42 protein-coding genes, 1 tRNA gene and 1 pseudogene are annotated in these 55,364 nt (G+C 69.2%); 25 read left to right on the top strand and 19 right to left on the bottom strand.

The features are described 5' to 3' along the window. Positions 1-428 precede the first annotated feature (428 nt). Both Q664_RS14560 and Q664_RS14565 read left to right on the top strand, forming a co-directional pair. Complete coding sequence (locus Q664_RS14560) at positions 429-1,475, top strand: DUF1521 domain-containing protein (RefSeq protein WP_052518102.1); 1,047 nt, start codon at positions 429-431, stop codon at positions 1,473-1,475. Positions 1,476-1,548: 73 nt separating this feature from the next. Beyond that, positions 1,549-2,043, top strand: a complete 495-nt coding sequence (locus Q664_RS14565; protein WP_043394843.1) for a tetratricopeptide repeat protein — start codon at positions 1,549-1,551, stop codon at positions 2,041-2,043. 20 nt (positions 2,044-2,063) lie between these two features. Here Q664_RS14565 and Q664_RS14570 read toward each other — a convergent pair whose 3' ends face one another. Then, positions 2,064-2,675, bottom strand: coding sequence for a class I SAM-dependent methyltransferase (locus Q664_RS14570; protein WP_043394909.1), 612 nt, complete (start codon positions 2,673-2,675; stop codon positions 2,064-2,066). 139 nt (positions 2,676-2,814) lie between these two features. Between Q664_RS14570 and Q664_RS14575 the strand changes: the two genes are divergently transcribed. Continuing rightward, positions 2,815-3,252: a tetratricopeptide repeat protein gene (locus Q664_RS14575; RefSeq protein ID WP_043394845.1), complete on the top strand. Its 438-nt coding sequence runs from the start codon at positions 2,815-2,817 to the stop codon at positions 3,250-3,252. Positions 3,253-3,341: 89 nt separating this feature from the next. After that, a complete protein-coding gene (sctV, locus tag Q664_RS14580; protein WP_043394846.1) occupies positions 3,342-5,471 on the top strand; it encodes a type III secretion system export apparatus subunit SctV in 2,130 nt (709 codons plus the stop codon). A gap of 75 nt (positions 5,472-5,546) precedes the next feature. On the opposite strand, the gene Q664_RS14585 is transcribed toward sctV, so the two are convergent. After that, positions 5,547-6,665 (bottom strand): FHA domain-containing protein, encoded by a 1,119-nt coding sequence (locus Q664_RS14585; RefSeq protein ID WP_043394848.1) that lies wholly within the window; start codon positions 6,663-6,665, stop codon positions 5,547-5,549. Between the two features lie 33 nt (positions 6,666-6,698). Then, on the bottom strand, positions 6,699-7,754 hold the full coding sequence (locus Q664_RS14590) for a tetratricopeptide repeat protein (protein WP_084609895.1): 1,056 nt from the start codon (positions 7,752-7,754) through the stop codon (positions 6,699-6,701). A 114-nt stretch (positions 7,755-7,868) separates the two neighbouring features. Between Q664_RS14590 and Q664_RS14595 the strand changes: the two genes are divergently transcribed. After that, the gene (locus Q664_RS14595; RefSeq protein ID WP_043394851.1) at positions 7,869-8,384 is read left to right on the top strand and encodes an outer membrane beta-barrel protein; all 516 of its coding nucleotides are present in this window, start codon (positions 7,869-7,871) and stop codon (positions 8,382-8,384) included. On the opposite strand, the gene Q664_RS14600 is transcribed toward Q664_RS14595, so the two are convergent. Beyond that, positions 8,350-9,183, bottom strand: coding sequence for an RDD family protein (locus Q664_RS14600; RefSeq protein ID WP_043394853.1), 834 nt, complete (start codon positions 9,181-9,183; stop codon positions 8,350-8,352). The genes Q664_RS14595 and Q664_RS14600 overlap by 35 nt on opposite strands. A 144-nt stretch (positions 9,184-9,327) precedes the next feature. Here Q664_RS14600 and Q664_RS14605 point away from each other — a divergent pair, with 144 nt between their 5' ends. Further along, on the top strand, positions 9,328-10,482 hold the full coding sequence (locus tag Q664_RS14605; RefSeq protein WP_043394855.1) for a hypothetical protein: 1,155 nt from the start codon (positions 9,328-9,330) through the stop codon (positions 10,480-10,482). 12 nt (positions 10,483-10,494) lie between these two features. Here the strand turns inward: Q664_RS14605 and Q664_RS14610 are convergent, their stop codons facing one another. From Q664_RS14610 to Q664_RS14625, 4 genes and pseudogenes are all read right to left on the bottom strand, one after another. Further along, positions 10,495-13,062, bottom strand: coding sequence for a hypothetical protein (locus Q664_RS14610; RefSeq protein WP_043394857.1), 2,568 nt, complete (start codon positions 13,060-13,062; stop codon positions 10,495-10,497). 41 nt (positions 13,063-13,103) lie between these two features. Beyond that, positions 13,104-13,541: an SMI1/KNR4 family protein gene (locus Q664_RS14615; RefSeq protein ID WP_043394860.1), complete on the bottom strand. Its 438-nt coding sequence runs from the start codon at positions 13,539-13,541 to the stop codon at positions 13,104-13,106. After that, positions 13,538-13,942, bottom strand: a pseudogene (locus Q664_RS63190) (HNH endonuclease); the annotation flags it as partial. The pseudogene Q664_RS63190 and the gene Q664_RS14615, both read right to left, overlap by 4 nt. 651 nt (positions 13,943-14,593) lie before the next feature. Continuing rightward, the gene (locus Q664_RS14625; protein ID WP_043394862.1) at positions 14,594-15,295 is read right to left on the bottom strand and encodes an expansin EXLX1 family cellulose-binding protein; all 702 of its coding nucleotides are present in this window, start codon (positions 15,293-15,295) and stop codon (positions 14,594-14,596) included. 209 nt (positions 15,296-15,504) lie between these two features. Between Q664_RS14625 and Q664_RS52100 the strand changes: the two genes are divergently transcribed. The 3 genes from Q664_RS52100 (at position 15,505) to Q664_RS14640 (ending at position 21,014) form a co-directional block, all read left to right on the top strand. Continuing rightward, the gene (locus tag Q664_RS52100; protein ID WP_160174409.1) at positions 15,505-17,364 is read left to right on the top strand and encodes an adenylate/guanylate cyclase domain-containing protein; all 1,860 of its coding nucleotides are present in this window, start codon (positions 15,505-15,507) and stop codon (positions 17,362-17,364) included. Continuing rightward, positions 17,364-18,659 (top strand): serine/threonine-protein kinase, encoded by a 1,296-nt coding sequence (locus Q664_RS14635; protein WP_052518105.1) that lies wholly within the window; start codon positions 17,364-17,366, stop codon positions 18,657-18,659. Before Q664_RS52100 ends, Q664_RS14635 begins: the two co-directional genes overlap by 1 nt. A gap of 204 nt (positions 18,660-18,863) precedes the next feature. Next, on the top strand, positions 18,864-21,014 hold the full coding sequence (locus Q664_RS14640) for a FecR family protein (RefSeq protein WP_043394864.1): 2,151 nt from the start codon (positions 18,864-18,866) through the stop codon (positions 21,012-21,014). 11 nt (positions 21,015-21,025) lie between these two features. Here the strand turns inward: Q664_RS14640 and Q664_RS14645 are convergent, their stop codons facing one another. After that, positions 21,026-21,658, bottom strand: a complete 633-nt coding sequence (locus Q664_RS14645; protein WP_043394866.1) for a pentapeptide repeat-containing protein — start codon at positions 21,656-21,658, stop codon at positions 21,026-21,028. 11 nt (positions 21,659-21,669) lie between these two features. After that, positions 21,670-23,340, bottom strand: a complete 1,671-nt coding sequence (gene sitA5 / locus Q664_RS52105; protein WP_052518106.1) for a SitA5 family polymorphic toxin — start codon at positions 23,338-23,340, stop codon at positions 21,670-21,672. Positions 23,341-23,623: 283 nt separating this feature from the next. Here sitA5 and Q664_RS14655 point away from each other — a divergent pair, with 283 nt between their 5' ends. From Q664_RS14655 to Q664_RS14675, 5 genes are all read left to right on the top strand, one after another. After that, positions 23,624-24,640, top strand: a complete 1,017-nt coding sequence (locus tag Q664_RS14655) for a stage II sporulation protein M (RefSeq protein WP_043394868.1) — start codon at positions 23,624-23,626, stop codon at positions 24,638-24,640. Positions 24,641-24,661: 21 nt separating this feature from the next. Further along, the gene (locus Q664_RS14660) at positions 24,662-28,609 is read left to right on the top strand and encodes a serine/threonine-protein kinase (RefSeq protein WP_052518107.1); all 3,948 of its coding nucleotides are present in this window, start codon (positions 24,662-24,664) and stop codon (positions 28,607-28,609) included. 111 nt (positions 28,610-28,720) lie between these two features. Continuing rightward, a complete protein-coding gene (locus Q664_RS14665) occupies positions 28,721-31,513 on the top strand; it encodes a serine/threonine-protein kinase (RefSeq protein ID WP_052518108.1) in 2,793 nt (930 codons plus the stop codon). Positions 31,514-31,603: 90 nt separating this feature from the next. Continuing rightward, on the top strand, positions 31,604-32,113 hold the full coding sequence (locus Q664_RS59065) for a hypothetical protein (protein ID WP_160174410.1): 510 nt from the start codon (positions 31,604-31,606) through the stop codon (positions 32,111-32,113). A 16-nt stretch (positions 32,114-32,129) separates the two neighbouring features. After that, positions 32,130-32,489, top strand: a complete 360-nt coding sequence (locus Q664_RS14675; protein WP_043394872.1) for a DUF4288 domain-containing protein — start codon at positions 32,130-32,132, stop codon at positions 32,487-32,489. Positions 32,490-32,520: 31 nt separating this feature from the next. On the opposite strand, the gene Q664_RS14680 is transcribed toward Q664_RS14675, so the two are convergent. The 6 genes from Q664_RS14680 to Q664_RS14705 are packed head-to-tail and all read right to left on the bottom strand — an operon-like array spanning position 32,521 to position 39,172. Beyond that, entirely contained in the window at positions 32,521-33,828 is a 1,308-nt protein-coding gene (locus Q664_RS14680; protein ID WP_043394874.1) for a DUF58 domain-containing protein, read from the bottom strand. Further along, a complete protein-coding gene (locus Q664_RS14685) occupies positions 33,825-34,817 on the bottom strand; it encodes an AAA family ATPase (protein ID WP_043394876.1) in 993 nt (330 codons plus the stop codon). Before Q664_RS14685 ends, Q664_RS14680 begins: the two co-directional genes overlap by 4 nt. Then, complete coding sequence (locus tag Q664_RS14690) at positions 34,814-36,112, bottom strand: DUF4350 domain-containing protein (RefSeq protein ID WP_043394879.1); 1,299 nt, start codon at positions 36,110-36,112, stop codon at positions 34,814-34,816. The genes Q664_RS14685 and Q664_RS14690 overlap by 4 nt, the downstream gene beginning before the upstream one ends. Then, positions 36,105-37,961, bottom strand: coding sequence for a DUF4129 domain-containing protein (locus tag Q664_RS14695; protein ID WP_043394881.1), 1,857 nt, complete (start codon positions 37,959-37,961; stop codon positions 36,105-36,107). Before Q664_RS14695 ends, Q664_RS14690 begins: the two co-directional genes overlap by 8 nt. A 1-nt stretch (position 37,962) precedes the next feature. Then, complete coding sequence (locus Q664_RS14700) at positions 37,963-38,235, bottom strand: hypothetical protein (protein ID WP_043394883.1); 273 nt, start codon at positions 38,233-38,235, stop codon at positions 37,963-37,965. Positions 38,236-38,284: 49 nt separating this feature from the next. After that, complete coding sequence (locus Q664_RS14705) at positions 38,285-39,172, bottom strand: phosphate ABC transporter substrate-binding protein (RefSeq protein WP_043394885.1); 888 nt, start codon at positions 39,170-39,172, stop codon at positions 38,285-38,287. A 101-nt stretch (positions 39,173-39,273) separates the two neighbouring features. On the opposite strand from Q664_RS14705, the gene Q664_RS14710 reads away from it, so the two are divergent. The 9 genes from Q664_RS14710 to Q664_RS14750 all read left to right on the top strand — a co-directional run bounded on the left by Q664_RS14710 (position 39,274) and on the right by Q664_RS14750 (position 51,373). Further along, on the top strand, positions 39,274-39,900 hold the full coding sequence (locus tag Q664_RS14710) for a DUF2780 domain-containing protein (protein ID WP_326938699.1): 627 nt from the start codon (positions 39,274-39,276) through the stop codon (positions 39,898-39,900). Positions 39,901-39,909: 9 nt separating this feature from the next. Then, positions 39,910-42,021 carry an ATP-binding domain-containing protein gene (locus tag Q664_RS14715; protein ID WP_043394889.1) on the top strand — a complete coding sequence of 704 codons (2,112 nt, stop codon included), beginning with the start codon at positions 39,910-39,912 and terminating at the stop codon, positions 42,019-42,021. Between the two features lie 33 nt (positions 42,022-42,054). Continuing rightward, positions 42,055-42,654 (top strand): DUF2378 family protein, encoded by a 600-nt coding sequence (locus Q664_RS14720; RefSeq protein WP_043394891.1) that lies wholly within the window; start codon positions 42,055-42,057, stop codon positions 42,652-42,654. Positions 42,655-42,979: 325 nt separating this feature from the next. Further along, on the top strand, positions 42,980-45,094 hold the full coding sequence (locus tag Q664_RS14725) for a hypothetical protein (RefSeq protein WP_052518111.1): 2,115 nt from the start codon (positions 42,980-42,982) through the stop codon (positions 45,092-45,094). A 19-nt stretch (positions 45,095-45,113) separates the two neighbouring features. Next, positions 45,114-45,854, top strand: coding sequence for a hypothetical protein (locus Q664_RS14730; RefSeq protein WP_043394893.1), 741 nt, complete (start codon positions 45,114-45,116; stop codon positions 45,852-45,854). A gap of 156 nt (positions 45,855-46,010) precedes the next feature. After that, positions 46,011-48,845 (top strand): fibronectin type III domain-containing protein, encoded by a 2,835-nt coding sequence (locus Q664_RS52110; RefSeq protein WP_152622107.1) that lies wholly within the window; start codon positions 46,011-46,013, stop codon positions 48,843-48,845. 192 nt (positions 48,846-49,037) lie between these two features. Next, entirely contained in the window at positions 49,038-49,463 is a 426-nt protein-coding gene (locus tag Q664_RS14740; protein WP_043394894.1) for a hypothetical protein, read from the top strand. Positions 49,464-49,483: 20 nt separating this feature from the next. Beyond that, positions 49,484-49,879 (top strand): hypothetical protein, encoded by a 396-nt coding sequence (locus Q664_RS14745; RefSeq protein ID WP_043394896.1) that lies wholly within the window; start codon positions 49,484-49,486, stop codon positions 49,877-49,879. Between the two features lie 297 nt (positions 49,880-50,176). Beyond that, positions 50,177-51,373 (top strand): heparin lyase I family protein, encoded by a 1,197-nt coding sequence (locus Q664_RS14750; protein ID WP_043394898.1) that lies wholly within the window; start codon positions 50,177-50,179, stop codon positions 51,371-51,373. Positions 51,374-51,397: 24 nt separating this feature from the next. Here Q664_RS14750 and Q664_RS14755 read toward each other — a convergent pair whose 3' ends face one another. Next, a complete protein-coding gene (locus Q664_RS14755; protein WP_043394901.1) occupies positions 51,398-51,898 on the bottom strand; it encodes a CBS domain-containing protein in 501 nt (166 codons plus the stop codon). Between the two features lie 299 nt (positions 51,899-52,197). On the opposite strand from Q664_RS14755, the gene Q664_RS14760 reads away from it, so the two are divergent. Next, positions 52,198-52,268, top strand: a tRNA-Gln gene (locus Q664_RS14760). A gap of 22 nt (positions 52,269-52,290) precedes the next feature. Here the strand turns inward: Q664_RS14760 and Q664_RS14765 are convergent. Beyond that, on the bottom strand, positions 52,291-52,665 hold the full coding sequence (locus tag Q664_RS14765; RefSeq protein ID WP_043394903.1) for a glutaredoxin domain-containing protein: 375 nt from the start codon (positions 52,663-52,665) through the stop codon (positions 52,291-52,293). 253 nt (positions 52,666-52,918) lie between these two features. Here Q664_RS14765 and Q664_RS14770 point away from each other — a divergent pair, with 253 nt between their 5' ends. After that, on the top strand, positions 52,919-54,520 hold the full coding sequence (locus tag Q664_RS14770; protein ID WP_084609905.1) for a serine/threonine-protein kinase: 1,602 nt from the start codon (positions 52,919-52,921) through the stop codon (positions 54,518-54,520). A gap of 9 nt (positions 54,521-54,529) precedes the next feature. On the opposite strand, the gene Q664_RS14775 is transcribed toward Q664_RS14770, so the two are convergent. Continuing rightward, a partial coding sequence (locus Q664_RS14775; RefSeq protein ID WP_235216704.1) for an alpha/beta fold hydrolase occupies positions 54,530-55,364 on the bottom strand: 835 nt, incomplete at its 5' end.

A 55,364-nucleotide genomic window follows, 5' to 3' on the forward strand; every position in this document is an offset into this window, starting at 1 on the left:
CCCCCTGCGGCTGGGTAGTCCGAACCGGTCTCGCGCTCCTCGATGAGAGGCGTCGCGGGGCCGGTTTCGCTTTTGGGGCCCATGGGGCTCCTCCGGCGCAAGCAGCCAGGCAGTCTCGAACCGGCCTCGCGAGCCCTCTCCAGAGAGGACCTCGCGGGGCCGGTTTCGCTTGGAACTCCTCTTTCCCGGGATGGTGGGCTTGACGGACTCCCGATCGTGGTTTCCACTCCCGACCTCGGGGGTCGGCAGAGGAATCCTGGGCGGAAAAATCACTTTCGCGAGGTCACAGGAAACCTTCGGTGGGGTGGCTCGATAATGGAAATAACTGAAGCACAGCGGGCGGCGCTTCGGCGCCACTCCCTCAACGAGATGTTCTGACCTGGTGCGAAGAGCTTTCTGCGCGCCTGAGAAAGAAAGGACGAAACATCATGTCGACCAAGATCGGTGGTTCTCCGAACACTGTGACCACGGCTCGTACCACCACGGCTGAGCTGCAGACCCTGGGCGCCACCAAGGACGCCGGCCAGGCCCAGGCCACCACGGCCGCCAACGCCGCCAACAACACGGTGGAGACCGATGTCTTCCGGACCGACCGGTCCATCATGGACATCTTCTACTCGGTCGTCGGCAACGGCGGTCCCGCCACGCCGACCCCGCCGGCGCCCTCGGACTCCTCCCACCCGTCCGGCAGCCTGAAGACGGACAAGAACGGCGTCATCACCACCCCGGGCGGCTACAAGATCGAGGCCACCAAGCAGTTCGAGTGGAAGATCACCGGTCCGGACGGCAAGTCCACCCGCATCTGGGGCGACCCGCACGTGGACGAGGGCGACGGTGGCAAGTGGGACTTCAAGCGCGACAGCACCTTCGTGCTCGGCGATGGCACCCGCATCAACTGCACCACCGCCCCCTACGGCAACGGCATGACGGTCTCCGCCAAGCTGGAGATCATCTCCGGTAACGACCGCGTGCAGGTCACCGACCTCGACAAGGGCAAGGGCAAGACGGGCCCCGTCACCCAGGACGGCTTCGCCCACGCCAACAGCTTCGGCAACAAGGACGTCTTCGTCATGGGCAAGGAGACCGACGACTGGTCCTTCACGGGCAAGGAGATCGTCGGCAGCAACAACGGCGGTGAGTCCTTCAAGCTCGGCAACGACCTGGCCCCGGGCAACACCAAGCCCACGACCAAGCCCGCCACCACCAAGCCGGGTGGCTTCTTCGGCAAGCTCGGCGACCTCTTCAACCAGATGTCCAAGCTGTTCGACTCCCTGCGCAAGCTCACCGAGAAGCTCGAGAAGAACAACCCCTTCGAGCGCCCCACCACCCACGGCCCGCGCGGTGGTTGCTGGGTGGATCGCCGCCAGGCCACCCTGAAGAACAGCTTCGAGGACATCGGTCGCATGCTGGACAAGTGGTCGTCCCTGAGCGACCTCACCCGTAGCATCAACCAGAACCGCTTCCGGACGTTCTGAGCTCTGGTCTAGACTCATCGGGCGGGAGGGTCGTGCGCGGCCCTCCCGTCTTTTTTTCCCCACAGGTGATCCCGTGAGCAATACCCCGCAGAATCCCGCCGGTACCACGCGCGTCATCTCGGAAGAGCTCGGTGAAAAGCTCGTCGTCGGAGAGATCACTCCGGCGGAGTTCCTCGGCTTGTCCCAGGAGATGCTCTACCAGATCGCCACGCGCGGTCACGAGATGCTGAAGACCGGGAAGTTCCAGGACGCGCTGGACATCTTCAAGGGCCTGGTGGCGGCGTCCCCCTACGACAGCGTCTTCCACTGCAACCTGGCGTCGACCTACGCCCACCTGGAGAAGTACGCCGAGGCCAAGGACGAGTACACCCGGGCGCTCGAGCTCAACATCGGCAACGTGGATGCCCTGGTGGGCCGCAGCGAGCTGCTCCTGCGCGAGGGTGACGTGAACGGGGCCGTCCAGGACATCCAGACCGCGCTGAAGCTGGATCCCGAGGCCAAGCGCGAGAACACCAAGCGCGCCCGCGCCACCCTGACCATGCTGCAGAAGGCGGGGAAGGCGAAGTAACCCCGCCCCGCGGGAGGGGACTACCGGCGCTTGTACACCGCTGCGAGCGCCGAGCCCCAGTCCGTCTTCATCACCTTCATCTTCTGGAAGACGAGCTCGGGGGATTTCAGCGTCTGTCCGGCCATGATGACCCGAGCCCCCGGCTTGAGCTCCTCCAGCTTGTGGGTGAGCTTGTCCATCAGCTCCGGTCCGTAGCAGGTGCCATGCGCGAACAGCACGTCGGCCTCGGAGAGATCCTCCACCAGGAAGTCCCCATCGATGAAGTCGATGCGCTGCTCCTGGTGCTCGGGCCCCAGGTGGGGGCGGAGCTGCGCGTCGTAGTGGCTCAGCACCTTGCGGGCCGCGTCCCCCAGGCCGGGGAGCAGCTCGATGCCCACCACCCGGCGGAACGGGAAGGCGAGGGCGGCCAGCAGGGTGGCCTTGCCCGTTCCGGAGCCCAGGTCGAAGAACACCTCGCCCGCCTGCGGCGCGGCCGCGAGCATCACGTCATGGAAGGCCGGGGGAATCACCTCTCCGTAGGTGGTGGCCGCCTCCTGCTTTCCCAGCCGCTCCTTCTCCTGCCGGGCGATGTCGTAGCCGGAGAAGCCCGAGTAGAGCTGCTCGAAGAGTTCCTGCGCGCGCGCGAGTTCCATGTGCCCCATCTTACGGAAGGTCCGTCCCGGGAGGACGTTTCTGTGAGACCTGTCCTGTAATTCCGGTAGGGAGCTTCCGTCTGTTCGAAAGCTCGTAGTACCATCGAGATTGACTTCTACCGTCCCGTCCCCACCACTCATGGCGAACTCCGATCCCGAAGTCTCTCCGCCCGACCTGCTCCAGTACGCGATGCAGGGCTTTCAGATGTACGAGCAGGGGCGTTACGACGAGGCTCGTGTCATCTTCCAGGAGCTCTTGGAGTTGGATCCCACGGAGGGCTACTACCGCACGGCCCTGGGAGCCACCTGTCTGGCGGTGGACGAGCTCGACGAGTCGCTGGAGCACTTCAACGAGGCCATCCGCCTCAATGACTCGGACACCGCGGCGTTGATCAACCGCGGCGAGGTCCACCTGCGCCTGGGCAACATCCTGGAAGCCGTCCATGACTTCACCCGCGTGGTGGAGTTGGACCCGGAGAACAAGGACCCCCTGACCGAGCGTGCGCGTGTCCTGGCCGCTGCGGCGCGCCAGAGCGCCGAGGAGGCCCAGCGGGACCCCGAGGCCTCCCAGGAGTAGGCCGGGCTCGCCTGGCCGCATGCTCTCTGCCGAGGGCGTGGGGTGGAGGCTTGGGAAAGGAAGCGGGTTTCGCTAGGCTCGCGGACTGAATGTCCGCCCAGAGCAACAGCAACAGCTTCCTGTCCAAGTACTCAGACATCGTCCTGGCGTGCGTGGTGGTGGCCATCATCGGGATGATGATCGTCCCGCTGCCGCCCATGCTGCTGGACGTGCTGCTCACCCTGAACATCAGCATCTCGGTGGTGCTGCTGCTCATCTCCCTGTACGTGCCGCAGGCACTGCGGTTGTCGGTGTTCCCGACGCTGCTGCTCATCACCACGATGTACCGGCTGGCGCTCACCATCTCCACGACGCGCCTCATCCTGCTCACGGGTGATCCGGGCGAGGTGGTCGAGGCCTTCGGTCACTTCGTGGTGGCCGGCAACATGGTCGTGGGTCTGGTCATCTTCATCATCCTCGTCATCGTCAACTTCATCGTCATCTCCAAGGGCAGCGAGCGCGTCGCCGAAGTGGCCGCGCGCTTCACCCTGGACGCCATGCCCGGCAAGCAGATGTCCATCGACGCTGACTTGCGCGCCGGCTCCATCGACCAGGACGAGGGCAAGCGCAAGCGCCGCGACCTGGAGCGCGAGAGCCAGCTGTTCGGCGCCATGGACGGCGCGATGAAGTTCGTGAAGGGCGACGCCATCGCCAGCATCATCATCACCGTCATCAACATCGTCGGTGGCCTCATCATCGGTGTGATGCAGAAGGGCATGGAGGTGGGCGCCGCGGCCCAGAAGTACACGCTGCTCACCATCGGTGACGGTCTGGTCGGAATGATTCCCGCCATCCTCATCTCCACCTGCGCCGGTATCATCGTGACGCGCGTGGGCGGCGACGAGGAGGGCAACCACCTCGGCAAGGACGTGGGCGCGCAGCTGACCGCCTACCCGAAGGCCATCGCCATCGCCGCGGGCATGCTCGTGGTGCTCGGCCTCATCCCCGGTCTGCCCAAGATTCCCTTCTTCCTGCTGGCCGCTGGTGCCGGCTACGGCTCCTGGAAGATGCTGAAGAACGAGGAGGCGGTGGCGGCGGGCGAGGCGGCCGGCCTCTCCGGGGAGACGCCCGAGGGCGAGGTGCCCGCGGCTACCGAGCCGCAGCCCAAGGAGGCCATCAACCCGGACTCCGAGCTCTTCATCCCCGTCGTCACGCCCATCGTCCTGGAGGTCTCCGACTCCCTGGTGCCCTATGTGGACTCGCGCCAGGACAACGGCAAGTTCCTCTTCGAGCTCATCCCCTTCATGCGCGACGGCCTCTTCGTGGAGATGGGCGTGCGCTTCCCGGGCGTGCGCGCCCGCGGCAACTCGAACCTGCCTCCCGGCGCCTACCAGATTCAAATCAACGAAGTCCCCGTGGTGACGGGCCAGGCCACCCTGGGCCACGTGCTCGTCAACGACACGGTGGAGCGCCTGAAGCTGATGAACATCCAGGGCTTCGAGGCCGTCAACCCCGCCACCCGCCAGGCCGCCGCGTGGGTCCCCGAGCAGCACAAGGACACGCTCGAGGCCGCCGGTCTCACCACGTGGGACGTGCCCGGCTACATCATCCTCCACCTGGCCGCCGTGCTGCGCCGCCAGGCGCGCGAGTTCATCGGCGTCCAGGAGACGCAGTCGATGCTCGATCAGCTGGAGAAGGCCTTCCCCGCCATCGTGAAGGAAGTGGTTCCCAAGGTCGTCACCGTGCTCAAGCTCACGGACATCCTCGGGCGCCTCGTGGAGGAGGAGATCTCCATCCGCGACCTGCGCGGCATCCTCCAGTCCCTCGCCGAGTACGGCCAGGTCGAGGCCGACAACGTCATGCTCACCGAGCACGTGCGCTCCAGCCTGCGGCGCTACGTGTCCCACAAGTTCGCCCGTGGCACGGGCACCCTCGTGGTCTACCTGTTGGATCCGCAGATCGAGGAGGCCATCCGCGGCTCCATCAAGCGCACCTCCGCCGGTACCCACCTGGCCCTCGAGCCGGACATCGCCCAGGAGATCGTCCAGGCGGTGAAGTCCGAGTGCGGCCACCTGCCGCCCAGCGCGCAGCGCCCCGTCATCCTCACCGCCATGGACATCCGGCGCTACGTCCGCAAGCTGCTCGAGTACGAGTTCAACCCGCCCTTCTCCGTCGTCAGCTTCCAGGAGCTGTCCCCCGAGCTGAACATCCAGCCGGTGGCCCGTATCTCCATCCGGTAGTGGGGAACCCGGGTGCTTCCGGCACCCTCACCCCGACCCTCTCCCGGTGGGAGAGGGAGGGGATGCGCGAGTGGCTCAGACGCCCACGAACAGGGCGATCAGCACGCCCACCGCCATCAGGAAGATGACGCCCAGCGCCACCAGCGGGATGTAGCGCTTCACGTCCGGCTCGGCCACCTCGCTCTCCGGCTCCTTGCGGCGCACGGGCGGCGGGGGCGCGGGCTTCACCGGCTCTTCCACGGGAGGCTCCGGCTCGGCGGCCGGTTCCGGCTCGGGCTGCGCCGCGGCGGGCTCCTCGGCCGCGGGCTCGCCGCTGGCCTCCTGCTCCTGCTCTTGCTCCTGCTCCTCTTCCGCGGGCTTCTCCGTGGACGTCCCCGAACGCTTCCCCGAGGGCGTGCGCTCGCGCGCGGCCGGCAGCGGGTGCGTCCTCGAGCTGGGCTCGTTGTCCAGCCTCGCCGACACCACCGGCGCCGCCAGGGCCTCCGACTGCTCCTCGGGCGCCTCGGACGGGCAGACGTAGACGAAGCGGACTCCACCCACCTCCAGCTCGTCACCGTCCTTCAGCGTCTTGCGGTTCACCCGCTTGCGGTTGACCTTGATGCCGTTGCGGCTGCCCAGGTCCTCCACGTGCGTGCCCGACCAGTCGCGCCGCACCTTCACGTGCTGGCGGGAGATCAGATCGTCCCGGAAGATCACATCCGCCGAGTCGTCCCGGCCGATGGTGAACTCCTGCGCGTCGTTGACCTCCAGCCGCTCGCCCTCGCGCGGGCCGTTCATCACCCGCAGGTAGCGCTCCTCGCCACCCGACAGGCCCCGCATCACGTCCTTCACCATGTTGCGGGCCACGAAGGACGTCTTCTGCGACTCCACGTCGTGTGGCAGATCCGCCACCTTGTCGAAGCGCACGTCGAACTGCGCGATGACGATGACGTCGCCATTGCGCAGCAGCCGCTTCTCGCCCTTGGGCAGCGGCTTGCCGTTCACCTGGGTGCCGTACGCACTGCCGAGATCCTCCAGGAAGAAGAGGTTGCCCTCCTGGGTGATGCGCGCATGGCTGCGCGACACGGCCTGCTGCGCCAGCACCACCTGGCAGCCCTTGTCGCGGCCCAGGGTGATGACGGCGTCGTCCAGGACGTGCTCGGTGGGTTTGGCACCGGCTTCACTGCTCTGTTTGACCGTTAGCCTGACGCTCATCGCGATGGCGGGGGGCGAGGTTCCGGGCGCGCACTAGTACGACTTCGCGCTGAGGAACTTTTCGCACGTCTCCGACTCCGAGGGGAAATCCTCCACCGAGCCGTACTTGAGGAAGTTCTTGCACGCAACCTCGGCGTGCTGGCGCTTCTGGCCGTTCGAGTAGATCTCGAACAACCCGTAGTGGCAGGGCGCGTACTTGCCATCCCGCTTGAGGCACTCCTTGTAGGTGCGCTCCTCGTCGGCCAGCAGCCCCTCGTCCTTGTACTTGCGCGCCAGCACGAAGAGGGACTCCGCGCTGTTCTCCGCCCGCTGCGTGTCACGGAACTGCTTGAGGCCCGAGTCCACCAGGGCCGACTTCTTCCGGGCGATGGTCAGGTTGTTGAGACACACCGCGTGATCCGGCTTGATCGCCACACAGCTGGCGAAGGACTCCGCGGCCTCCGCGTAGCGGGCCAGCTCCATCTGCACCGCGCCCAGGTTGTTCCACCAGTCGGGGTTCAGGTTGGGCGCCAGCTGCACGGACTTCATCATCTCCGCCGCGGCCTCATCCAGGCTGCCCTGGCGGTAACGGATGATGCCCAGGTCATGGCGGGCCTGCGCGTTGTTGGGGTCCACCACCAGCAGCGTGAGGAACTCCTTCTCCGCCTTGTCCATCTTGCCCAGGTTGATGAAGGTGAGCCCCAGGTTGTAGCGGGCCTCGACGTAGTCCGGGTTCACCTTGAGCGCGCGCTGGAAGCTGTCATGGGCCTTTCCGTAGGCCTGCTCGTCCAGGTACAGCTTGCCCAGGTTCATGTACGAGGCCGCGTGCTCCTGGTTGAAGCGGATGGCCTTGATGAAGTGCTCGCGCGCCAGCTTCTTGTTCCCCGAGTACATGGCGATCAGGCCCTTGTTGGCCCACAGGTCCGCGTACTGGGGAGCGAACTCCAGGCCCAGGTCGCAATACACCTCGGCCTGCTTGAGGTCCCCCTTGTCGAGCTCCTTGACGCACAGCTCGTTGTTCACGAGGGCCCGATCGGATGGAGGCGGGGTAGTGACGCAGGCGGAGGCCAGCAGCAGGGGGAGGGCGAGGGCGGAGCGGAGGGAACGCATGACGGGGTGGGAGTGTAGGAGAGGCCCCCCTCCCGGATCAACGCCCCCCGGCCCGGAGATTCCGTGCGGTTTCAGTGGTTTAGCCGCCACCTGGGGACGGTAGAGTCCGCCCCCATGCGCTCGTTCCTGCTCGCCCTCGCCAGCCTGGTGGCCCTCTTCTCGGCCGCCCCCGCCCACGCCCAGTTCGCCAACCGCAGCCTCGGCCTGTCGCTGGGCTATATGAACTTCAACAACACGGCCAGCCTCACCAGCACCGTGTTCGTCGGCTTCGACGCCACCCTCTACATCGAGAGCGGCTTCGAGGTCGTCTCGCTGACGAAGATCGCCTTCCCGGAGGATCCCATCAGCGGGCAGCGGGTGGTGGGCCTGGCCCCGTCGCTCGGCGTCCGCTACCTCTTCTTCGAGGAGTCCATCCGGCCCTATGTGGGCGCGGACCTGAGCTACCTGCACGTCTTCAAGCCGCAGGGAGACTCGAACTTCTTCGGCATCGGCCCCAACGCGGGCATCGAGTTCTTCGTGTCGGACTCCATCAGCCTGGGCGCCCGGGCGCAGTTCAACGCCTACCTGTCGCTGACGGAGCGGCTGCAGACGTCGCTCATCCTGTCGGGCGGGACGTCCGTCTACTTCTAGTCCTAGGCCACCGCACGCACCGTCCCCCCCGCCGCGCACCAGGGGAGGGCAGCAGGGCCGCGGCCACCAGCAGCGTCCATTTCTCGTCCGAGAGGTGGGCCGGCTTCTCCAGGGCCAGCAGCTCCTGCAGCTTCGTGGCGAGCGCGGAGAAGAGGCGCAGACGGGCCTCCATCCGGAGCTCCTCGCGCCGCAGGGCCGCGGTGAGCACCAGCTCCCGCGTCTCGGCGCTCAACCGCTTCACCCGGGAGACGAAGAGGGGATCCGCCAGCAGCCCCTCGTCCGCCGACGCCTCGAGCGCCGAGGGCGCCTTGAGGCGGCGCTCGCGCACCACGATGGTGCCAGCGAGCATGTCCCCCAGCCGCTGCTGCGAGCCGGACAGCAGCGCCGTCACCCCGCCCACCAGGTAGAAGAAGGGCAACCGGTCCACCGGCCGCGCCAGGTTGCGCAGCGCGGCATGGTAGAAGCCGATGCGCACGCCGCTCTGCTGGATGACGCGCAGCCCCATCACCCGCTTGCCCACCGTCTGCCCGCTCCAGGCCGTCTCCAGGGCGATGCCGTAGCCCCAGTCCACCAGGAAGTAGAGGACGAACCCCAGCGCGCTGGCGAAGCCGGGGAAGGCCACCATCGTCGCGCTCAGCCCGATGAGGAAGACCAGGGTGAGGCCACCGACGAGGACCGCGTCCATCAGCCACGCCAGGAAGCGCGAGTAGAGGCCCGCGAGCGTGAAGCGGAATTCCACGTACTCGGGCGTGAGCACGGTGTGGGTGCCGTCGAGGAGGGTGTCGGGCGTGTCCGTCACGGCTCCAGTCTAGGCGCGTGGCGCCCTCGCGGGCACGCCCCGCAGAATATTTCCGGTGGCTCGACGTCCTGAGGGCCATTCGCGACAATTCCGCGACACGAGGTGGGCTCCTGGCCCGCCCGCCTCCCCTGGAGGGGATTCCCCATGCGTTTTGGTTCCCGCAGTCTCGCTGCCGCGCTCGTGCTGTTCGCTTCTGGCTCCGCTTCCGCCGTGGAGCTCAACTACCAGTGGAAGAAGGGCGACGTGCACCGCTTCCAGTATGAGGATGACTCGACCATCGAGATGAAGATGCCCGACGGCATGGGCGGGATGCCCGGCATGGGCATGCAGATGCCCGGGATGGAGATGGGCAAGGGCGGCATGAACGTCCGCATGAAGGTCCAGTCCGTCTTCAGCCAGAAGGTGCTCTCGGTGCGCAAGGACGGCACCGCCGAGGTGGAGCTCACCCTGGAGAAGATGGAGCTGGTCGGCGCCGACAAGCGCGTCACCACCATCGACACCATTCCCCCCGCCGCGAAGAAGGTGAAGGCCGAGGTGGATCGCAAGGGCAACGCGAAGTTCTTCAAGATGGTGACGGTCTACGTCCAGGAAGGCCGCACCGTGGTGGGCGTGCACAACCTCAAGGCCGGGCCCAAGGGCGCCAGCGCCTCGATGACCGCGGGCGACACGCGCGTCGACGTGGTGGCCGCGGTGGACCCCAAGAGCGGCACCGTGTCCCTCGCCATGACGGAGAAGAAGGCGCCGCCTCCCGCGCTCAAGGCCGTGAAGATCAAGGAGGAGGATCCCTCCGTGGACGTCCTCCCCAAGCAGATCTTCGACATGATGGTGCTCCCCGAGGGCGACCTGGCGCCGGGCGGCCGCTACGAGGTGACCACCCCCATGGGCGCCATGGCGCTCACGCTCGCGGAGATCGAGAACAACATGGCCCAGATGCGCACCACGGTGGCCCAGAAGGCCGAGGTCCCCGCCGAGGCGGCCGGGGAGGCGGCGGCCGGGCAGGAGTCCGGTGACGCGGAGGAGGGCGGCTCTGCTCAGGCCATGGGTGGCATGAACATGGGCGGTGGCATGAACATGGGTGGCGGCATGAACATGGGCGGCGGCATGCCTGGCATGGGCAGCGGCTCGGGCAACGGCTCGGGCGGGGCCATGGGCATGAAGGTGGACCTGGACGTGAACAGCGGCTTCGACGTGGCGGCCGGCCGGCTCGTCCGCATCGAGGGCACCCAGGTCATCGACCAGTCCTCGGGCGGCATGGGCGGCATGAAGGTCAGCTCGCGCTTCTCCCTGCAGCGGCTGTAATCGGGCCTCGCATCAGCGGGTCCGGAGCCACTCCGAGGCGTGGTGCCGCGCGAAGAGCCGGCCCACGCCGTGCTCGTCCACGAGCTCCCAGACCTCCATCCCGCCCTTGCGCTCGAGTCCCTTGAACATCACCCGGCCGGCGAAGCGGAACACCTCCGCCAGCTCGCCGGTCGGGTGGAAGCCCACCGTCAGCCTCATGGGCCCGGGCGGGAAGAAGTAGCGCTGGTGGAGCTCCGGATGCAGCGTCCGCGGATCCACCTCGAGCGGGCGGAAGAACCGCTGATCCCCCAACGTCTCCTGGTAGGCCAGCAGCGTCTCCTCGGAGACCGCGACGCCCGCGTTGTAGATGTCTCCCGGCGCGTCCTCTCCCTGCTTCGCGGCGTCCTCCAGCGCGTCCCGGAGCGATTGCTCCAGCGCCCGCCTCGCCCCCTCCAGGTCACCCGCCTTCAGCGCCGCGCGGGCCTCGGCCTCGGCGGAGTAGGGCACCTGCACGGACAGCGGCGCGCCCACGAACACCCGCCACGGATGCGCCAGCGAGGGATTGCCCCGCCGCTGCCGCTCCTGCGCGAGCATCGCGTCCGCCTTCGCCCTCGCCGCTCCCGAGCGCGCCGTGCCCCGGGCGCTCTCGTTGATGCGATCCGCGATGGCCACCTTGGAGAGGCCGAACACGTCGTCCTCCAGGGTGATGACCAGCGGCGCCGGGCCGTACGAGACGAACACGCCCGCCTCCAGTCCCTCGCCCCGGCCTCGCGCCAGCGCCGCCTCCTTCTCCCGCTGGATGATGGCGCGCACCCCTGGCCGGGCCGCTTGCAGCTTGCGTTCGTATTCCTCCTCGATGGCCTTCAGCCCCGCCTCCACCTGCTCGCGGGAGATGGTCTGGGCCAGCCGCCTCTCGTAGGACACCAGGTGGCGGCGGATTCCCACCGCGAGCGTCACCAACCGGTCCACGGTCCCGCTCAGCGAGAGTGCGTCTCCCAGCAGGTTGTTGACCGAGACGCCACCCCGGTCGGAGAGCTGGGACATGCCTCCGTGGAGCGCCTTCGCGTCCTCGAGGATGGGCAGGTAGAACTCCCGCCGCAGGAAGTCCGCCATCGCCGCGCCGCCGAGCAGCTGCGTGCGCCGGGTGAAGTCCTTCACGTCCACGAACAGGTGCGCCACCGGGGCGCTCACCGCCGAGCGCAGCAAGGGGCCCTGTTTCGTGGACAGCAGGTAGAGCCGCCCGGCCTGGTACTCCGCCTCCAGCCCGCCCTCCACCTCCTCGCCGGTGCGCGCCTCCATCATGCGCCGCAGCGGGAACAGGGAGCGCTCCAGCCACAGGTCGCAGACGAACGCCGTGGCGGCCCTCGCATAGGTAGCGTGGGCCTTGGCGCGCGCCAGCCCGGCGGCCGCCGCGGGCTCCTTGGGCGAGTACTCCTTGAGCCGGGCGGCCAGATCGTTCAGCACCTCGGCCGACGGACCCTTCAGCGTCTCGGCGTAGGTCCGCAGCTCCTTCGTCAGGTGCTTGCGTTCCTTGTCCTCGGCGAGCAGGGCCGTCAGCTCGGCCGGGCGTGTGGCGAGCGCCCGCAGATATTCCGTCAGGGCTCCCTGGAAGCCGCCGCCCTCGCCCAGGCGCACCGCGCGCACCAGTGACTCGCGCAGGGCGCTCACGCCCACCGCCAACTCGGCCCTGCGCGCCATGACGTCGTCTTTCGAGACCGCCTGCTCCAGCGTGGCTCGCACCGTGTCCACCGGCAGGCCACCGGGGTGCTGGGCCACCAGCTTCTCCGCGTCGGGGACTCCGGCCAGCAGCTCGCAGCCGTAGAGCGTGGAGCCGCCCGTCAGCAGCAGCCGCGTACCTCCCAGCACCGCCATGGGCCCCAGCGCCGACTCGATGCGCGCGGCGAGCTCCGGGGAGGGTTGGCCCTCGCGCACCGCCCGCTCCACGCCCAGCCGCAGCGCGAGGTACAGGCCCGTGGCCGTGGCCGTCACCAGTTGGCGCTGCACCGGGGCCGGCAGATCCAGCGAGCGCAACGCGCCCTCCATGCCCGGCAGCAGTGAGGACAGCATCAGCGCCACCAGCGCGGGGGTCTCCTCTCGCCCGCGCGATTCCTTCATCTCCGTGAAGGCCCGCCGCATCAGCTCGATGACCAGCGCCACCAGCGAGCGTCCCCAACCTCCCGGGCCCAGCCAGGCCGCCATCACGCCGCCGGTGAGCAGCGGGTGCGTGAGCGTGGCCAGGTCCGCGGCGGCTCGTGTGTCCGGACCGCCCGCGCCGGGTGACAGCGTCGGCGGTAGCTGGGGCAGGGTGGCGTACTCCTCCACCAGCAGGAAGCGATCGAATTCCCCGGTGGAGACCAGGTCCCGGTGCCTCGACAGCAGCATCACCGCGAGCTGGCGCGCGCTCTGCGAGAAGAGCGCGGCGGCCTCGGGCGTGATGTGGAAGGGCACCCGCAGTTCCGCCAGCGAGACTCCCAGCGAGAAGCGCAGCCGGCCCGGGCCCAGGCGCAACAGCTCGGATACACGCCCGTGGAACTGGCTCGCCAGCTCGAGACGGCGTTGCGCGATGGGAGAGACCCCGGCCCCCTGTGCCGACAGACTCATGGTCCCGAGTATTTCACTTTCTCCGTCGGCCTTGAACACCTCTACCCGTCATGCAGGGCTTCCAGGAACGCGGAGAAGCTGTCGGCAATAGGTGTGATGAGCAGTTCCACCGAGACGTGGGCGATCCTGGGGAGGTATGGGGTCTCTCTGTAATCGAAGCACACGAACTCTCCTCCGGGCGTCTTGGCGAACGGAAAGAGTCCAGGAGGAACAAGTGGCTTCAAGATCTCATGGACGCGCATCACGGAGTACGGCTGCTTCTCCGGATCGACCGTGATGGTCAGGAGTACACTGAGCACATCGTTACCTTCGGCCAGTTTGAAGGTACCAGGCTCAGGAGTCATGCCCTGGTGCCGCGAGACGATGAGCTTGTACTCCGCAGGAAGCGTTACACCCCATTGCCGCTCGAGCAGCTCGAGTTCATGCGGATGGACGGGACGGGGCTCTTCCCAGAGATAAGGCTCCCAGCGAACCGTCATGGGCGATTGCCTCCTCCCCAGATCGCCATCCCACCGGTATGGGGAATCGACAGTTGATGAGCCCCTTCATCCACGAGTTGCATTCTCCCAACGTCCTGATGGTGATGCCAGGAGTGCCCAACCGGTGGATCCTTGGAGGTGAGTAGTTTCTCGACGTCCTTGGGGCTCAGCTTGAGTGTCTGTGCCAGCTGGGGATCTTCGTGGATTGCCTGGTGGAGCTTGCGGTTTGCTGCTCTGTAATGAGCCAGGCGATCCACGGTGCCGATATGGCTCCTGTCCAAGAGGGTTTCGAACTTCGTCTCGAACGCAGGGAAGCCGTCCTTATCGAAGCGGATGGTCCGCTCGCCATCGGTGATGGTTTGCCCGGCGCGATTGCGTCCCAGGTTGGTGATGGGGTTGGGCATTACCAACATCGCCAGGTAGACGGAGAGGGATGACATGACGGCCATGTGGAGCTGGGCAGGGTCCAGCAGGTTCTGCACGGCGAGCCGGGCGCCAGACCACACTCCCGCCATGGCGAAGGAGAGGGCCATGTCCACCTTCTCGTCTGGGTCCAAGAACAGCCCGTTCGCCAGCAGCGCGCGGCAATCAGCGGGGTGGCCACTCTGGGAACACCAGTGCTGGTACTCCTCGAGGAAGGCTGCTTGTTCGTTGCTGGAGAGGGGAGGAGCCCAGGAGAGGGTCAGTCTGGGCAACAGAGGACGGAGGGGAAGGCGCAGGCCGGCGGCCTGCCGGGCCATGGCTTGCTCGAATCGTGCTTGTGATACCTCCACAGGGGCGATGTGAGGTAGCGCAGGTAGCGCAAAGAGGTAGTCCGTGCCGTCTTCCAGGAAGATTCTTGGCGTTTCGGTGAGCTCGCAGGAGACGGCTGGTTTTGTGTCCCCGGAGGCGTTGCCGTGAGCTTGTCTCCCGCCATCCGTGGAACAGGCGATGGACAGCAGGAGCAAGATGACAAGGCAGGCGTTGCTCGTGTGGGAGGTCCTACTGGCATCCGCCAGAAAGGGACCCCCTTCGTGATTCGGGCGTGCTTGCATCGACGCAACGTCCGATCTTCAGCCCGCCTTGAACTGGGCCGCGCCGTCGTAGGTCGCGTTGGAGTTCGCACCGGGCAGCGTGTCCTCCAGCGTCTGCCCGTCCGAGGCCGTTATCCGCACCTTGATGGAGCCGCTGCCCATGCCGGCGGGCTCGACGAAGTAGTTGTAGTCCTCGCGCTTGACGTTCACCCAGGCGCCGTTCTTCCAGTACTCGAGCTTTGTCACGGGCATGCGGTGGTTGCGCACCTGGATGGCGGTCCACCACTGCGAGCTGCCGTCCTTGATGTGATAGCGGACGGGGCCCTGCACGTCGCACGTCACCATGCGCCAGCGCACGTCCACCCGGCCCGCGACAGGGTCTGCGATCTTCTCGAAGGCCGAGCGGCTGAGGTCCAGGTGTCCCTTGGTCGGGCAGTCGGGGCACGAATCCACGATGCGCACGCGCAGGTTGCCCTTGGGGCCCTCGATCTCCACGCAGGAGCCGCACACCGCGCTGTTCTCGTACTGGCCGATGTTCATCGCCGCCACGTCCAGGTTCCCCGGGCTGGGATCGAAGCTGCAATTGCCCGCGCCCGTCGCGTCGTAGAAGGTGATGAGGCCGTTCTGGAACTCGCCCAGCGCGCGCAGGGCTCCGCCAGGATCGGTGGGGCCACAGGCCGCCAGCAGCGGGAGCAGGATCGTCGCGAACCAGCGGGCGGAGGCGAGCTTCTCGATGCGCATGACGGGATCTCCTCTCAGCAGGAAGGGGACGGGGAGTGTAGCGCGTCCAGATGGACGTGCCCGGCTGCTCGCTCCAGGAGCGTCCCCCCGGAGAGGGGCCGGGCGGGGGTCCGTGGTGGTTCGGGACTCGCCCCCTGCCTCCAGAGGGTGATAAGCCGGGACTTCCTCCCCCGACTTCTCTCGGAAAGCCGAGCCCCCTCAGATACGCGATGGCAGCGAATCCTGTCCCCGTAGTGGAGACTCGCAGCGCGGAGCGCGGCACGGAGCCGCCCGTGCCTCCCGCTGGCGAGAAGGGCACCCCGGCCGTCCCGCGAGGACTCCCGCTCTTCGCGCGCCTGTTCCTCCTCATCCTGCTTTGTACGCTGCCTCCGCTGATGTGGCTGGGCTTGGATATGATGGACGCCAACGTGGTCGCCCTCACGGAGACCGTCCGCCACCAGCACCGCTCCATCGTCTGGGCCGTGCAGCGGACTGTCCGGAGCGAGTTGGCTCGCGTCGAGCAGGATCTTGAGGACGTCTCCAACATCCTCTTCGGGCCCGGGCTGGGCGATGATGCCACGCGCTACGCCCTCGCCGGCTCCCGGGTGGCGGCGCTGCGCGACATCGACTTCGTCACGCTCTACGCCCCGAGTGGCCAGAGCGTCACCACCGTGAAGGCCGAGGAAGTGCCGGATCCTCGGGTGCCCTCCCGGTTGGAGCCCGCGCTCATCGAAGCCCTTCGTGCCGCCAACGGCCAACTCGTCGTCCAGGGAGTGCATGCGAACGCACCGGGGGAGCCGGTGCTCGATGTCTTCTTCCCCATCGTCCACGACGGCACCGTGCGCGCCGTGCTTGGCACTCAGGTGAAGCTCCGTGAGATGTGCAAGGTGATAGGCAATTTCGGCGAGCAGTTCCTTGGCTCGCGCGAGAATGTCTTCGTCGTGGATCGCGAGCGACGGATCGTGCTCCATGCGGACCTCGCCCGGGTTGCCGCTCGCGAGGAGCTTTCCCGGCACGGCCTTTTCTCGGCGCTCAGCGGCGACTCCTCCTTCAACACCAACATGGCCGCCATCTCGGACTTCCAGTTGGACGGCGTGGAGATGCTCGGCTCGCTGGAGGTGATCTCCGAGCGGGGCTGGGCGGTGGCTGTGCAGCAGCCCCAGTCCGTGGTGTACGCATCGCTGTCGGGGATGCGCAGGTCCATCCTCGAAGTGCTCGCCCTGGCCGCGCTGGTGGCGCTGGTGGCCGGCCTGCTCGGGGCCCGGCTGCTCACCTGGCCCATTCGCGACCTCATGGCCGCGACGCGGGCCCTCGCCGAGCGCACGTTCCGCGGCGTGGGTGAGCGCGTCACCCGGCGCGGCGATGAACTGGGCGCCCTGGGCCGCGCCTTCGACAGCATGGCCCTCACTCTGGATGCGAAGGAGCGTGAGGTCGTCGCCCAGACGCAGGTGCGTGCGGCCCTCAGCCGCTACCTGTCTCCCGATGTGGTGGACCTGGTCGTGTCCAATCCGGACCAACTGCGGCTCGGCGGTGAACGCCGCGAGGTCACCATCCTCTTCGCCGACGTGGTGGGCTTCACCAGACTGTCCGAGTCCCAGCCGCCGGAAACCATCGTCGCGCTGCTCAACGAGCTGTTCACCTTCGCCACCGAAATCATCCAGCGGCGCGGGGGCATCATCGACAAGTTCATCGGCGACTGTGTCATGGCGGTGTGGGGTTCGCCCCAGTCCCACCCGGACGACGCCCTGCGCGCGGTGCAGGCGGCCGAGGATCTGCGGCGCTGGCTCGACGTGGGCAACCGCCGCTGGCGCGCACGCTGGGGCATCGAAATCCAACTGGCCATCGGCATCCACACCGGCCCCGCGGTGGCGGGCAACGTCGGCAGCGAGAAGCGCATGGAGTACACCGTCATCGGTGACACCGTGAACGTGGCCGCGCGCATCGAGTCCATGGCCCAGCCGGGACAGATCCTCGTCAGCGAGTCCACGCGCGAGCGCATCGGTGACAGTGGTGTGGAGCTGGTGCCCGCCGGAGAGCGCCAGCTGCACGGCCGTACCGCGGCCACCCGCATCTTCGAGGTGCCGCTCTGATGCTCGAGCCGGGCACCCTCGTCGCCGAGCGCTTCCGCGTCCTGCGCTCGCTCGGCAAGGGCGGCATGGGCGCGGTCTACGAGGCGGAGCAGCTCGGTCTGGGCCGCCACGTGGCCCTCAAGGTGATGCACCCGCACATCGCCAGCGCCCCCGGCTTCACCGAGCGTTTCCAGCGCGAGGCCCAGGTCCTCGCCCGGCTGCGCCACCCGGGCTCGGTCGAGGTGTACGACTACGGGCTCGGCTCGGGTTTCCTCTTCCTCGCCATGGAACTGGTGTCCGGCGAGACGGTGGACTCGCTCATCATGCGCGAGGGCGCGCTGCCAGTGCCGCGCGCGGTGGACATCGCCGTGCAGGTGTTGGAGGTGCTGGAGGCCGCGCACGCGCAGGGCATCGTCCACCGCGACCTCAAGCCCGCCAACCTCTTCCTGGAGCCCTCTCCAGGAGGCGAGCGCGTGAAGGTGCTCGACTTCGGCCTGGCCGCGCTCGGGGGCGAGCTGCACGCGCGCCTCACCCAGGAGGGCATGTCCGTGGGCACGCCGGGCTTCATGTCCCCGGAGCAGATGCGCGGGCAGCCGACGGACGGGCGCAGCGATCTGTACTCCCTGGGGTGCGTGCTCTACGAGCTGCTCACCGGGTTCCCTCCCTTTCCGGTGATGCCCTCGGCGGAGATCGTCGTCGCGCACCTCTACAAGCCGGTGCCCCCGTTCCACGAGGTGCGGCCGGACCTCTCCGTGCCCGAGCGTCTGGAATCCCTGGTGCGCGGGGCCATGGAGAAGCTGCCCGGCGCGCGCCCGCCAGACGCGGCCACCCTGCGCCAGGAGTTGCTGGCCGTGCTCGCCGGGCCCCTGGGGCCACCCCCGCCGAAGAAGCGGGGCGAGGGGAAGAAGACGGAGCGGGGGCTCGGGCAGGTGCGGCACGAGGTGCCCGTGCCGAAGCCCGTGCCCGGTGGGGCGCCCGTGGCCGTGCTGGTGCCCAGGCACCAGGCGCCCGCTGGCGACACGCTGGTGATGTCGCTCACGGCGTGTGGCTTCCAGGCGTGGGTGGCCTCGGAGACCGAGCCCTGGGCGCGGTTCGGCGCGCTGCTCGTCGTCGCGGACGGGCACGAGTCGCTCGCCTGGGCGAGGATCCTGGCGGCGCGCCCGGGTTCTCCTCCTGTCCTGTTGTGTGGTCCCGCGGATGACTGGGACCTGGTGACGGGCGCGCTCGAGGGAGGACTGTTCGACTTCGTCCCCCTGCCGCTCGATCCGATCGATCTGACCCGGAAGGTGTCGCGTGCCCAGAAGCTCAAGCGTTAGAGGATTCGCCACGGCGCTCGTCCTGGTGCTGTGCCTGCCGGCCGTCTCGTGGGCCGAGGCCCAGAAGCCCGTCGATGACGACGTGTACGTGGTTCAGCCCGGGGACACGTGCGGCAGCGTGGCGCGCAAGGTGTTCGGCGACGCGACCACCGGCTCCGCGAAGCTGCACGCGCTCAACAAGATGGGGCCCCCCCGCATCAGCTCGTGCCGGGCACGGTGCTGCGCATCAAGGGAGACCCCGACGCGCGCCTCACCTTCATCCGGCCCGAGGTCAACTCCAAGCGCGCGGGCAAGGTGGATTGGTTCCAGGCGAACACCGGCCAGGGACTGTGGCGGCTCGACTCCGTCAACACGCTGCGCGAGGCCGGCGCCGAGGTCACCTTCCGGGATCTGACGCGGCTGCAGATGAACGAGAACGCGCTCGTCGTCATCTACGGCCAGTCCACCCAGGCCACGGACAAGGTGAAGAAGTCCGGCGCGGTGGAGTTGCTGAAGGGCGAGCTGAGTGTCTCGCTGGCGGAGCTGCGCGGCGAGCCCGTGGGGGTGCGGATGCCGGCGGCCACCGTGGCCGCGCGCTCGAAGGACCTCCTGGTGGGCGTGGATGGCCAGCAGATGAGCCGCGTCTCCGTCTACGACGGGCAGGCCGAGGTGAGCGCACAGGGGCAGAACGTCCAGGTGCCCAAGGACCATGGCACGCGGGTGGAGAAGGGGAAGATGCCCGAGAAGCCTCGCCTGCTGCCCGAGGCGCCGGCGTGGGCGGGTGGGGTGCGCTCGGTGCGGTTGCTGCTGGACGACAAGGGGGTGGACGAGGAGCTGGCGTGGGCGCCCGTGAAGGAGGCGGCGTCCTACCGGGTGGAGCTCGCGCGCGATGAGCGTTTCAACGACCGGGTGCACGGGGAGACGGTGCAGGCGGGGCAGGAGTCGCTGAGGTCCGTGGCCCGGGCGCTGCTGCCCGGCCGGTACTTCGCGAGGGTGCGTGCCGTGGACGCGGCGGGCCTGGTGGGCAGGGCGTCCGCCGTGCGGCAGGTGGAGGTGATGCGCGTGAAGACGGAGCGGGGCACCGTGGGGCCCCAGGGCATCCGGGGCGCGCAGCGGCTGGACTTCACGGTGGAGGGCGCCGAGGCGCTGGACTTCCGTCTCGACGGGGCCCCCACGACGCACCCGATACGGGTGGAGAGCGTGGGCACGCACACGCTGGAACTGCTGCCGCGCGGCGTTCCCGACGCCCGCCCGGAGAAGCTGACGCTCACGGTGGTGCCGCCTCGCGTGGACGTGGACGTGGAGCCCGTGGCTGGCGCGTTCCGGGTGAAGGTCCTGGTGCTCGACGAGCGGGGCAAGCCGCTGGAGGGCCCCTTCGCCGCGCTGAAGCTGCGCGGGTTGCATGGCACCCAGGTGGAGGAGCCGCTCCAGCGTCAGGCGGATGGCTCGCTGCTGACGCGCGCGCTGCCGGGAATGCGTCACGGGGAGCGCGTGGCCTCGGTGGAGGCCCTCTGGGGCGACACGCCCGTCCAGCAGGTCAACGCGCTGGCGCCCATGGAGCAGGCGCCCGTGCCCGTGTCCGTGGCCGCGGAGCCCGCGCCTCCCGTGCGGGACGCCGGAGCGGAGGTGGCGCTGATGCCGTTGCTGGGTGCTCCCTCGGGAGGCCTGGTGGAGGCCGCCCCCTTGCCCACGGCCTTCCTGCCGCAGGCGTGGCTCTTCGAGGTGCGCACGCAGCCTGGACTGGAATCGGAGGGCCTGGACATGGCCCGCGGACGCACCACGCTCGCCGTGGAGGGCCGCGTGTCCGAGCGGGTGGCCCTGGGCACGGCGCTGGCCATGCGCCCTGGCGTGCTGATGAGGGGCGGTGCGACGGGCGAGGTGCCCGGGACGGCGCTGTCCGCCTCGCTGTCGGCGCGGGTGCGGCTGACGGACCATCCGGACTTCCGGCTGCTGCTGGCCTTCGATGGCTCTTTCGCGAGCTCCCGCTTCGACGAGGAGGCTCGGGGACTGCGGCTGCGTCCGGCCGTGCTCGCGGGGTTGCGCCGGGAGCGCTGGGCCTTCTCCACCAGCCAGGCCTATGCCCTCCGGCCGGGCGGGGCCGAGGCCACCTGGGACAGTGCCTGGCAGGTCTGGTTCCTTCCCCTGCCCATGTTGTCGCTCGGGGCCGGGCTCGATGCGCTGGTGGGCGCCACGCCCCGGGTGCCCGGTCCCCTGGGCCTCGCGGCCGGAGTGGGGGCCCGCTTGAAGCTCGGAGGCTTCGAGCTGGGTACCTCGGTGCGCCGGGGTTTCGGTCCGGATGGCGCGCGCGTCTGGGGCGGATGGAGTGGACAGTTGACGCTGGGCTGGTCCGGCCTGGGCGCGCGTCTGCTTCAGTAGCTTGCGCTGTATCAGTAGATGATGCAGTCGAACTGCTCAACGACCTCTCTGAATGCTTCCTCGGTGGTCTCGCGTCGCCTGGCGAGAGCCGAGGCGTATAACGTCACGGCCCTTGTGCAGGGAGGATCCCTGTACGGCCCCTCTACGATGACCGGGCGATAACCTCCCGGCCACTCGACGCTGTTGAGCTCGCGGGCTCGTCCGATGGGGTCCAGGATGGTGAAGCAGGGCCACCTGGGAAAGCGGATGGTGGAGGGGTCACAACCCATGATGCGGCAGCCATCCAGGCGGGCTTCGCTGAAGTCACAGTCCTCGATGGACCCGTGCTGATACCACGGCAGGCTCATGTATTCAGGCCAGAGCCCGAAGTCGCATCCCGACAGTCGCCCCTTGAAGCGGCAGCCCTTCAGGGACGCAGCCACCCAGCTCTGAAAATTGTTCAACTCCTGCTTTACCTCGAACGTGCAGTCGATGAATCGAGGCTGCTTGAGGCTCAGACGCCGAGCGGACACCTTCAGCACGAGGGTACAGTTCTTCAGCGTCAGGTTGGGGCCGAGGATGTAGTTGGCCTCCTTGTCTGTCAGCTCCAGCCGCTCGTTTTCGATTTCCCGCTCCTTGAAGACGACGTTACCGAGCGAATCCATGGCCGCCACTTTCAGAAGGTGAGCATCCGGAAGAACTGGCCCGCCATGCGTCTGCCATGCCGCGCCAGGTTCGACTCCGTGCCGGAGAGAATCTCGTACTGATAGCCTCCCGGGACGGCCACATCGACGCCTTTGTTGAGGCTGAAGTCGTAGAGGTGCTCGAACTGCTCTTTCACCTTTCTTTGCACGTAGCGTCCCCGGGCCTCGCGCTCCAGCAACCGCGCCAGCCAGTACTCGCCCTTCTTCAGGGCGTCGTCGATGGCATCTCGCTCGTTGCGCGAGAGCCTGTGGGGCCCCCACTCCCTGGCGGCCCGGGTGACGGCTTCCTGGAGCATGTCGCCCACCCTGTCCTCGACAGGGATGTCCGCCACCGACTTGCCTCTGGGAATGTGCCAGCGCGGGCCGTCACTCAGTTGTACCTGCCGGTTGCCGCCCCGGTGCCGGATGACGGTGGCGGCGGAGCGGCCTCCCGGGGCCGTTTCCACGCCATGCCCCGGCCCCTTCTTGAGCATCACCACGGCCATGGGGCCCTGCGGTGAGGTCGCCACCCTCTCCGCCGCCGCCACCGCCCGGGCCAGCGCTCCCTCCGAGGCGATTGCCGCCTCCGTGCCTTCCAGCCGGCCCATGACGGCCGCCCCGCCTTGCGCGTTGAACCGTGCCCCCGCGAAGTGGAAGCCCGGCAGTGACTTCACCCGCGCCATCACCTGGCCCAGCGTGTGTCCGCTCAAACTGGCCACCGCCAGAATCATCGCCCTGGCCGAGTCCTCGCCCAGCACCTTGCCGAACTGCGCACCAGCCGCGCGCAGTTCCTCGAAGGTGGTGGCGTGGTGCGCCGCGTCCGCCATGCGCGCCCAGCCATCCATCAGCCCGTACATCGTGCCCAGGCCCAGGTAGCCGATGAGCAGCAGGGTCATTCCCGCGGCCAGGGCCTTGGTGGTGGGCTCGGGCACCAGCCACATGGCGCAGTAGAGGGCCACCGTCCAGACGACCATGGAGACGAGCGCCCGGGTGTCCAGCAACTCGCGGCCCAGCGCTCCCTTCGTCTCCTCCAGCACGTGGCCGAACGCAATGGACAAGGCCAGGACGCGCCGGTCCTCGGCGCTCAGGTACGGCCCGTCGTCCAGCAGGGCCCGGCAATCACCTCCCCCCTCGGGCGCACACCATGCCAGGTAGTAGTCCCTCAGGGCCGCTTCGGCCTCGGGAGTGAGGAAGACGGGGCCCGTCTGGTGCTCGGGTATCCAGGTGAGGCCCTGGCCCGCGTATGCCTCCAGCCTCCAGTCACCCGAGGCTTCCACCCACTCCGCCTCGGCGGGCGCTCCCCCAGTGGCGAGCAACGCGTGCGCCGCCTGCCGGGGCGTCTTCGCCCCCAGCCGCACCTCCCGGGCGAGCCGATGGAAGGCGCGCTGGAACTCGGCCGGGGGGATGCGCACCGGCCGGGTGGCGACGGCACCGGGCTCCAGGAAGTCCACCTCGTACACCGTTGCCGATTCCAGGCCCGGCTCCGCCGTGGCCGCCGTCCGCTCTTGGTCAGCCGGCGGGGGCGTGAGCGGAGGGGCGCGGTAGCCCGCGAGGAGACTGCCGTGGGGCGTGCCCGTGGCACACGCGAGCTGGAACAGGACGATGAGGGCCCAGGCGCCCAGGTGCGCGCCTTGGGAGCGAGCGCCAGCAAGACGGGTGGACACGGCTTCACCTCCGGAGGCGACGCGGGATGCAAGTCGTCGCTCCGGAATTACACGGGAACAATGGTACGCCCGTCAAACCACCGGGTTGTCCTCCAGGGCCCACTGCTGGCGCCTGGAGGCCTGTGGCGTGTGTTTCACGATGTGGGCGCCAAACGGGTGCTGGCCCGTTCCAGGTGTAGATATCTACACTTGGTGTGGGTCTTTTGAATACATATCCAGGTGTAGATATCTACACTTGAAGTCCATTCGGAGTCGTTCGTGCGGAGGCTTAGAGTCTCCTCGCATGGAGATGCCCGAGTTCATCGAGGCGAGGCGGCCGCGCTGGCAGCAATTGGAGGCCCTGCTCGACAAGGCCGAGGAGCACAGCCTGCGCGCCCTGCAACTGGAGGAGGCCCGCTCGCTGGGCAAGCTCTACCGCGCCGTCTCCAGCGATCTGCTGTGGGTGCGCGCCCGCGGCGGCTCGGCCGACGTGAGTGAGTACCTCAATGATCTGGTGGGCCGCGCCTACGCCCTCACCTATCCAGGCCAGCGGCCGAGGCTCTCGGACGTCTGGGCCTTCGTCGCCCGCGGCTTCCCCGCGTTGCTGCGCCAGGAGTGGCGCATGTACCTGGCCTCGGTGCTCCTCTTCCTGGCGGGCCTGGGCTTCGGCTACCTCGGCATGCTCGCGGATCCGGACGCGGCCACCTACCTCGTTCCCGCGGAGCACCTGAACCTGGACCCCGTCGAGCGCGCCGCCGACGAGGCCTCGGGCGACGGCATGTCCGTGCAGCAGCAGGCCGCCTTCACCACCTTCCTCTTCACGCACAACATCGAGGTGGCGTTCCTCGCCTTCGCTCTCGGCATCACCGTGGGGGTGGGCACGGCGTTGATGCTCTTCTTCAACGGGCTGATGCTGGGGGCGCTCGCGCAGGTGTACACGGCCAAGGGGATGGCCGGCTGGTTCTGGGCGTGGATCCTCCCGCACGGCATTCCGGAGATCACCGCCATCTGCATCGCGGGGGCGGCGGGCTTCGTCATCGCCCGGGGGCAGGTGGCGCCGCGCGGTCTTCCCCGGGGCATGGCCCTGCGCCAGGAGGCCGTGCGCGCGGTGAAACTCCTCTTCGGCACGCTCGTGCTCTTCGTGCTCGCGGGCTTCATCGAGGGCACCATCTCGCAGATCCACCCGCCGAAGCTGTCGGTGCTCTTCAAGGTGTCCTTCGCCCTGACGGTGGGTCTGGGCGTCTATGCCTACCTGTGCTCGGACTGGATGCGCGGGGCCCAGGCGGATTCCGCGGGCCCGGGCGGGAGTGGCGCGCGTTAGGGCGGGGGACGGGCGGACCTCATGGAACACGACAAGACCGCTCCGAGCGCACCGGCCCCCTTCCCTGGAATCGCTCTGAAGGGGAAGGTGGTCGCCGGCCGTTTCACGCTCGAGGACGAGGCCGGACGCGGAGGGATGGGCACCGTCTACCGGGCGCTCGACTCGTCCACCGGCCGGCGCGTGGCCCTCAAGCTGCTGCATGCCGTCGCGTCCCAGCAGGCGGTCATGCGCTTCAACCGAGAGGCCGTGCTGCTCGAGGGGCTGCGCCACCCGGCCATCGTCTCGTACGTGGCGCATGGCACCCTCGACAATGGCCAGCCCTACCTGGCCATGGAGTGGCTCGAGGGGGAGGACCTGACGCGCCGCCTCTTGCGCGAGCCGTTGACGCTCTCCGAGGTGATGGCACTGCTGCGCCGGGCCGCCGAGGGATTGGCCGCCGCCCACCGGCAGGGCATCGTTCACCGGGACCTCAAGCCCTCCAACCTCTTCCTGCGCGGGGGCCGGCCCGAGGACGTGGTGGTGCTGGACTTCGGGCTGGCGCGCCATGCGGCGCCGACGCTGATGGAGGTGACGGGCACGGGCACGGTGGTGGGCACCCCGGGGTACATGGCGCCGGAGCAGGCCTCCAGCAAGTCGGAGATTCCACCCGCCGCGGACATCTTCTCGCTGGGGTGCGTGCTCTACGAGTGCCTCACGGGCACGCCGCCCTTCGCGGCGCCGCACTTCGCCGCCGTGCTGGCCAAGATTCTCTTCGCCGAGCCGCTCGCCCTGCAGAAGGCACGCCCCGGCCTGCCCATGGGCCTGCAGGTGCTGGTGGACCGCATGCTGGCCAAGGAGCCCAAGCGGCGGCTGCCGGATGCGGATGCGCTGTTGGAGTCGCTCTCCGCGCTGGAGTCGGTGCCCGAGCTGTTGCTGCCCCAGGCCGGGACGGACTCGCGACCCCTCACCATGGCGGGGGCCGAGCAGAAGCTCGTCAGCGTGCTGCTGGTGTCCCCGCGCGCCAGGGTCCTGGAGGAGGAGACGGCGGATTGGGATGAGGGGCTCGCCCTGCGCGACGCCCTGCGCGCGGAGGTCTCTCCCCATGGTGCCCAGGTGGAATTGCTGGCGGATGGCTCGCTGGTGGGCACGCTGATGCCCGAGCGCGGCACCGCCACGGACCAGGCGGCGCTGGCGGCGCGCTGTGCCCTCACCTTCAAGGAGCGCTGGCCCGAGGCCGCCGTGGTGCTGACCACGGGCCTGGGGGTCGTCAACGAGCGGCTGCCGGTGGGCGAGGTCATGGACCGGGCGGGGCGGCTGTTGCGCCAGGTGAGCCTCATGCCGTCCTCCGCGCAGGTGGTGATGGACGAGGTGACGGCGGGGCTGCTCGGCGCGAGCTTCCAGCTTTCCCGCCTCGATTCGAGCTCCTTCCTGTTGCAGGGCGAGCAGCTCAGCGCGGACGAGTCCCGTCCGCTGCTGGGCAGGCCCACGCCGTGTGTGGGCCGCGAGCAGGAGCTGGCCCTGCTCGAGCTCAGCTTCTCCTCATGTGTGGAGGAGCCGGTCGCGAGGGCCCTGCTGGTGACGGCACCGGCTGGAGTGGGCAAGTCGCGGCTGCGCCATGAGTTCCTGCGCCGCATGGAGCGCAAGGAGCAGCCACCGCTGGTGCTGTTGGGGCGGGGAGACCCCATGCGCACGGGTGCTTCGTATGGACTGTTGGGCCAGGCGCTGCGGCGGTGGTGTGGCATCGGGGAAGGGGGCCGCCAGGAGGAGCACCGGGAGCGGCTGTCTCAACGCGTTGCCCGGCACCTGCCGGAAGCAGGCGCCCGCGAGACCGTGGAGTTCCTGGGCGAGCTGTGCGCCCTCCCATTCCCCGCGGAGGGCAATGCGCGGCTGAACGCGGCCCGGAGCGAGCCGCGGTTGATGAGCGCGCAGATGGGCCGGGCGCTGGTGGCCTTCCTGAAGGCGGAGTGTGCCCACCAGCCGGTGTTGCTGGTGCTGGAGGATCTGCACTGGAGCGACGCGCTCGCCGTGGCGCTGGTGGACGAGGCCCTGCGGGAGTTGGACGAGCACCCCTTCATGGTGCTGGCGCTGGCGCGGCCCGAGGTGAAGACGCTCTTCCCGGGCCTGTGGTCCCGGCGGTTGCAGGAACTGCCGCTGCACGGGCTGAGCCGCAAGGCGGGGGCGCGGCTGGTGCGGGAGGTCCTGGGCTCCCAGGTGCCGGACGCCGTCGTCCAGCGGGCCGTGGAGATGGCCGATGGCAACGCGCTCTTCCTGGAGGAGCTCATCCGCGGCGTGTCCGAGGGACGAGGGGAGGGCGCTCCGGAGACGGTGCTGGCGGTGCTCCAGGCGCGTCTGCAGCGGATGGAGCCGGGGGCGCGCCAGGTGTTGCTGGTGGCCAGCGTCTTCGGCCGGACCTTCTGGACGGGAGGCGTGGCGGAGCTGTTGGGCCGGCAGTTCGCGAACGAGGCCCTGGAGCAGCTCCTGGGGTTGCTCGTGGAGCAGGAGGTCGTCGAGCGGCAGCCGGACAGCCGTTTCTCCACCGAGGCCGAGTACCGCTTCCGCCACGCACTGGTGCGGGACGCGGCCTACAGCCTGGTGCCCGACAGCCATCGTCCGGTGGGCCACCGGCTGGCCGGTGCCTGGTTGGCGCAGATGGGCGAGCCGGATCCCCTGGTGCTCGCCACGCACCACCAGCTCGGCGAGCAGCCGGAGCGCGCCGTCCATTTCTACACCCGGGCCGCGGAGCAGCTCTTCGAGCATTACGACATGCCGGGGACGATGCGGTGCGTGGAGGCGGCGCTGGCTTGCGGGGGGGACGGCGCGAAGTTCGTCCGGCTGCGCGCGCTCCAGGCCGTGGTGGCCTTCTGGATGGATGACATGCCGAAGTGCCTGGCGCTCGGCGGTGCCGTCCTGGAGGAGCTGGAGGTGGGCAGCCGGCTGTGGTGCTGGCTGATGGGTGGACAGATCCTCGGGGGCATCTACAGCGGCATGCGCCAGGAGCAGCTCACCCGGCTGAAGCAGTTGTTGCGCGCCACCACCCCGGCGCCCGAGGCCGTGGGCGCCTACCATTGGGCCGTCAGCTGCATGGGCCTGTCCTTCGTGTTCTCCGGCTCGCGTTGGGAGTTGGAGGACTGGCTCGGGCAGATGGGGCCCATGGTCGCGAGCGGGCCATCACGTGGGTGGACGCGGTACATCGACGGCTTCTTCCATCACCTCTTCGAGCCCAGGCCATGGCATGCCTTGACGCAGGCCGAGCAGGGGACGCGGTATTTCCGTGAGCTCGGCGTGGAGCGGGACGCGCTCATCGTGCAGACCTTCCAGGGGTTGGCGCTGGCCGCGCTGGGAGAGGTGCCCCGGGCCGTGGAGCGGATGCGGGAGGTGCTGACCGCGGGCCGGCGTTTGGAGGCACACCTCGCGGTGGGAGCGGCCCAGCACTACCTGGCACAGGTGCTGGCCAACAGCCCCGAGCCGGCGCACCAGCAGGAGGCGTATGACCTGGTACGTGACTGGGTGGACCTCGAGGAATCCTACTTCTACAGGCGGGGCATCGCGCACTCCGTGCTGGCGAAGGTGATGGGGGAGCGAGGCGGGTGGCGGGAGGCCGAGGCGCATGCACGCAAGGCCTGTGAGTTGTTGGCCCCCTTCCAGGCGGACGTGGTCTACGCGCGCGGGTGCCTCGGCAACATCCTGCTCGCCCAGGGGAAGACGGCGGAGGCCCGAGAGGTGGCGGCGCTCGGTGTGCGGGAGTTGGAGGCGACTCGGAGTATGGGCATCTACGCGGTGGCCATCCGCCTGGCATGGGCGCGAGCCTGCTTCGCGGAGGGGGCCACCGGGGAGGGGAACGCCGCCCTGCGCGAGGCTTTGCTCTGTGTGCGTGCTCGCGCCCACGACATTCCCGAGCCAGAGGCCCGCGAGCGCTTCCTGCGGCAGGTCCCCGAGAACGCCCGGACCCTGGAGCTGGCCCGCCAGCGCTGGGGCGAAACCACGGTGTAGGACTGTAGGACCGACAGCGGCGCCCAGCGCCAGGCGGTCGTACTCGTACATACGGTGAAGGCTCAGGGCGGATGGTGGGGTGGGGATGTGATAGGTTCTCCCCTGTCCCGCATGGATAGCGACAAGACGGCTCCATCTCCACCGAGACCTCCTCCCACCATCGCTCCGCAAGGCCAGCTCATCGCCGGGCGATTCGTCATCGACGACCTGGCGGGACGCGGGGGCATGGGCCTCGTCTACCGTGCCAGTGACCGCACCACCGGCCGGACCGTGGCCCTCAAGCTGCTGCATGCCTCGCCGTCGCAGGAAACCACGCTGCGCTTCAACCGCGAGGCCGTGCTGCTGTCCATGCTGAACCACCCGGGCGTCGTGTCCTACGTGGCGCATGGCACCGTCGACGGGGGCCAGCACTACCTGGCCATGGAGTGGCTCGAGGGAGAGGACCTGGCGCGCCGGCTGCTGCGCGAGCCCCTGCGCCTGTCCGAGGCCCTGGCGCTGCTGCGCCGGGCCTCCGAGGCGCTGGCCGTGGCCCACCGGCAGGGCATCGTCCACCGCGATCTCAAGCCCTCCAACCTCTTCCTGAGAGGCGGCCGGCCCGACGACGTGGTGCTGCTGGACTTCGGGCTGGCCCGGCAGGCCGTCGCCACGATGATGGGCGTGACGGGCACCGGTGCGGTGGTGGGCACGCCGGGCTACATGGCGCCGGAGCAGGCCTCCAGCGAGTTGGAGATTCCGCCCGCCGCCGATGTCTTCTCGCTCGGGTGCGTGCTGTACGAATGCCTCACGGGCAGGCCGCCCTTCGAGGCGCCGCACTTCGCCGCCGTGCTGGCCAAGATCCTCTTCGCCGAGCCGGCGCGCCTGCACAAGCTGCGCCCCAGCCTGCCCATCAGCCTGCAGGGGCTGGTGGACCGGATGCTGGTGAAGGACCCGAAGCGGCGGCTGGCGGATGCCGATGGGTTGCTCAAGGCGCTCGTGGAGCTGGAAGCCGTCCCCGAGCTGCTGCTGCCCCGCTCCGAGTCGGATCCGCGTCCCGCGAGCCTGGAGGGCGCCGAGCAGCAGCTCGCCAGCGTTCTGCTGATGTCCCTGCCGGCGCACGGCCAGGAGGAGACGTCCGAGGCGCCCAGGCGGGGACTCGAGGTGCGGGATGCGTTGCGCGCGGAGCTCTCGGCGCATGGCGTCCGGGTGGAGCTGCTGGCGGACGGCTCGCTGGTGGCCACGCTGGTGCCCGAGCGTGGCACGGCGACGGATCAGGCGGCGCTGGCGGCGCGCTGTGCCCTCACCTTCAAGGAGCGCTGGCCCGAGGCCGCCGTGGTGCTGACCACGGGCCTGGGCATGTTCAACGAGCGGCTGCCGGTGGGCGAGGCCATGGACCGGGCGGGGCGGTTGCTGCGCCAGTTGGAGCGCCTCCCCGACTCCTCGTGCGTGGTGCTGGACGATGTCACGGCGGGGCTGCTCGGGCCGGGCTTCCAACTCTCGCGCATGGATTCGGGCGCCTTCCTGCTGCAGGGCGAGCAGTTGGGCGTCGACGCCTCGCGGCCGCTGCTGGGCAAGCCCACGCCGTGTGTGGGCCGGGAGCAGGAGCTGGCCCTGCTGGAGTTCTCCTTCAACACCTGCATCGAGGAGCCCGCGGCGCGGGCCATGCTGGTGACGGCGCCGGCCGGAGTGGGCAAGTCGCGGCTGCGCCACGAGTTCCTGCGCCGGCTGGAGCGGCGGGAGCAGCAGCCGCTGGTGTTGTTGGGGCGGGGAGACCCGGTGAGCGCGGGCGCCTCGTACGGCCTGATGGGCCAGGTGCTGCGGCAGGTGTGCGGAATCGTGGAGGGAGAGCCCCTGGAGACGCGCCGCGCGCGGCTGTCCCAGCGGGTGGCCCTGCACCTGCCGGCGGAGGAGGCCCGGCAGGTGGCGCCTTTCCTGGGAGAGCTGTGCGCCGTGCCCTTCTCCGGAGACGAGAGCTCCCGGCTGCTCGCGGCCCGGAGTGATCCATTGGAGATGAGCACCCAGGTGAGTCAGGCCCTGGTGACCTTCCTGCGAGCGGAGTGTGCCCACCGGCCGGTGTTGCTGGTGCTGGAGGACCTGCACTGGAGTGACGCGCTCACCGTGAAGCTGGTGGAAGAGGTGCTCCGGGCCCTGGCCGAGCAGCCCCTGATGGTGCTGGCGCTGGCGCGGCCGGAGGTGAAGGACCTCTTTCCCGGGTTGTGGGCGCGCCGCATGCAGGAACTGCCGCTCCATGGGTTGAGCCGCAAGGCGGGGACGCGGCTGGTGCGTGAGGTGCTGGGGCCGCAGGTGCCCGAGGCGGCGGTGCGCAGGGTGGTGGAGCTGTCCGACGGCAACGCGTTCTTCCTGGAGGAACTCATCCGCCTGGTGCCCGAGGAGCGCGGAGAGTGGGCACCGGAGACGGTGCTGGCGGTGTTGCAGGTGCGCTTGATGCGGATGGAGCCCGCGGCCCGGCAGGTGCTGCTGGCGGCCAGCGTCTTCGGCCGCACCTTCTGGCGGGGAGGCGTGGAAGCCCTGCTGGAGTCCACGGTGGGCGAGACCCTGGATCGCCACCTGCGGCAACTCGTGGAACAGGAGCTCATCGCGCCGCAGCCGGGAGGCCGTTTCCCCGGTGGGGGCGAGTACCGTTTCCGCCACGCCCTGGTGCGGGACGCCGCCTACGGCCTGGTGTCGGACACGGTCCGGCCCACGGGTCATCGCCTGGCGGGCGAGTGGCTGGAGCGGATGGGAGGGGAGCTGGAGCCGCTGGAGCTCGCCACCCACTTCCACCTCGGGCAGCAGCCGGCGCGAGCCCTTCCTTTCTATCTCCAGGCCGCCAAGCGCTTCCTGGAGCGGCATGATCTGCCGGGGCTGCTGCGGTGTCAGCACGGCGCCCTGGCCTGTGGTTACGGCGGCGAAGCCCCCTCGGTCTGAGCGCGGGCCAACCCGCCCTACTGTTCAGGATGTTGCGGCAGTCGGGGGGCGTACCCGGGAATACCCTGATGACTCGGTAGCATCCGAGACATGTACCTCCAGAACTCTCAGCGACTCCGATGCATCGCACTCGCGATGAGCCTTGTCGTACTGGGAGCCGAGGGGCGCGCCCATCAAGCGCAGCCAGTTCCCGGTGTATCCAATTCGGATCATGCGCCTGCCGCGGTGCGGCCTCCCGGCTTCCATGCATGTCCCGTCGAGACCATGAGCTGTTATCCCGGGTGCGCGCAGGTTGGAGAACTGTATGCGTGCGGGGCTCAGTTGATCGTGCTCGCGGGGGGACTGACCGCCGCGATCATCGCGGTCGCGGAAGAGGAGGACACTTCGGTCGACGACTTCTGCAAGAAGCACACGGCTCTCTGCGCGAAAGGAGGCGTGCAGAACAAGGAGAACGAGTACGTTCGTGATGCCAGGTTGCGAGCGGACGCTTGTGGGTGGCTTCAGGAGCAGTACGCCGGAGCGGAAGCAAGCGAACGCGAGAAGATCCGCCTGGCGCAGAAGTTCCTCGGCTGTCGCAACAAGCAGAAGCGCAAGTCGTGAGGGGAGCGAGGGGACGATGTCCTGGTATGCCGCACATGTTGTGCTCTATCACGAGTTCAGGGAGGGGCCGCAGGAGGAGTTCTCGGTCATGGAGAACGTCTACCTCATCCACGCCGCAACCGATGAGGAAGCCTTCGCACGCGCCGAGAAGCGAGGACGCTCCGACTGCGTGGAGGACGACGAGAGCCTGACCGTCGATGGAAGGCCCTCCCGTCTCGTTTTCGGGGGCGTGCGGAAGCTCATCTCTTGTGCCACCGACACCGAAACCCTCGAGGATGGTGTCGAGGCAACGTACTCCTTCCTGGTCGTTTCCGGCCGGCAGCAGCTCGATTCCTTGATCAAGGGGGAACCCGTCCCCGTGCTCTACGAGGAATGAGCGTCCGCCGGATGAACCGCCAGCATGAGCCCTACAGCACGCCGCGCGCCTTGATGTCGAGGTAGCGGTTGACGGCGGCGAGGCTCAGCTCATCCGGCTGCACGTCGAGCATCTGCACGCCACCGGCGCTCACCTTGGCCTTGAGTGTTTCCCGGTCCGTGAGCAGCTCGCTGGCCACGGCCTGCTGGTAGGCCTGCTCGGGCCCCGAGGGCTCGGTGCGCAGCAGCGCCGCGAGCGCGGTGTCCCGCACGGACAGGCACAGGGGCACGTGCCGGCGCGCCAGCCGATGGAGCGGTGCCACCATGGTGGAGGCCTGCTCCTCGTCGAGGAAGTCCGTGAACACGCACAGCAGGCTGCGCCGCGTGAGGCGCACGTTCAACTCCTTGAAGAGCGCCAGGTAGTCCACGTACGTGAGGCTCGGCGTGGTGGAGTAGAGCGTGTCCAATATCTTCCGGTATTGCAGCCGGCCCGCCGCGGGCGGCAGGTACGCCTTCACCCCGTCCGCGAACACGGCCAGCCCCACGCGGTCCCCGTTGCGCACCGCCACGAAGGCCAGGAAGAGCGCCGCGTTGACGGCATGGTCCAGCTTGGTGAGCCCGTCCACCTGCGCCGCCATGGAGCGGCCCGCGTCCACGCAGATGAGGATGGACTGCGAGCGCTCGGACTCCATCACCCGCGTCACCGGCCGGGTGCGCCGCGCGGTGGCCTTCCAGTCCACGTCGCGCACCGAGTCTCCCTGGGCATAGTCACGCAGCCGCGCGAACTCGCTGCCCCGGCCATCCCGGCGCAACTGCCGCAGGCCCAGGTTCACCAGATCCAACGCCGCGCCGGACAGCAGCAGCCGGCTGGCGCCCCGCAGGTCCGGGAACACCGACACGTTCTGCGCCAGCAGGAAGTGGCGCTCATGGAAGACGAGCCCCAGCGGCCCCCGCACCCGCACGTGCACGTCCCCGAAGGCGAACTTGCCGCGCTTGGAGGGGGACACCCGGTACACCCAGCGCGTCTGGCTGTCCGCGGACAGGTGGAGCGGGGCCTCCTCGGGCGTGGCGGTGAAGGACTCGGGCACGTCGTCCTTCACGTGCACGTCCACCGCCTGGCCGCCGCGGTGAACCAGCAACAGCTCCACCTTGTTGGGCGCGCCCACGGACAGGCGGGTGGGCAGCTTCCGGCTCACCTCCAGGCGTACCCGGCGGGCCATCAGGAAGTCCGCTCCCGCCAGCCCCAGGGCGAGCACATCCAGCACCAGCACCGCGCCGCCGAGGCCCGGGAAGAATCCCGCCGCCATCATCGGCACGGCCAGCAGGCACAGCAGCACCCACAGGCGCCCGGTGGGCATCACCGGGGGACCTCGACGGACTGCACCACCTCGCGCAGCACGTCCGAGGGCGTGGCTCCGTCCAGCTCCGCGTCCGGTGACAACAGCAGGCGATGGCGCAGCACGGGCCCGGCGAGGAAGCGCACGTCATCCGGCGTGACGAAGCCCCGGCCGCGCAGGGCCGCCAGCGCCTTGGAGGCCAGCAGCAGGTGCACGCCCGCGCGAGGCCCCGCGCCCAGGCGGATGCGGCTGGAAGTGCGCGTGGCCGCCACCAGCTTGCGCACGTACGCGAGCACCGGCGGTTCCACCGTCACCTCGTTGAGCGCCGTCCGTGCCGCGAGCAGGCCCTCCTTCGTCACCGCCGGCCCCACGCCCGCGCGTGCCAGGTCTCCCGCGTCGAAGCCCCGGTGCACCGACGCGAGGATGGCGTCCTCCTCCTCGGGGGCCGGGTAGCCCACGTCGATCTTCAACAGGAAGCGGTCCAGCTGCGCCTCGGGCAGCGGGTAGGTGCCCTCGGACTCCACCGGGTTCTGCGTGGCGAACACCGTGAAGAGGGGCGAGAGGGGCATGTTCCGGCCCTCCAGCGACACGCCACGCTCCTGCATGGCCTCCAGCAGCGCGGACTGCGTCTTGGCGGGGGCGCGGTTGATTTCATCCGCCAGCAGCAGGTCCGTGAAGATGGGGCCGCGCACCAGCACGAAGGCCTGGCTCTTCAGATCGAAGATGCTGGTGCCCAGGATGTCGGCGGGCATCAGGTCCGGGGTGAACTGGATGCGCTTGAAGTCCGCGCTGACGGCGCGCGAGAGCGCCTTGGCCATGAGCGTCTTGGCCACGCCGGGCACGCCCTCCAGCAGCACGTGGCCGCCGGCGATGAGGCCCACGAGCATCAACTCGAGTGGCTCGTCCTGGCCGACGACGGCCTTGCGCACCTCGGAGAGCACGCCCTCGCGGATGGCATGGGCGGCGGCCACGGCGTTGCCGGCGGTGGAGGTGGGAGCGAAGGTGGAAGTCATGACTCCTCGGGGGTCGAAGCAACGAGCGCGCGCGAGGGCGGCCCGGAAGGATGGATGCGCTGGCGCAGCACCGCGGCGCGGGAGGCCAGTTGTTTCAAGTCGCTCTCGCTGGACACCGTCTCGGCGTTGCGGACCACGGCCCGCAGGCCATGGGCCAGGTCCTCCCGTCCGCGCGAGGCCAGCCCCTCGGCGACGGACTTGGGGGGCGCATGGGCGGGCAGGCCGGCGTGCAGGGCCAATTCCTGGGTGAGGCCCCGGGTGATGAGGCCGGCGGCGAAGCCGTGGTGGCGGCCCTCGCGGTACAGGCGGCTCATGGCGAAGAGGGCGTCCGTGGACCCCACGCGCGTGGACTCGGGCGGCGTGCGCGGCCGGCCGAAGCGCTTGAGGGCCACCGCCCACAGACACAGCCCCAGCAGCAGTTGCGCCACCGCGAAGTGCAGGCCATAGCGGCGGGCGAAGTCCACCACCGAGCGCTCGTTGGTGAAGCCGTGGTGGTGCTCGTCGAACTCGTAGGGTCCGGGACCCAGGGTGCGCAGGGCGCTCAGCCAGAACTGCGCGTTGTCCGCGCGCGCGAGCGCCTGGTTCATCGCCAGCTCCGGCGCGCCCACCACCAGCACCTTTCCCGCGCCGTAGGGCACCACCGCCGCCACCGTCATGTGCAGCGGTTCGTCCCGCAGCAGGGGCACCGCGCCCTTCTCGGGCAGCGTCAGGTAGGCCTGTACCTTCGCCTCCACGCGCTCCACGCCCAGTGTGTACGGGCTGGAGAGCGGCGGGACGAGCGTGCGCATGGGCAGCGAGGCGTCCGCCTTGAAGAGCTTCACCCCGAGCGCGTCCAGCAGCGGATTCTCCTGGGAGCCCCACGGCACGTAGACGAGGGCGCTGCCGGCCTTCACGTGCTCGAGCAGCTTCTCCGTCTCCTTGTCGCTCAGCTCGGGGACGTACAGCCGGTTGAAGCCGTGGCGGGGGACCTCCTCGTCCTCCAGCCCGTCCTCCTTGTCGGCGGCGAGCGCCGTCTGGTCGGGGTCTTCCTCGTGGGCGCCCTTCACCTCCACCGCGAGCAGCACGGGAGTGCCCGTGCCCTTCTGGATGATTTGAAGGTCCGCGGTGCGCCGGACCACGGGCAGGCCACTCTCCTGGACGAGCAGGAAGAGGCCACGGGCTCCGTCGGGCTGGGCGCGCCAGGTGGAGAGCGTGTCGGCGAAACCGCCCCGGGCCGCGCCGCGCACCAGCCACGTGCCCAGCACGGCGGTGATGAGCAGACCTCCCACCACGAGCAGCGGGAAACGGTCACGCACCGGCGGCCTCCGGAGTGGCGGGGGTGGGATTGAGCATCGGGGCACACAGCGCGCGGAAGTCGCGGTAGCCGTCCGCGCCCACCGGCAGGTTGCCATACCAGGCGAAGTCGAAGCGCAGCGTCAGCTCGCGGAAGGAGGGGACCCACTCGCGGCGGCTGCGGAACTGGCGCAGGTAGTCCCAGTTGCTCAGCGTGGTGTCGTAGTGGATGACACCGTCGCGGTGCAGGCGCGAGAGCAGGGCGAGGTACAGGCTGCGCACGGCCTCGCGGTACTCGCCCCGGGCGGCCAGCTCGTCGGCGAGGTGGGCCCAGCCCTCGGGGGGACGGGCGAGGGCATTCATCGGATCCGCCGCCAGGGTGGACGCGTCCTGGGTGCTCACCTCGAGCCGGGTGTCCTCGCCCGCCCGGGCCTTGCCGAGCGCGCGCAGCAGCACCAGCACGAGCACCACCAGCACCCCGGCGATGAGGACCACCACCAGCACGTTGGCCACCGTCTGCCCGCCAGCGGCCGAGACGCTGGGACCCTGGCTCGTCGTCTCCGAGCGGCGGAAGAGTTTGTCGAGGAACTCCGACAGCCACTTCATGAACCGCTGCCAGAGGCCCTGGGTGGGCGGCACGTCCTCGGACGTCTTCTCCTCCTGGGGCGCCTCGGGTTCGGGCACCTGGAACTCGGGCCGCGCGAGGATGTCCCGGGCGCGCGCCTGGGCCGCCCGGGCATCCTCCTGCTTCTCCAACTCCTCGGTCTGCGTCGCGAGGGTGATGCCCCGCTCGAGCCGGTCCAGGGCGCCGCAGTCCTCGTTCTCCAGGACGTCCTTCTCCACGTCACGCACGAGCCGCTGGTACTTGACGGCCTCGGCCGGGCTCAGCGTGTCGAGTGGCCGCCGCCAGCGCTCCATGGTGGGTGCATCCAGCTCGCAGTACCCGGCCATCTCCTGGAAGCTCTGCCTGGTCTCCGCGAGGGAGGGCGGCTTCACGGGCTGCTGGGCCCCGGCTGGGGTGGCCATCAGGCAGGTGCCCAGGATGGCGAGCAGGACGAGCGCCGCCTTCCGGGTGGGAATCCGCTGCACGGAGGCCAGCAGATCCAGACCCTCCAGGCGCACGCGTCCATCCACCAGCAGCAGCGTGGACGTGGCGGCACGGAGGGGCTCGAAGAGGGTGAAGGTGGCGGAGGCGAGGAAGACGACCCAGGCGGTGTTGTCCAGGGAGGCGAAGCGCTCGGCGAAGGTGAGGTCGATGCCGATCAGCTTGCGGCCGACGTAGAACAGGGTGTTGGCGGCGATATGGAGGTTGAGGAAGGCCAGCAACTGCACCAGCAGGAGGATGCGCACGCCGGTGGCGCTGCCTCGCGCCGGGCCGAGCATCTTCGCGCACACGCCATAGAGCCCCAGGGGGCTGCCACGGCCCTGCATCGTGACGGCGTAGCCGACGAGGTGCGCGGACAGGAAGAAGAAGGCGAAGCCCATCGTGACGCCGAGCGTGAGCAGGTTGAAGACGAAGAGGTACGCCACGGCGCACAGGAGGCTGGGCGTGCGGGCCAGCGCGGCGCGCAGCGAGGCCCATGCGGTGGGCTCTCCCTGGTCCTGGCCGAGCACCAGCTCCTGCACGTGGTGACAGGCGGCGCCCTGGAAGAGGCCGCGGGCGAGCCAGGCGAGGGTGAACCACAGGGCGGGCAGCATCAGCGAGCGGTTGTTCGTGATGGCGTCCGTCAGGTGCATCAGGGCCGCGGTGACGAGCGCCCCGCCGGGCAGGGTGAGGGCCCAGACGCCGGAGCTGCGCACGCAGACGCGCAGGCCCGCGTCCAGGATGGCCACCGCCCCGCGGGGGCGCAATTCGAGCGCGGAGACGCCCATGTCAGAGCCCCGAGGCCATGCGCGAGAGGAGCAGGACGCCGCCATAGACGACGGCGGCGCCGACGAGGGCCAGCAGCACGTTGCCCACGGTCCATTCGCGGCGCTCCGAGGGCCCCTCCAACGCCTTGAGGCGCTTCTCGAGGCAACTGGCGCACCGGTTGATGCCCTCGAACTGGGTGGTGCACTCGCGGCAGACGACGTGGCGGCACTCCACGCAGATACCGAGCCCGGTGCGTTCCGGATGGTAGTGGCAGCGGCCCGAGCCCTGGATCATGGGCGCAGCCTACGCAATCCCGGGGCGCCCGTACCAGCGGCTCGGAGGGCTACTTCACGGGGAAGTAGCCCACGGTGGTGACGAGTTCCTGGCCCTCGGGGGAAAGCACGTAGTCGAGGAAGGCGCGGGTGGTGCCGGTGGCCTGACGGGGCAGGTAGAAGTAGAGGCGGCGCGAGAGCGGGTAGGTGCCGTTCTGGATGTTCTCCGGGCTGGGGGCGATGGCCTCGCTCGCCGCGTCCTTCTTCACCTTCAACTCCTTGATACCCTTGGCGTAGGCGGAGCCGCCGTAGCCGATGCCATTGCGCTCGAGGCCCACCGCGTTCACCACCGCCGCGGTGCCGGGCAGGGTCAGGGCGCGGGGGGTGAAGTCCTCGCCGCCCAGCACCGTGTCCTTCACGAAGACGTAGGTGCCCGAGGAGTTCTCCCGTGAATAGACGACGATGGGCGCGTCGTTGCCGCCCACGTCCTTCCAGCGGGTGGTGTCGCCCAGGTAGATGGCCTTGAGCTGTTCGAGGGTGAGCGCCTCCACGGGGTTGCTCTCGTGGACATAGAAGGTGATGCCATCCACGGCCACGGGGAGCTCGACGGGGCCGGAGGGGTGGCGCTGCTGGGCCTGCTGCCGCTCGGCGTCCTTGATGGGCCGGCTGGACATGGCGATGTCGGTGGTGCCGTTGATGAGCGCCGCGATGCCCGTGCCCGAGCCGCCGCCCGTCACCTGGATTTTCGCTTCCGGGTGCACCTTCATGAACCGCTCGGCCCAGCGCTGGCCGAGGAGGACCATGGTGTCCGAGCCCTTCACCGTCACGGAGCCCTGGAGGCCCGGCACGGGAGGGGCCCGGGTGCCCGCGTCCTCTCCGTCGGAACCGGATGGACGCCTGCATCCGGACAGCAGTCCGAGGAGCGTGAGGACGAGGAGTGAGCAGTGCTGCGGTCTCATGGGGCCAGGATACACAGGGCCCGCTCGACGGATGGTGACATCTCCGTCTTGCAACGGACGCCCTTTGGGGCCGGTAGGAGGTTTTCCGGTGAGAATCCGGTGTGGGGTCCGCTAGAACCGCCGCTCTCGCGGAGACGGAGGAGAACGGAATGGACTTCATCGGACAGCTTTCGCAGCAGCTTGGCGTGGACTCCAACCAGGCGCAGGGCCTCGCGGGCTCGCTGCTCAAGCTGGTGCAGGGGACCGTGAAGGAGAAGATGGGGCCGGAGGCGGCGGACCAGATGGGCCAGGCCATTCCCGAGATGCAGGGGTGGCAGCAGCAGGCGGAGGCTGGGACGCAGTCGGCCTCGCAGGGGGAGTCCGGTGGTGGACTGATGGGGGCGTTGGGAGGGCTGGGTGGGCTTCTGGGGGGTCAGGGCCAGTCGTCTGGGGGAGGCGGCGGCGGGCTGATGGGCGCGCTCGGTGGGGCCGTGGGTCAGGCGAGTGAGGTGGCGGGGGTCGTGGCGCTGCTGCAGCGCTTCAACATCGATGCGGGCAAGGCCTCGCTGGTGGCGCCGCTGCTGCTCAACTTCCTCAAGTCCCGGCTCGACCCGAAGCTGGTGGGGGGCATCCTCGCGGTGATGCCGATGCTCGCCAACCTGGGGAGTGGGGGCGGCAACGCGCCGGACGGTGGAGGCGGCCAGGGCGGTGGAGGCCTGGGCGGGCTGCTGGGTGGCCTCATCCGCTGAGCCCAGAGTATGAGCCAGACAGTCGCGGAGCTGCCCGAGCACGCGCGGGCCATCATCGCGGAGGAGGAGGCGCTGCTCGCGCGCGTGCTCGCCTCCGTGGACGCCGCGAGGCTGCGCAGTGGCAGCCGCACGCAGGAGACCCAGGGCCTGATGGCCCAGTTGCAGGTGCTGCGCGACGAGGCGGCGACCGCACCCGTGGCCGACCTTCCACATCTGCTCCATCAGATGAACCAGGCACGGGCGCTGCTCGAGCGTCAGGAGACCGCCCAATTGCCAGACACCGGCGCTCCCTACTTCGCGCACCTGCGCGTGGACGGGCCCGCTGGCATCCGGGACTACCTGCTGGGCCGCACGAGCTTCGCCGATGCGTCCGCCGACGTGCGCATCATCGACTGGCGCTTCGCCCCGGTGGCCCGGGTCTTCTACCGGTATGGCGAAGGGGACTCCTATGAGGAGTGGTTCGGCGAGCGGCTGTCCGAGGGCACCGTCGAGGTGCGCCGGTTGGTGGTCATCGAGCGCGGGCGGTTGATTCGCATCCAGTCCGGCACGCTCGTGCTCGTGCGCACGCCCGAGGGCTCCTGGCGGATGCCGGGCGCCGGGCCTGCTTCCCAGCTCGCGGGGGGAACGGGAACGGCGGTCCGCCCGGGCCAGCTCGGAGTGGGGGAGGGGGCTTCTCGCCGCGAGGGGGCGCTCGACATCACCGCGCTGCTCGACGCCGAGCAGTTCGAGGCCGTGAGCGTGGCCGCGGATCAGCCGCTGCTCGTCCTGGGGAGCGCGGGCAGTGGCAAGACGACGGTGGCCCTGCACCGGCTCGCGAAGATCGCCTTCGACGACCACGCGCTCTACCCCGAATCCCGGATGAAGGTCATCGTCCCCGAGGAAGGCCTGGCGCGCCTGTCCCGGCGCCTGCTCGCGCCGCTCGGGTTGGGGAAGGTGTCCGTCGAGACGCTCGACTCCTGGGCGGCCACGGCCGCGCGCGTCTCCTTTGGTGCCAAGGCCATCAAGGTGTGGGAGGACCCGCCGCCACTCGTCTCGAAGCTCAAGCGCCATCCAGCCCTGCGCCTCGCGCTCGCGGCCCGGTTGGGGGTGAGCAAGTCATCCGCCACCAGCCTGCCGCCCCTGCGCAAACGGCTCGCCGAGGTCTTCACCGACCGGCGCTTCCTGGAGGGCGTCGTCTCCCATTCGAAGGGAGCTCTGCCGCTCACGGCCGTCGACGAGACGGTGCGCCACACGATGTTGCAGATCGCCACGCCCCTCGAGCGTGAGCTCGAGGGAGTCGACCCCGAGCGGCTCCAGACGCTGGATGGCAAGTCCCTGGAGAGTGACACGCCCGACGAGCTGGCCGGCACGTTGGACCTGGAGGATCTCCCGTTGCTGCTCTTCCTCCGGGCCCAGACGGGAAACCTGGGCGCCGTGGGCCGCCTGGTGCACGTGGTGCTGGACGAGACCGAGGACTTCTCCCTCTTCGAGCTGTTCGTGGTGGGCAAGCTGCTGGGCGAGGCGCGCAGCTGCACGCTCGCGGGCGACGAGATGCAACAGACGTCGACGAGCTTCGCGGGGTGGCAGGCGGTGCTCTCGGAGCTGGGCATCCGCGACGCGGCCACCTGCCGGCTCCAGGTGTCCTACCGTTGTCCAGGGCCTGTCACGGAGTTGGCGCGCAAGGTCCTGGGCACGCAGGCCACCACCGCGGCCCCCCAGGCTGGCCGGGCGGGGGCTCCCGTGGGTTTCCACCATTTCCCCGACGAGGCCCAGGCCCACCTCTTCATCGGCGAGGCGCTGAGAGATCTCCTGGAGCGCGAACCCCATGCCTCCGTGGCCGTCATCGCCAGCGGTCCGGAGCAGGCGCGGACCTTCCACCGGGTCATCGCGGACCAGTCCTGGGCCCGCCTCGTGCTGGAGGGGGACTTCTCCTTCGAGCCCGGCGTGGATGTGACGGACGTGGACAACGTCAAGGGGCTCGAGTTCGACTACGTCGTCATCCCCGACGCCACGGCCCGCGTCTACCCCGCCCATGACGAGGCGCGTCGCAGGCTCCACATCGCCATCACCCGGACTTCCCATCAACTCTGGGTTGTCTCGTCTGGGGTCCGCTCGCCCCTGCTCGCGGAAAATTCGTTTTGAACGAATTTGAACAATTGTGACAAACTGAGGGGAATGATGGAGCGCCGTCCCCAGCTGCTGTCACGGCTGTCCAGATGCCGTCCCGAGCATCTGGTCCCCGGGATGTTCCTGGAGGCGGCGCTCGCGTCGGTGGCGGCGCGTGCCCCTCCCGAGGTGCTCGAGCGGGCCCGGCGGATTTCCGAGGGCGAGCGGCTGGTGGAGAACTACCGCTATCCGGTGGCCTGGATGTTGGGGATCCTCGACATCATCGGCCAGGACGCGGAGGCCCGGGGTGGCTCCTACGGTGAGGCCATCTATCAGACCGGACGGGACGCGGGGCTCGCCTATGTCCGGAGCACCGTGGGGCGGATGCGGGCCATGGTGGGCTCGGCGTCCGGGCTGCACCGCTCATTGGAGGGCATCCCGAGCGCCGCCTCCGTGGCGGTGACTTTTGGCGAGCACTCCTACCGCCGGCTGAGCCCCAACTCGGGTGAGCTCATCTTCAAGCAGGACCTGATTGGCGTGGGCTGGAACGTGGGCATGGTGGTGGGCAGCACCTCCACCGCGCTGGCGCTGGGCCCGGAAGGCTTGAAGTTCGAGGCCACCGTGACCGACGAGGACGCCAGCAGCTTCGTCCTCCGGCTCTCCTGGTAGGGATTTCCCAGCCCTTTCCAACAAGACAGGGATTGGACCCGCGATAGACGCGGCGCGTCCACGTGTGTCCGGCACCAGAAGCCGACAGTGTGGGAAGCCTGGGGAGAGCTTCAATTCCAAACGAGGCGCCTTCCGGCGTGTGCGCAAGGAATTGAAATCACTCTGGCGTACGGAGGAAGCGCGAGTGGATTCCGGAGTTGCGCCCGAGTCGCGTTGCTACGGAATTCGCCTCGAAAGTCAATGCCTTCCATTAGGGAACTTGACGGAGCGCGGCGGCGTATGTTTCTTCTCAAGGTGCAAGGGATTGGGAGCCAAGGGGAAATCCATGCACTCGCTCACGGAACAACTGATGGGTCATTCGCGCGCGCGCTCGGGCACGGGACCGGTCACGGGTCCGTACTCGGGTTACTCGCTCCATGGTCCTGGGGGCATCCAGGTGGTGCTGCCCGAGCAGGGAGTGGTGCTGGGCCGGGCCACGCAGTTGAGCCCCACGGCGGTGTGGGCGGAGCCCGGGGACTCGGTGGAGGCGCTGGCGCATGCGCGGACGGTGCGCGTGTGTCTGGACGTGGGCGGCACGGCCATTGGACCGCTGACGGGCGAGCCCCGGTGGAGCGGTGCGGGGGCGCGCGGCTCCGCGGTGGGAATCCAGCTCGTGGGCATCTCCGCGGAGCAGGGCCGGCAGATCCTGAGCGTGCTGGAGGAGGCGGTGCTCACGGGCAGCGCCCAGCCCGAGGCCTCGCCCCTGCCCGTGCAGGAGGAGATCGCCGGGCTGGAGCGCATCGAGTCCGTGCTCACGGCCATCTCCGCGATGAACAACAGGGGCGTGCTGCGCCGGCCGGGCCGGACGGTGCGGGTGATGCTGGAGCGGTTGGACGCGGAGCGGGGCCTGCTTCACTGGCGGTGCACCGAGCCGGGGGCCGGCTGGGGCGAGGCGCCCTACGAGCTCGAGGTGGTGGGTTACAACTCGGCCTACCGGATGCGCCTGGACGGCCCCGCCGCGCGGGGGGACACGCTGGTGACGCGGCTGCCCGAGCGGCTGTGGCGGGTGCGTCACCGCGCGCACCGCCGTGTGCGCGCTCCCGAGGGACTGCGGGCCCGCTTCGATCATCCGCTGTGGAAGGAGCTGGGGCGGCGCGAGCGTGAGGTGGTGGATCTCTCCTTCACCGGCCTGGGCCTGCACGTGGCGCCTGATGACCTGGTCTTCCCCGGGCTCTTCCTGACGGTGGAGCTGGCGATGGCCGGTGGCGAGAGCCTCTTCCTCCAGGGGGAGGTGCGGCACGTGTCGGCCGCCCGGAGCGATGGGCGGCGGGTGGCGGGCCTGGAGGTTCGTCCGCGGACGGAGCAGGACATGGTGCTGTGGTCGAACTTCGTCTCCCAGTCGCTGTGCCCCTCCACGCGCACCAGCGAGGAGTACCTCGAGCCGCTGTGGGAGCTGTTCGAGGCCTCGGGCTACTTCAACCTGGCGGGCAAGTCCGCCGGGCACTTCGACGAGCTGCGCCGGAGCTTCATCGACCTGGGCAAGCGCTCGGCGCAGCTTCCGCACCTGTTCTGCCAGACGGTGTGGCCGTCGGAGCGGGGGGCGGAGGCGTCGCTCTCCTCGCTCAAGGCCTACCGGCACTCCTGGATGGTGCACCAGTTGGGGCGGCGTCCCGGCAAGCCGTCCAACGCGCCCGAGGTGCCGGGGCAGATCCTCCGGGACATCTACATGCGCACGCTGGAGCACGCCCAGGGGGACCCGGAGTTCCGCTGGGCCATCAGCTACGCCGAGTCCACGGTGCCCTTCGTCTACCGGACGCACGTGCGGTTCGCCCAGCGGATGCAGGGCATCGGGCAGGGTCTGGTGATGCCGCTGCGGATGATGGACGTGGAGTGCGCCGAGCTGAGCGGTCAGCCCGTGGGGGACCTGGACATCGGGCCCGCGTCCATCGGGGAGAAGTACCTGCTGGCGGGGGAGATCGCCCGCACGCGTCCGGCCTGCTACGTGGAGGCGCTGGACTTCACCCGGGATCGCCTGGAGCTGTGGGGGACCTCGCGCGCCTGGCAGGGGGTGGGGCTGGAGCGGGAGCGGCGCATCATCGTGGCGCGCCGTCAGGGCGTGCCCCTGGCCGCGCTGGTGCTGGAGCTGGGTCACCCCGGGACCAACCTCTTCCGGTTGCTCGACTCCGCGCGCCTCTTCCCGCTGACCCCCGAGGGGAAGCGGAGCGCCTACGTGGCGCTGCTGGACGAGGCGCGCCGCTGGTTCGCGCAGCGCGGGCGCAGCTCCTTCGTCTTCCTGTGCGAGGACGATGGCGCCTACGCGAAGGCGGCCCGTCTGCATGACGATCCCTCGGCGCAGCCCATCCTGTGGATCATCCCCGCCTCGCAGGTCCCCGAATTCCTCGAGCACGTCAGCGAGCAGTCCGTCGGCCGTGCCCGGTCCACCCCTCATCTCGAGTCCTGAGTCCCGAAGGAGCTTCACCATGGAATTGCTGAAGATGCAGTACGAGCCCCACGCCCTGCCCGCGCGCACCCTTCTGGACACGGACCCGGCCCTGTGCCGCCTGATGGATCCGTCCATCCAGCCGGCGGTCCTGGAGCGCTTCCTCATCGAGTGGATGGCGCGTGCGGTGTACATGACCGAGCCCGTGGATGGGTGGATCCGCCGCACGGGTCAGCGCTGCATCGAGCTGGGCATGGAGAAGCTCGGCCGGCAGCTCATCACCCACGCCAAGAGCGAGACGGGCCACCACCTGATGACGCTCGAGGACGCGCGCGTGCTGGTGGAGCACTGGAACGCGCGGTATTCGCCCCGGCTGTCCATGGAGGAGCTGGTCGCGCAGGCGCCCACCGGCTCCATGCGGGAGTACCGGCGGATCCACGACGAGACCATCGAGGGGCCGTACCCGGTGGGGCAGATCGCCATCGAGCGCGAGGTGGGTTTCCTGGCGGTGTACTTCGGGCCGCGTCTGGTGAAGCAGGTGGAGACCGTGCTGGGCCGGGAGGTGGCCGACAAGCTCACCTTCCTCAACGAGCACGTGGCCGTGGACGTGGGCCATACCCTGCTCAACGAGAAGATGCTGGAGGAGGCCATCACCCGCTCGCCCGAGCAGGGCCGCATCTATGCGGAGACTGGCGCCCGTGCAATGACTGCGTACATCCACTTCCTGGGTGAGTGCCTGCGCATCGCCGAGGCGCAGGTGGCCGCGCGCGTCATGGCGTAGGGGGTTTCCACTCCCTCGGAGGGGTGGGGTTCCTCCTGGCGCGCCGATGACCCCGGTTGGCGCTTATCCTTCAAGCCCTTCCCTTGTCTCTCCCTGTAGAACCGTTGATACAGGTAATCCTGTAGAGCGGTTCCAGAAGAGAGAGAGGGAAAAACCATGACGACTTGGAATGGGTGCAGGAGCGTGGCCGCCTGGGTGGCCGCGCTGCTGTGGGTCACCATCTCCGTGGGCTGTACGACGCAGGATCCGGGCTCCCGGAGCGGGAGCGCGGAGGTTCGCGTCACGCTGCCCCAGGCGCTCTCGGCGGCGGACGTGAAGCGCGTACGCGTCGAGGTGCGGGGGCCGGGCATCTCGTCTCCCATCTCCGCCGAGCTCGTCCAGGTGGGAACCACGTGGCAGGGCACCGTGGGCGGCATCCCCGCGGGACCCGAGCGCGTCATCGACGCCTCCGCGTTCGATGCGTCGGGGCTGGTGCTCTTCCGGGGGAGCTCGTCTCCGCTCACCATCAGCGCGGGGGGCTCGGCGAGTGCGTTCCTTCTGCTGCAGCAGGTGGACTCGCCGCCGCCCTTCTATAACGAGGCGCCGCAGATCACCTCCCTCGTGCTGTCCTCCAACACGGCGAATCCGGGTGGCACGCTCTACCTGTCGGCCACCGCGGTGGATGCCAACGGGGATGCGCTGAGCTACTCCTGGACGGCGGCCGCTGGTTTCTTCGGCGATCCCACGTCCAGCGTGACCTCCTGGACGGCGCCCTCCACCGAGGGGACGCATCGCCTCCGCCTGGAGGTGACGGACGCCCGGGGGACGAGCGCCTCGGTCAGCTTCGACGTGTACGTCATGACGGATGGGGTTTCCGGGAGCGCCGACGTGACGGTGGGCTTCAACACCTGGCCCGAGGTCCGCACCATGCAGGGGACGCCGTCCGTCCTGAGCCCTGGCACGGCGACGCGGTTATCCGCCACGGCCGTGGACGTGGACGGGGACACCCTGGCCCATTACTGGTTCACCGATTGTAATGGCACGTTCGACGACGTGGCGGCCGCCTCGCCCTGGTTCACCCTGAGCGTGATGCCGCCTTCGGGCCGTTGCTACTTCTACGTGACGGTCTGGGATCCGAACGGTGGCTCGCACTCGGGCACCCTCGCCCTCCAGGCGGGGACCACCCCACGCGCCAACGTCATGCCCCAGATCGGTAGCACCTGGCAGAGCCTCTCCTCGGCCAGTGGCGGCGAGCTCGTGACCCTGGGCCTCAATGCGCATGATCCCGATGGCACCTCCGTGAGCTTCTCCTGGTCCGCGTCCGCCGGGGAGATCCAGACCACCACCTGGACCAGCACCTCCAGCCAGGCGACCTGGTTGGCGCCGTCGTGCTTCGACTCGCCGGCGTACATCTACGCTCAGGTCACGGACGCGGATGGGGCCTCGCTGACGTACGGGTTCACCGTCCTTCCGGTGCCGGGCTCGGACTGCTCGGCGCTGGCGGTGAATGGCATCCGCAACATCTACAACATCCTCGGTGACAGTCCGCTCATCTCGACCCCGGCGGATCTGAGCGCCACCCCCATCGGCGCCTATGTGCCCACCGCGGATGGCGCGCGCTTCATGTACGTGGCGGGGACGGGCCGGGCCGATGGCACCTTCACCATTCCCGGTGTGGAGAGGACGCCCTACTACCTCCGGTACGGTTCCACCTGGATCTGGACCTCCAGCCGCTTCGTGGACCTGAGCTCCGGCAGCCTCGGCCGCCCCGGTGTGGACCAGGAGCCCGCGGGCACCCAGCTCGCCTTCGCGCTCGACGGACTCTCTCCCTGGCAGTCCACGGAGGAGTTCACGGATGCTCTGCAGCTGCACGCGACGGGCCCGGGCATCGGCTACTTCACGTCGGCCTGCGCCAACGACTTCCCCTGGCCGGAGCACGGCGCGACGACCCTCGCGGGCTTCATCGACTACGGCAACGCCATGCGGAACTGCGGGACGGTGCCCGCGCGGTTCGATTCCTCCCGGGGGGACTTCTTCCACGTCACCCAGCACGTGAGCCGCATGGACTACTCCACGCTGCCCTCGGGCCTCTCGTTCTCCGAGCTGCGCAGGGGCCTCCAGGCCCATGATGTGTCGGGCCCGGCGGATGGCGGCACGGGAGATGGCGGCACGGGAGATGGCGGCACGGGAGATGGCGGCATGGTGGATGCGGGGATGGCCAGCTCGGGGACGTTGACGGTGAAGGGCACGCTGCTGCCCCTGCCCACCACGACGCAGTCCTTCGACTTCCGCGCGTCGGAGTTCGAGGCCCTGGCGCGCGCCGCGCACTCCGGTGCCGTGCTGGTGGAGGAGGTCGTGAACCTGGGAACCCTGCCGTCCTACCTCGAGTACGGTCAGTACGATGGTTACCCGGACCTCGCCTACGCCACCAACGTGAACCCCGGACAGGGCAACTTCCCGGTGGTGTTCGAGTACGGCAATCCCTACCCGGGTTACTGGCCGAAGATCGTCATGGCCTCGGCGAGCGCCGTCTCGCCCTTCTCGGTCGACCTGGCGGATGGTGGAACGTCCCGCACGGTCTGGTACACGACGTCGGTCTTCTCCCAGTCGTCGGTGTGGGAGGGCTCGACGCAGCCGCTCATCCCCATGGTGGGTCCGCCTCGCGACCTGCGCGTCAACGGTGTTCCTGCCTCGGGTGGCGGCCCCACCGTCTCGGCGGTGGGGACGAGCCCGGCGCTGAGCTGGACCGCGCCTTCCATCGGCGCCCCGACGCGCTACCAGGCGCGGCTGTATGAGATCTACCCGACGTCCACGGGCGGCACGGCCCGGACGCTCCTGGGCTACTACACCACGACGGACACGCAGCTCCGCCTGCCGAACCTGGTGGCGGGCAAGACGTACTTCGTCGTCCTGTACGCCTACGCGGTTCCGGGCACGACCCTGGACAAGCCGTTCCTGGACGGTCCGGAGTACCACTACGCGTCGGTGTTCTCGGCGAAGTTCACGCCCTGAGCCGGTGCGTCCCGCCGGGGTGCCAGGTGCACTCCGGTGGGCTCCCGGGGGCGGCCGTGCTCAGGCCGCCTCGGGGACCTCGCGGAGGAGGACAACCGAGGCCTGGGAGCGTGCCGCGGTCCGGGTGGTGGCGGCGCGTCTCAGGGAACTGCTCGATCCGGGATAGACTGGCCGTCTCGACGGGAGTTCCGCATGTGTTCCCTCTCCATTCGTGTCCGCCGGGCCCTGTTCCTGGCTCTCGCCTTCTGTATGCCCGCCCTCGGAGGCTGCCGGGTGGAATGCGACTTCGAGCCCCATTGTGAGGGCAATGTCGTCATGGACTGCCACGTCGGAGTCGATCAGCTCGTGGGCCGTGGGCAACCCGTGATCGAACCCTGCCTGGAGCCCGCTCCGCTGTGTGTGGAGAGCCGCACGGGCAAGCGGGATGGGGCGGGGGGCAGCATCTACTGCGCGCGCTCGCCGCTCACGCCGTGTGACGAGCCGTTTCCCGACTCGTGCGAGGGGACGGTGCTGGTCTCCTGCCTGGGCGGCTATGTCTCCGCCTACGACTGCACCAACGACAACCGTACCGGCCGGTGCGGACGCCGTACGCCCGAGGGGCCGGTGCAATGCCTCTGAGACGCCTCCTGGAGTGCTCCATGCCGTCCGCCCTGTCCCGCCTGTTGTGCGCCGGTGTCCTGGTGTCCCTCGGGGGGCCAGGCTGTGTCCGCTCGGACGACTGCGATTACCGTTACCGCTGCGTGGGCGGGAGCCAGTACGAGTGGTGCAACGTCGGCTCGGACTTCGAGATCCATCGCACCCTGCTCGAATGCAAGGCGCCCAATAGCGCCTGCATCCAGGAGGACGAGGACTCCGTGCAGTGCGTGCTCGCCCCGGCCACGGTCTGCGATGCCTCCTTCGTGGACCGCTGCGAGGGCACCTGGCGCGTCTACTGCAATGAGCGCCTCGGCTGGGTGCAGGCCGTGGACTGTGTGACGCTGGGCCGCACGGGCTGCCTCGTGGACGCCGCCCTTGGCAAAGCTGTCTGTGATTAGCAACGGATTTCCTATTCCCGATTGTCTTTGGCCCCGTGTCTGTCCGCCTGCTCTCCGCGCGGGCATCGACGCGGCGTGTTGATTTGAAGACAAAGTTGGGGGATGCTCCGTGCGCCTTTGACAAGGAGTCAAAGCCTCACAGTCGCGTGCAACTCCTTTCGTTGATCAGGGCAGGGCCCTGGTTGGCGCAACGGGAGAGCCGCTTCTCGCAAACACCTCTGGTCCGACGTCCACCGGCCACCCCATGTGGTCCGGGTCCACCCCCTGTCTGTCTCGAGCTCGATGGAGAGCCCCTACATGAAGAAGACCCTCCTGCTGGTTGAAGCCCTGATCGCCCTCGCTGGTGTTGGCTGCGGAAACGCCGATGACCTGAGCCTTGGCGAGCCCTCCGAGACACTGGGAGTCGCTTCGGACGCGCTGACCGCGCCGAACTGCGTGCCCCTCACCGCGACATCGGTGATTGCCAAGGGGCATGACGGCAACGTGCCGGCCAATACGATGGACGACCAGCTCGGCACGCGCTGGAGCATGCTCGGCAAGGGGTCGTGGATCGACTATGACCTGGGTGCCTCGAAGACCATCTCGGGCGTGGCCATCGCGTGGCACCAGGGTAACCAGCGCGCCAGCAACTTCCGCGTGACCGTGTCCTCGGATGGGCTCAACTACACGCAGGTCTACTCCGGAAAGAGCAGCGGTACGACGACGGCGGCGGAGACCTACTCCTTCGCCCAGCGCACCACGCGCCGCGTGCGCATCTACGTCGACGGCAACACCCTCAACGACTGGGCCAGCATCGCCGAGGCCCGCGCGTGCGCTCCGTCCTCGACCGGTAACCCGGGCCCGGGCTCGGGGACCGGCGTGGTGTGGCGCGGCGACTTCGAGACGGGTGACCGCTCGCAGTGGAGCAGCACGCAGATGGTCAGCGCGGACCGGCTGCAGGTGGTGTCCTCGCCGACGCGGCAGGGCAGCCATGCCATCAAGGTCACCGTCCGCCAGGGGGACAACCCCATCAGCGCCAGCGGCAACCGCAACGAGCTGGTGAAGATGACGAACGAGAAGGAGGGCGACGAGTACTACTACCGCTGGAACACGATGTTCGCCTCGGACTACCCCAGCGCGAAGACGTGGCAGCTCTTCACCCAGTGGCACCACAGTGGCAACAACGGCTCGCCGCCGGTGGAGTTCTACGTCAACGGTGAGACCATCTACCTGCGCGTCAGCGGCAGCACCGTGGTGTGGAGCACGCCGCTGGTGCGCGGGCAGTGGCAGGACTTCATCTTCCACGTGAAGTGGTCGTCCAACTCGAGCGTGGGCTTCGTCGAGCTGTACCACAATGGCCAGCTCGTGCTGCCCAAGCGCTCCGCGGCCACCCTGTACTCGGGGCAGACCAACTACCTGAAGGTGGGCCTCTACCGGAACAGCACCATCGTCCCGGTGGGCGTGGTGTACCACGACGGGTGGATCCAGGGCCGGAGCCTGCAGGACGTGCAGTAGCGCCGGCCCCGGGGGGCTCGCCGTCTACGGCAGCCCCGCCACCCAGCGCACGATGTCCGAGGTGGTCACCAACCCCGCCAGCGTGCCCCGGGCGCTCACCACCGGCACCCGGTGCACGCCCGCGTTGATCATGATCTTCGCGGCCTCGGGGAGCGACGCCTTCTCCGGCACGATGAGCACGTGCCGCGTCATCACGTCCTCGACGGTGGTGACGTCCACCAGGTGCTGGCCGGAGGGCAGCGTCACGCCGGACGCGTCCTCCCCGGCGAGCCGCTGGCGCACCAGGTCCGTCTTGGACACCATGCCCAGCAGCCGTCCCTGCTCGTCCACCACGGGCATGCCGCTGATGGCGTGCTCCAGCATCAGCTCGGCCGCCGTCTGGAGGCTGGTGTCCGGGTTGACGGCGATCACCTCCCGGCTCATGACGTCGCGTACCGCCCACAGGGCCGGCGAGGGGAGCGGCTCCGACTCCTCCAGCTCGCTCGGAAAGGGCATCGGGCGGTTGTTCATGGGGAAGGCGCGCATGGTCGTGCTCCTATCGGGGGCCCGAGCCGCGGCGGTCACTGCGTCCACGCGGCGGGAGGGCCTTGTGTGAGCCTCCTCCAGTGCAAAGGGAGCGCCATGCCCCTCACGAGGGAGCCCCGGGCGGGACGCGCGCAGGCCCTGCGTCCGGCGCCCGAGGCGCACGCAACGTCTGCGCGGCGCGTCCTCTCGGGGATGGGAAGCCGCCGGGCCCACCTGCCCTCGAGGGCAGGGTCGTGGGGCAGGGGAGTGGATTCGTCAGGCCCCACCCGTTTCGGCGTCCCTGGAGGGCGAGCACTCCCTCCGGGATCGTTCAACGGCAGGACGGCGGGCTTTGACCCCGCGGATGCAGGTTCGACCCCTGCTCCCGGAAACGCTGGAATCGAGCGCCGTGCTCAGCTACCGAGCAGCTTCTTGAAGGAGCCATCCTCCAGCGCCTTGCGCGTATCGTCGAAGCCGCCAACGAGCACGCCGCGCACGAAGACCTGGGGGAAGGTGGGCCAGCCACTCCACAGCTTGATGGCGAGCCGCTGCTTCCACATGCCGAAGTAACTGCCGTACTCCAGGTAGGTGAATGGGATGTTGGCCTGCTCGAGCGTCTGGCGCACGCGCTTGACGACGGGGTTCTGCGCCATGCCCACCACCACCACGGCGTCTTTCTCCACGGCGGCGCGGACCTGGTCCACGATGTCGCGGTGGAAGCCCTTCATGGCCTCGGTCGCGGAGGGGGTGCGCTTGTCTTCAGGAAGGAGGGGACGGGGGTCGGTCATAGGGGCGCGCACCTTAACATGGTGCGTCAGGAGCGGGTGTCAGGGTTCGAGGACCTCCGCGTCTCTATTGGGAGAGGGCGGTGGCCAGGCCGGAGACGGCGAAGCCGGGCGCGACGAACCCCAAGCATGCGATGGATGCCGGTTCCTCCGCGCGCTCGCCGGGCCTGGCCTGGCCACCGGCTCCCTTCCAGTGCCTATCGGGGAGCACGGGGTATCCACACCTACTGTCAGGGTGGTGTACAACAGGGGGTCGATGGAGCTCTCCCCTGTCAGGACCCACCTGTCGTCGCCTCTCTCGATCAACGCGACCTCGCTCGCGTCCGATGAGGCACGCGCCTTCCTGCAGGAGCGGCTCGAGCTGCTCTTCCGGTCCCTGTTCTTCCTCACCTCCGCCTTCTATGTGGTCACCTCCGGGGCGGCGATCCTCTTCGTCGGCGTGCCCTGGGCCCACGCCCTGTTCGCGCCCAACTACGCCTTTCACCTGGTTGGCGCCTGCCTCTCGCTCATCCTCTGGATGATCTGCCGGAGGGGGCCCCTCTCCCTGCGCACCCTGTCCTGGGTGGACAGCGCCGGCCTGCTGGGCGTGCTCTTCCTGCTCAAGCTGGACGCCTACTTCGACGCGGATCCCCTGTCGCTGCTGCTCGTCACCAACGGCGCCCTCATCTCCCACTCCGTCATCGTCCCGAGCACCGTGCGCCGGGCGTTCTGGATCTCGCTGCTCGGCGCCCTGCCGGACGGGGCCGTCGTCGCCGTGATGTCCCAGGTGCGCCAGTATTCAGGCTCGGATGTGCCCACGCTGGATGCCGTGCTCTGGAGCGGCGTGGCCGTCTTCATGTCCACCCTCGTCTCCCAGGTCATCTACGGCCTGCGCAAACAGGTGCAGGCGGCGCGCAAGCTGGGCCAGTACACGCTCATCATGCGTCTGGGCGCCGGGGCCATGGGCGAGGTCTATCTGGCCAGCCATGCCCTGCTGCGCCGCCACACCGCCATCAAGCTGCTGCGCAACGACGCGGACGGCCATGGCATGGAGCGCTTCGAGCGCGAGGTGCAGCTCACCAGCCAGCTCACCCATCCCAACACCATCGCCATCTACGACTACGGCCGCACCGCGGACGGGCTCTTCTATTACGTGATGGAGTACCTGGAGGGCGTGGACCTGGATGGGCTGCTCATGGTGGACGGGCCCCAGCCTCCCGCGCGGGTCATCCACATGTTGCGCCAGGTGTGCGGCGCGCTCGAGGAGGCGCACGGGCTGGGGCTGCTCCACCGTGACATCAAGCCCGCCAACCTGTTCCTGTGCCGGCGGCGCGGCATGCCGGACCTCGTGAAGGTGCTCGACTTCGGGCTGGTGAAGGAGGTGGGCAGCGATGACCTGTCCGCCTCGCGGGTGCACATGGTCGTCGGCACGCCGCTCTACCTGGCTCCCGAGGCCATCGTCACCCCGGGGCGGGTGGATGCGCGCGCGGACCTGTATTCGCTGGGCGCGGTGGGCTACGCGCTGCTCACCGGCTGCCACGTCTTCGAGGGCCGCACCTCGGTGGAGATCTGCTCGCACCACCTGCACACGGCGCCCACGCCCCCGGGTGCGCGGCTGGGCCGGGAGCTGCCGAGGGACCTGTGCGACGTCCTCATGCGCTGTCTGTCGAAGCACCCCGATGACCGGTTCGCCAGTGCCCGGGAGCTGCGCCTGGCGCTGGATGCGTGCGCGGACGCGGGGCGGTGGACGGAGGACGACGCCGAGCGCTGGTGGATGATGAACGGCTCCAACATGGAGACGGCCAGGCCCCGGAGAGATCCCTCGGGCCTCACCGGGACGCAGACGCTGGTGACGCAGCTGGTGGACCGCGTGGCGTAGCGCCGCTGCTCACTGCTCGGTGGCGAACTCCCGCCACACCTCGAGGAATGCGCGCGGCGTTTCCAGGTTGGGCGAGTGCCCCACGCCCTTCATCACGTGGTGACGGGCGCCCAGGAGGCTGGCGCAGCGTTTGCCCATGTCCACGGTGGAGAGGGGATCCGTCTCGCCGCTCACGACCAGGGAGGGGAGGGCGTGCAGGGCCTTCAGGCGCTCGCCGGGGGCCCAGTCCACCAGGGCCTGGAGCGTGGAGAGCGAGGCGTCGCGGTGCTGCTGGTGGCCCTCGTCGAGGAGCTGCTGCCACAGGGCGTCATCCGGGGCGCCCGGGGCCATGCCCCGCATGGCGGTCGCGAAGTACTCCCGGTTGTCGTGGAGGGAGAGCTGGTGCGAGGGCAGGTTGTACGCGGCGGGCATGCCCTCCACCCAGGCGGGTGCCAGCACGGTGAGCGTGTGCACGCGCTCCGGGTGCTCGAGCGCGAGCTGCATCGCCACCGCGCTGCCGAGGGAGTGGCCGATCAGGTGCACCCGCATCAGCCCCAGGGTGTCGAGCAGCCCGTGAAGGTCCGCCGCGTGTGTGGGGATGGACTGGGGGAGCGCGGGGCCGCGGGTGAGGCCGCGGCCGCGCAGATCATGGGAGATGGCGCGAAGGCCGGGTGGGAGCAGCTCCATGAAGGGCTGCCACCACAGGCTCGTGGTCCAGTTGCCGGAAATCAGCACCAGCGGCGAGCCCTGACCGCGCTCCCGGTAGTGCACCTCGAGGTCTCCAACACGCTGCATGGGCATGGTGGAGCGGGAGCCTAATCGCCTCCACTTCTCCGCGGCCATGGCCATTTCCCCTCTCCCTTTC

It is taken from the genome of Archangium violaceum Cb vi76, from assembly GCF_000733295.1.
Classification (GTDB): Bacteria; Myxococcota; Myxococcia; order Myxococcales; family Myxococcaceae; genus Archangium; species Archangium violaceum.

Bases quoted from the DNA above. Each gene is read 5' to 3' on its own strand.
- Q664_RS14655 (WP_043394868.1), top strand. From the start codon at position 23,624: ATGGAGATGCCCGAGTTCATCGAGGCGAGGCGGCCGCGCTGGCAGCAA.
- Q664_RS14615 (WP_043394860.1), bottom strand. From the start codon at position 13,541: ATGACGGTTCGCTGGGAGCCTTATCTCTGGGAAGAGCCCCGTCCCGTC.
- sctV (WP_043394846.1), top strand. From the start codon at position 3,342: ATGTCCGCCCAGAGCAACAGCAACAGCTTCCTGTCCAAGTACTCAGAC.
- Q664_RS14695 (WP_043394881.1), bottom strand. From the start codon at position 37,961: ATGGGCGTCTCCGCGCTCGAATTGCGCCCCCGCGGGGCGGTGGCCATC.
- Q664_RS14755 (WP_043394901.1), bottom strand. From the start codon at position 51,898: ATGCGCGCCTTCCCCATGAACAACCGCCCGATGCCCTTTCCGAGCGAG.
- Q664_RS14770 (WP_084609905.1), top strand. From the start codon at position 52,919: ATGGAGCTCTCCCCTGTCAGGACCCACCTGTCGTCGCCTCTCTCGATC.
- Q664_RS14575 (WP_043394845.1), top strand. From the start codon at position 2,815: ATGGCGAACTCCGATCCCGAAGTCTCTCCGCCCGACCTGCTCCAGTAC.
- Q664_RS59065 (WP_160174410.1), top strand. From the start codon at position 31,604: ATGTACCTCCAGAACTCTCAGCGACTCCGATGCATCGCACTCGCGATG.
- Q664_RS14685 (WP_043394876.1), bottom strand. From the start codon at position 34,817: ATGACTTCCACCTTCGCTCCCACCTCCACCGCCGGCAACGCCGTGGCC.
- Q664_RS14585 (WP_043394848.1), bottom strand. From the start codon at position 6,665: ATGAGCGTCAGGCTAACGGTCAAACAGAGCAGTGAAGCCGGTGCCAAA.
- Q664_RS14740 (WP_043394894.1), top strand. From the start codon at position 49,038: ATGTGTTCCCTCTCCATTCGTGTCCGCCGGGCCCTGTTCCTGGCTCTC.
- Q664_RS14560 (WP_052518102.1), top strand. From the start codon at position 429: ATGTCGACCAAGATCGGTGGTTCTCCGAACACTGTGACCACGGCTCGT.
- Q664_RS14605 (WP_043394855.1), top strand. From the start codon at position 9,328: ATGCGTTTTGGTTCCCGCAGTCTCGCTGCCGCGCTCGTGCTGTTCGCT.
- Q664_RS14570 (WP_043394909.1), bottom strand. From the start codon at position 2,675: ATGGAACTCGCGCGCGCGCAGGAACTCTTCGAGCAGCTCTACTCGGGC.
- Q664_RS52100 (WP_160174409.1), top strand. From the start codon at position 15,505: ATGGCAGCGAATCCTGTCCCCGTAGTGGAGACTCGCAGCGCGGAGCGC.
- Q664_RS14610 (WP_043394857.1), bottom strand. From the start codon at position 13,062: ATGAGTCTGTCGGCACAGGGGGCCGGGGTCTCTCCCATCGCGCAACGC.
- Q664_RS14675 (WP_043394872.1), top strand. From the start codon at position 32,130: ATGTCCTGGTATGCCGCACATGTTGTGCTCTATCACGAGTTCAGGGAG.
- Q664_RS14645 (WP_043394866.1), bottom strand. From the start codon at position 21,658: ATGGATTCGCTCGGTAACGTCGTCTTCAAGGAGCGGGAAATCGAAAAC.
- Q664_RS14700 (WP_043394883.1), bottom strand. From the start codon at position 38,235: ATGATCCAGGGCTCGGGCCGCTGCCACTACCATCCGGAACGCACCGGG.
- Q664_RS14625 (WP_043394862.1), bottom strand. From the start codon at position 15,295: ATGCGCATCGAGAAGCTCGCCTCCGCCCGCTGGTTCGCGACGATCCTG.
- Q664_RS14595 (WP_043394851.1), top strand. From the start codon at position 7,869: ATGCGCTCGTTCCTGCTCGCCCTCGCCAGCCTGGTGGCCCTCTTCTCG.
- Q664_RS14665 (WP_052518108.1), top strand. From the start codon at position 28,721: ATGGATAGCGACAAGACGGCTCCATCTCCACCGAGACCTCCTCCCACC.
- Q664_RS14765 (WP_043394903.1), bottom strand. From the start codon at position 52,665: ATGACCGACCCCCGTCCCCTCCTTCCTGAAGACAAGCGCACCCCCTCC.
- Q664_RS52110 (WP_152622107.1), top strand. From the start codon at position 46,011: ATGACGACTTGGAATGGGTGCAGGAGCGTGGCCGCCTGGGTGGCCGCG.
- Q664_RS14705 (WP_043394885.1), bottom strand. From the start codon at position 39,172: ATGAGACCGCAGCACTGCTCACTCCTCGTCCTCACGCTCCTCGGACTG.
- Q664_RS14750 (WP_043394898.1), top strand. From the start codon at position 50,177: ATGAAGAAGACCCTCCTGCTGGTTGAAGCCCTGATCGCCCTCGCTGGT.
- Q664_RS14635 (WP_052518105.1), top strand. From the start codon at position 17,364: ATGCTCGAGCCGGGCACCCTCGTCGCCGAGCGCTTCCGCGTCCTGCGC.
- Q664_RS14720 (WP_043394891.1), top strand. From the start codon at position 42,055: ATGATGGAGCGCCGTCCCCAGCTGCTGTCACGGCTGTCCAGATGCCGT.
- Q664_RS14745 (WP_043394896.1), top strand. From the start codon at position 49,484: ATGCCGTCCGCCCTGTCCCGCCTGTTGTGCGCCGGTGTCCTGGTGTCC.
- Q664_RS14660 (WP_052518107.1), top strand. From the start codon at position 24,662: ATGGAACACGACAAGACCGCTCCGAGCGCACCGGCCCCCTTCCCTGGA.
- Q664_RS14590 (WP_084609895.1), bottom strand. From the start codon at position 7,754: ATGCGTTCCCTCCGCTCCGCCCTCGCCCTCCCCCTGCTGCTGGCCTCC.
- Q664_RS14730 (WP_043394893.1), top strand. From the start codon at position 45,114: ATGGAATTGCTGAAGATGCAGTACGAGCCCCACGCCCTGCCCGCGCGC.
- Q664_RS14715 (WP_043394889.1), top strand. From the start codon at position 39,910: ATGAGCCAGACAGTCGCGGAGCTGCCCGAGCACGCGCGGGCCATCATC.
- Q664_RS14725 (WP_052518111.1), top strand. From the start codon at position 42,980: ATGCACTCGCTCACGGAACAACTGATGGGTCATTCGCGCGCGCGCTCG.